Source organism: Streptomyces silvae, from assembly GCF_016745505.1.
Classification (GTDB): Bacteria; Actinomycetota; Actinomycetes; order Streptomycetales; family Streptomycetaceae; genus Streptomyces; species Streptomyces silvae.
Genome location: NZ_JAERUC010000141.1, coordinates 1 through 43,221, shown reverse-complemented (window position 1 = coordinate 43,221; position 43,221 = coordinate 1). Strand labels below are relative to the sequence as shown.

The 43,221-nt window shown below is 72.0% G+C and carries 43 protein-coding genes; 19 read left to right on the top strand and 24 right to left on the bottom strand.

Annotated elements, in window-relative coordinates; translation table 11 throughout:
* Window positions 1-39: 39 nt before the first annotated feature.
* Window positions 40-918, bottom strand: a complete 879-nt coding sequence (gene ddaH, locus JKV81_RS21590) for a dimethylargininase (protein WP_346774204.1) — start codon at window positions 916-918, stop codon at window positions 40-42.
* Window positions 919-1,087: 169 nt separating this feature from the next.
* Between ddaH and JKV81_RS21585 the strand changes: the two genes are divergently transcribed.
* Window positions 1,088-1,717: a TetR/AcrR family transcriptional regulator gene (locus JKV81_RS21585; protein ID WP_124276778.1), complete on the top strand. Its 630-nt coding sequence runs from the start codon at window positions 1,088-1,090 to the stop codon at window positions 1,715-1,717.
* A gap of 142 nt (window positions 1,718-1,859) precedes the next feature.
* Entirely contained in the window at window positions 1,860-2,603 is a 744-nt protein-coding gene (locus JKV81_RS21580) for a bifunctional DNA primase/polymerase (RefSeq protein WP_129262463.1), read from the top strand.
* A 51-nt stretch (window positions 2,604-2,654) separates the two neighbouring features.
* Here JKV81_RS21580 and JKV81_RS21575 read toward each other — a convergent pair whose 3' ends face one another.
* Window positions 2,655-3,065, bottom strand: coding sequence for a VOC family protein (locus JKV81_RS21575; protein WP_124276779.1), 411 nt, complete (start codon window positions 3,063-3,065; stop codon window positions 2,655-2,657).
* A 91-nt stretch (window positions 3,066-3,156) separates the two neighbouring features.
* Here JKV81_RS21575 and JKV81_RS21570 point away from each other — a divergent pair, with 91 nt between their 5' ends.
* Window positions 3,157-4,182 carry a helix-turn-helix transcriptional regulator gene (locus JKV81_RS21570; protein ID WP_202077296.1) on the top strand — a complete coding sequence of 342 codons (1,026 nt, stop codon included), beginning with the start codon at window positions 3,157-3,159 and terminating at the stop codon, window positions 4,180-4,182.
* A 24-nt stretch (window positions 4,183-4,206) separates the two neighbouring features.
* On the opposite strand, the gene JKV81_RS21565 is transcribed toward JKV81_RS21570, so the two are convergent.
* Genes JKV81_RS21565 through efeO form a run of 4 tightly spaced genes read right to left on the bottom strand, consistent with a single transcriptional unit; the run spans window position 4,207 to window position 8,491 of the window.
* Complete coding sequence (locus JKV81_RS21565; protein ID WP_202077294.1) at window positions 4,207-5,214, bottom strand: SCO2278 family lipoprotein; 1,008 nt, start codon at window positions 5,212-5,214, stop codon at window positions 4,207-4,209.
* Complete coding sequence (gene efeU / locus JKV81_RS21560; protein ID WP_124276782.1) at window positions 5,126-6,061, bottom strand: iron uptake transporter permease EfeU; 936 nt, start codon at window positions 6,059-6,061, stop codon at window positions 5,126-5,128. The genes JKV81_RS21565 and efeU overlap by 89 nt, the downstream gene beginning before the upstream one ends.
* A gap of 22 nt (window positions 6,062-6,083) precedes the next feature.
* Window positions 6,084-7,340 carry an iron uptake transporter deferrochelatase/peroxidase subunit gene (gene efeB / locus JKV81_RS21555; RefSeq protein ID WP_129262457.1) on the bottom strand — a complete coding sequence of 419 codons (1,257 nt, stop codon included), beginning with the start codon at window positions 7,338-7,340 and terminating at the stop codon, window positions 6,084-6,086.
* A gap of 14 nt (window positions 7,341-7,354) precedes the next feature.
* On the bottom strand, window positions 7,355-8,491 hold the full coding sequence (gene efeO, locus JKV81_RS21550) for an iron uptake system protein EfeO (RefSeq protein ID WP_124276784.1): 1,137 nt from the start codon (window positions 8,489-8,491) through the stop codon (window positions 7,355-7,357).
* A 305-nt stretch (window positions 8,492-8,796) separates the two neighbouring features.
* On the opposite strand from efeO, the gene JKV81_RS21545 reads away from it, so the two are divergent.
* Window positions 8,797-9,513 (top strand): PhzF family phenazine biosynthesis protein, encoded by a 717-nt coding sequence (locus JKV81_RS21545; protein WP_129262455.1) that lies wholly within the window; start codon window positions 8,797-8,799, stop codon window positions 9,511-9,513.
* Here the strand turns inward: JKV81_RS21545 and JKV81_RS21540 are convergent, their stop codons facing one another.
* Window positions 9,514-10,179: a biliverdin-producing heme oxygenase gene (locus JKV81_RS21540; protein ID WP_124276786.1), complete on the bottom strand. Its 666-nt coding sequence runs from the start codon at window positions 10,177-10,179 to the stop codon at window positions 9,514-9,516.
* Between the two features lie 157 nt (window positions 10,180-10,336).
* On the bottom strand, window positions 10,337-11,194 hold the full coding sequence (map, locus tag JKV81_RS21535; protein ID WP_124276787.1) for a type I methionyl aminopeptidase: 858 nt from the start codon (window positions 11,192-11,194) through the stop codon (window positions 10,337-10,339).
* A 58-nt stretch (window positions 11,195-11,252) separates the two neighbouring features.
* Here map and JKV81_RS21530 point away from each other — a divergent pair, with 58 nt between their 5' ends.
* A complete protein-coding gene (locus JKV81_RS21530; protein WP_124276788.1) occupies window positions 11,253-11,489 on the top strand; it encodes a hypothetical protein in 237 nt (78 codons plus the stop codon).
* Between the two features lie 78 nt (window positions 11,490-11,567).
* On the opposite strand, the gene JKV81_RS21525 is transcribed toward JKV81_RS21530, so the two are convergent.
* Window positions 11,568-12,170 carry a hypothetical protein gene (locus tag JKV81_RS21525; protein ID WP_124276789.1) on the bottom strand — a complete coding sequence of 201 codons (603 nt, stop codon included), beginning with the start codon at window positions 12,168-12,170 and terminating at the stop codon, window positions 11,568-11,570.
* A gap of 119 nt (window positions 12,171-12,289) precedes the next feature.
* Between JKV81_RS21525 and npdG the strand changes: the two genes are divergently transcribed.
* Both npdG and JKV81_RS21515 read left to right on the top strand, forming a co-directional pair.
* The gene (gene npdG, locus JKV81_RS21520) at window positions 12,290-13,000 is read left to right on the top strand and encodes an NADPH-dependent F420 reductase (protein ID WP_124276790.1); all 711 of its coding nucleotides are present in this window, start codon (window positions 12,290-12,292) and stop codon (window positions 12,998-13,000) included.
* Window positions 13,001-13,091: 91 nt separating this feature from the next.
* Window positions 13,092-13,277 carry a hypothetical protein gene (locus JKV81_RS21515; protein ID WP_124276791.1) on the top strand — a complete coding sequence of 62 codons (186 nt, stop codon included), beginning with the start codon at window positions 13,092-13,094 and terminating at the stop codon, window positions 13,275-13,277.
* Window positions 13,278-13,298: 21 nt separating this feature from the next.
* Here JKV81_RS21515 and JKV81_RS21510 read toward each other — a convergent pair whose 3' ends face one another.
* Complete coding sequence (locus JKV81_RS21510) at window positions 13,299-14,111, bottom strand: site-2 protease family protein (RefSeq protein ID WP_129262453.1); 813 nt, start codon at window positions 14,109-14,111, stop codon at window positions 13,299-13,301.
* Window positions 14,112-14,235: 124 nt separating this feature from the next.
* Between JKV81_RS21510 and JKV81_RS21505 the strand changes: the two genes are divergently transcribed.
* A complete protein-coding gene (locus JKV81_RS21505; protein WP_202077291.1) occupies window positions 14,236-17,535 on the top strand; it encodes an ATP-binding protein in 3,300 nt (1,099 codons plus the stop codon).
* A gap of 46 nt (window positions 17,536-17,581) precedes the next feature.
* Here JKV81_RS21505 and JKV81_RS21500 read toward each other — a convergent pair whose 3' ends face one another.
* The 3 genes from JKV81_RS21500 to panB form a co-directional block, all read right to left on the bottom strand.
* On the bottom strand, window positions 17,582-18,439 hold the full coding sequence (locus JKV81_RS21500) for an ABC transporter permease (protein WP_124276794.1): 858 nt from the start codon (window positions 18,437-18,439) through the stop codon (window positions 17,582-17,584).
* Complete coding sequence (locus tag JKV81_RS21495) at window positions 18,436-19,455, bottom strand: ATP-binding cassette domain-containing protein (RefSeq protein WP_202077288.1); 1,020 nt, start codon at window positions 19,453-19,455, stop codon at window positions 18,436-18,438. Before JKV81_RS21495 ends, JKV81_RS21500 begins: the two co-directional genes overlap by 4 nt.
* 121 nt (window positions 19,456-19,576) lie before the next feature.
* Window positions 19,577-20,461, bottom strand: a complete 885-nt coding sequence (gene panB, locus JKV81_RS21490; RefSeq protein ID WP_202077284.1) for a 3-methyl-2-oxobutanoate hydroxymethyltransferase — start codon at window positions 20,459-20,461, stop codon at window positions 19,577-19,579.
* Between the two features lie 184 nt (window positions 20,462-20,645).
* Between panB and JKV81_RS21485 the strand changes: the two genes are divergently transcribed.
* The 4 genes from JKV81_RS21485 (at window position 20,646) to JKV81_RS21470 (ending at window position 25,845) form a co-directional block, all read left to right on the top strand.
* Window positions 20,646-22,268: a DHA2 family efflux MFS transporter permease subunit gene (locus JKV81_RS21485; protein ID WP_202077283.1), complete on the top strand. Its 1,623-nt coding sequence runs from the start codon at window positions 20,646-20,648 to the stop codon at window positions 22,266-22,268.
* Window positions 22,269-22,394: 126 nt separating this feature from the next.
* Window positions 22,395-23,093: a TetR/AcrR family transcriptional regulator gene (locus JKV81_RS21480; RefSeq protein ID WP_129262445.1), complete on the top strand. Its 699-nt coding sequence runs from the start codon at window positions 22,395-22,397 to the stop codon at window positions 23,091-23,093.
* A gap of 167 nt (window positions 23,094-23,260) precedes the next feature.
* The gene (locus JKV81_RS21475; protein WP_129262443.1) at window positions 23,261-24,283 is read left to right on the top strand and encodes an endonuclease/exonuclease/phosphatase family protein; all 1,023 of its coding nucleotides are present in this window, start codon (window positions 23,261-23,263) and stop codon (window positions 24,281-24,283) included.
* Window positions 24,284-24,651: 368 nt separating this feature from the next.
* Window positions 24,652-25,845, top strand: coding sequence for a Cmx/CmrA family chloramphenicol efflux MFS transporter (locus JKV81_RS21470; RefSeq protein WP_129262441.1), 1,194 nt, complete (start codon window positions 24,652-24,654; stop codon window positions 25,843-25,845).
* On the opposite strand, the gene JKV81_RS21465 is transcribed toward JKV81_RS21470, so the two are convergent.
* Entirely contained in the window at window positions 25,811-26,485 is a 675-nt protein-coding gene (locus JKV81_RS21465) for a TetR family transcriptional regulator (RefSeq protein ID WP_129262439.1), read from the bottom strand. The genes JKV81_RS21470 and JKV81_RS21465 overlap by 35 nt on opposite strands.
* A gap of 19 nt (window positions 26,486-26,504) precedes the next feature.
* Here JKV81_RS21465 and JKV81_RS21460 point away from each other — a divergent pair, with 19 nt between their 5' ends.
* Together JKV81_RS21460 and JKV81_RS21455 are read left to right on the top strand one after the other, a co-directional pair.
* Window positions 26,505-27,434, top strand: a complete 930-nt coding sequence (locus JKV81_RS21460; RefSeq protein ID WP_202077280.1) for an oxidoreductase — start codon at window positions 26,505-26,507, stop codon at window positions 27,432-27,434.
* A 225-nt stretch (window positions 27,435-27,659) separates the two neighbouring features.
* On the top strand, window positions 27,660-28,874 hold the full coding sequence (locus JKV81_RS21455) for an MFS transporter (RefSeq protein WP_202077278.1): 1,215 nt from the start codon (window positions 27,660-27,662) through the stop codon (window positions 28,872-28,874).
* Here the strand turns inward: JKV81_RS21455 and JKV81_RS21450 are convergent.
* Entirely contained in the window at window positions 28,871-30,112 is a 1,242-nt protein-coding gene (locus JKV81_RS21450) for an MFS transporter (protein ID WP_202077275.1), read from the bottom strand. The two genes, JKV81_RS21455 and JKV81_RS21450, sit on opposite strands and share 4 nt — an antisense overlap.
* 194 nt (window positions 30,113-30,306) lie before the next feature.
* Between JKV81_RS21450 and JKV81_RS21445 the strand changes: the two genes are divergently transcribed.
* Window positions 30,307-31,119: a hypothetical protein gene (locus JKV81_RS21445; RefSeq protein ID WP_129262433.1), complete on the top strand. Its 813-nt coding sequence runs from the start codon at window positions 30,307-30,309 to the stop codon at window positions 31,117-31,119.
* Window positions 31,120-31,198: 79 nt separating this feature from the next.
* Here the strand turns inward: JKV81_RS21445 and JKV81_RS21440 are convergent, their stop codons facing one another.
* The 5 genes from JKV81_RS21440 to JKV81_RS21420 form a co-directional block, all read right to left on the bottom strand.
* Complete coding sequence (locus JKV81_RS21440; protein WP_202077271.1) at window positions 31,199-32,953, bottom strand: NAD+ synthase; 1,755 nt, start codon at window positions 32,951-32,953, stop codon at window positions 31,199-31,201.
* 172 nt (window positions 32,954-33,125) lie between these two features.
* Window positions 33,126-34,640: a multicopper oxidase family protein gene (locus tag JKV81_RS21435; protein ID WP_372444237.1), complete on the bottom strand. Its 1,515-nt coding sequence runs from the start codon at window positions 34,638-34,640 to the stop codon at window positions 33,126-33,128.
* Between the two features lie 145 nt (window positions 34,641-34,785).
* Entirely contained in the window at window positions 34,786-35,211 is a 426-nt protein-coding gene (locus JKV81_RS21430) for a CBS domain-containing protein (RefSeq protein ID WP_129262427.1), read from the bottom strand.
* A 124-nt stretch (window positions 35,212-35,335) separates the two neighbouring features.
* Window positions 35,336-35,998, bottom strand: a complete 663-nt coding sequence (locus JKV81_RS21425) for a DUF305 domain-containing protein (RefSeq protein WP_202077301.1) — start codon at window positions 35,996-35,998, stop codon at window positions 35,336-35,338.
* Window positions 35,999-36,066: 68 nt separating this feature from the next.
* Window positions 36,067-36,741, bottom strand: a complete 675-nt coding sequence (locus tag JKV81_RS21420) for a thioredoxin-like domain-containing protein (protein ID WP_129262422.1) — start codon at window positions 36,739-36,741, stop codon at window positions 36,067-36,069.
* A 245-nt stretch (window positions 36,742-36,986) separates the two neighbouring features.
* Here JKV81_RS21420 and glnA2 point away from each other — a divergent pair, with 245 nt between their 5' ends.
* Window positions 36,987-38,348, top strand: coding sequence for a gamma-glutamylpolyamine synthetase GlnA2 (gene glnA2, locus JKV81_RS21415; RefSeq protein ID WP_099176388.1), 1,362 nt, complete (start codon window positions 36,987-36,989; stop codon window positions 38,346-38,348).
* Between the two features lie 75 nt (window positions 38,349-38,423).
* Here glnA2 and JKV81_RS21410 read toward each other — a convergent pair whose 3' ends face one another.
* Window positions 38,424-38,786 carry a hypothetical protein gene (locus JKV81_RS21410; RefSeq protein WP_307820589.1) on the bottom strand — a complete coding sequence of 121 codons (363 nt, stop codon included), beginning with the start codon at window positions 38,784-38,786 and terminating at the stop codon, window positions 38,424-38,426.
* Window positions 38,787-39,181: 395 nt separating this feature from the next.
* On the opposite strand from JKV81_RS21410, the gene JKV81_RS21405 reads away from it, so the two are divergent.
* Window positions 39,182-39,940 (top strand): GntR family transcriptional regulator, encoded by a 759-nt coding sequence (locus tag JKV81_RS21405; RefSeq protein ID WP_202077268.1) that lies wholly within the window; start codon window positions 39,182-39,184, stop codon window positions 39,938-39,940.
* A 21-nt stretch (window positions 39,941-39,961) separates the two neighbouring features.
* Here the strand turns inward: JKV81_RS21405 and JKV81_RS21400 are convergent, their stop codons facing one another.
* Both JKV81_RS21400 and JKV81_RS21395 read right to left on the bottom strand, forming a co-directional pair.
* Window positions 39,962-40,195 (bottom strand): MmyB family transcriptional regulator, encoded by a 234-nt coding sequence (locus JKV81_RS21400; protein WP_129262416.1) that lies wholly within the window; start codon window positions 40,193-40,195, stop codon window positions 39,962-39,964.
* Window positions 40,196-40,445: 250 nt separating this feature from the next.
* Entirely contained in the window at window positions 40,446-41,060 is a 615-nt protein-coding gene (locus JKV81_RS21395) for a CGNR zinc finger domain-containing protein (RefSeq protein ID WP_202077265.1), read from the bottom strand.
* Window positions 41,061-41,159: 99 nt separating this feature from the next.
* On the opposite strand from JKV81_RS21395, the gene JKV81_RS21390 reads away from it, so the two are divergent.
* Entirely contained in the window at window positions 41,160-41,897 is a 738-nt protein-coding gene (locus tag JKV81_RS21390; protein WP_129266917.1) for a metallophosphoesterase, read from the top strand.
* Window positions 41,898-41,926: 29 nt separating this feature from the next.
* Here JKV81_RS21390 and JKV81_RS21385 read toward each other — a convergent pair whose 3' ends face one another.
* Window positions 41,927-42,517 carry an acyl-CoA-like ligand-binding transcription factor gene (locus tag JKV81_RS21385; protein ID WP_129262412.1) on the bottom strand — a complete coding sequence of 197 codons (591 nt, stop codon included), beginning with the start codon at window positions 42,515-42,517 and terminating at the stop codon, window positions 41,927-41,929.
* A 196-nt stretch (window positions 42,518-42,713) separates the two neighbouring features.
* Here JKV81_RS21385 and JKV81_RS21380 point away from each other — a divergent pair.
* Window positions 42,714-43,221, top strand: a 508-nt coding sequence (locus JKV81_RS21380; RefSeq protein ID WP_202077298.1) for an MFS transporter, incomplete at its 3' end; no start/stop codon positions are given.

Here is a 43,221-nt window from a genome sequence, read left to right as displayed (position 1 = left end):
ACCCCGCTCCCTGATCCGGCCTGATCCAAACGAAAGACCCTAGGTCCCCTCGGCCCCGGCCCGCAGCTCCTGGGTGCAGCACTTCACGCTGCCGCCGCCCTTGAGCAGCTCGCCCAGGTCCATCGGGACCGGCTCGAAGCCCCGGTCCCGCAGCGGGTCGAAGAGCCCCACGGCCGCCTGCGGGAGCAGCACATGGCGCCCGTCGCTGACCGCGTTGAGCCCCAGCGAGGCGGCGTCCGCCTCCTCGGCCAGCAGCGCGTCGGGGAAGAGGCGGGCCAGCACGGACCGGCTGCCCGGTGAGAACGCCCCCGGGTAGTACATGATCTCGTCCGCCGCCTCGTCGAGCACGCACAGCGCCGTGTCCAGGTGGTAGTAGCGCGGGTCCACCAGGTCGAGGCCGATCACCGGGCGCCCGAAGAACTCCTGCGCCTCGTCGTGGGAGAGCGGGCTGGAGCGGAAGCCCCGCCCGGCCAGCAGGTACGAGGCGGTCACCGCGAAGTCGCCCTCGCCCTCGTTGACATGGGCCGGCTCATGGATCTCGGTGAAGCCGTTGGCCCGGAACCACTCCCGGTGCGCCTCCGCCTCCGCGTACCGCTCCCGGTAGGCGAACAGGGCCCCGAGCACCTTGCCGTCGATCACGGTGGCCCCGTTGGCGGCGAACACCATGTCGGGCAGGTCGGGGCGGGGGGTGAGCAGCTCCACGGTGTGGCCGAGAGCCCGGTAGCGGTCGCGCAGGTCCTCCCACTGGGTCTGGGCCAGGGGCAGATCCACGGGCTTCGACGGATCCATCCACGGGTTGATGGAGTAGGTGACCTCGAAGTGGGCCGGGGCGCACATCAGGTAGCGACGGGGGGTGGCGTCACGGGTCAATGCAGGCTCCTCACGAACGGCGGCCTCGGCCGCGGAACGGTGGGACACGCGCGGGGTGTGCGCGTGAGTTCATGGTGCGCCGCGCCGGGCCGTCGCGCTGTGATCCGTTCGGGTGGTTCGCGCGGGCCCCCGGGGTGGCCCGGTGGGGGCTGTCCCGGGAGAGCCGGCCCGTAGGCAAGACGATACGTATCGGACCGTCAGGCTCTAGGATGGGCGGATGGCAGCTCAGAAGTCCCCCGACTCCAGCCGTCGCAGCGACCGCTCACGGCGCGCGATCTGTGACGCCGCACTCGCGCTCGTCGGCGAGGTGGGGTACGCGAGGACGACGATCGAGGGTATCGCCGCCCGGGCCGGCGTCGGCAAGCAGACGATCTACCGCTGGTGGCCCTCCAAGGCGGCCGTGCTCCTGGAGGCGTTCCTCGCCGAGAGCGCCCGCCGCTCGCAGGAGGTGGGCGAGGCCGGCGAGGACGGTGCGTACGGCATCCCCGACACCGGCGACCTGGCCGCCGACCTCAAGCTCGTCCTCCGGACCACGGTCGACGGGCTGAACGACCCGGTGAGCGCGGCACCCACCCGGGCCCTGGCCGCCGAGGGGATCATCGACCCCGCACTCGGAGCCCAATTCGTCGAAAATTTGCTCGAACCGCAGCTCCAGTTGTATGTCACACGCCTGCGGGCGGCCCAGGAGGCCGGCCAGGTGCGTGCGGACATCGATCCGCGGATCGCACTGGAGCTCCTGATCGCCCCGCTCACCCACCGCTGGCTGCTCAGGACGCATCCGCTGACCCACGCGTACGCGGACCAGATCGTCGACCTCACCCTGCGGGGGATCCTGGTCCAGCCATGAACCCGGGGGTGCATTCCATGACATTCCGTACGAGTGTGCCGACCCCTGCGCAACCGCCCGGGCACCCCGCTTCGGAACTCTGGCCACCCGAGGAGCAGGATGGTGCGACCATGGAGAGGTAACCGCTGAGGTGAGGGGATAGATGGGCGCCGATTCCGGCCGCTATCGCGGCACAGAGGGCAGGATTTCCCAGTGGCTGCGCAGGCGGCCCAAACCACAGCCGGAGGCCGACGACGCGGCACGGCTGGCGCTGCTCCTGGCCGTCGCCGAGGCAGGAATGCCCATCTCACCCGCGGCGCACCCGTCCGGCTACCGATGTTCGTGCGAGCGCATCGGCTGTCCGACCCCCGCGCGGCACCCGGTCTCGTTCGCCTGGCAGACGCAGTCCACGACGGACCGCGCCCAGATCGAGCGCTGGGCGGCCAACCAGCCGCTGGCCAACTTCATCACCGCGACGGGCATGATCCACGACGTCCTCGACGTGCCCCTGAGCGCGGGACACGCCGCCCTGGAGCGGCTCCTCGCGGCGGGCATCGACGTCGGCCCCGTGGCCCAGTCCGGCACCGACCGGATGCTCTTCTTCACCGCCACCCGCGGCACCCCCGACGACGAGGACGAGTGGTGGCCCTGCGAGCTGGACTGCCACCCCGAGACCATGGACGAGCATCCGGGACTCCGCTGGCACTGCCGCGGCAGCTACGTCCTCCTGCCCCCCGCCCGGCTCCCCGGTGAGCTGGACGTGCACTGGATCCGCGGCCCGGAGAACCCGCTCCCCGATCCGCTGACCCTGCTGGAGACGCTCACCGACGCCTGCGCGCAGTACGCGGACACGGCCGACGCGAGCGACCTCGACCACGACGCCGTCGCCTGGCCGATGAGCCGCTGAGCCGCCCTTTCTCACCGGCCCTTTCACGCCCGCTCTGTCATGCCCGTACGTTCACGCCTGGCTCACGCGGGCGAACTTCTCGACGGCCGCCGGCGTGACGGGCGTGAAGAAGTTCACCAGGTTGCCGTCGGGGTCGCGGAACAGGAGCGAGCGGTTGCCCCAGGGCATCGTCGTGGGCTCGTTGACGAAGTCCTCCACGAATCCGGTCAGGTTCTCGTGCACCCGGTCCACGTCGTCCACCAGGAACTCCAGGACGACGCTGTGGTTCTCCCCCGGGCGTGCCGAGCCCGGTGCGAAGAGGGGGACCGTGCGGGTGCTGCCGATCGCGAGGGTGCCCGAGGCCGTCCCGATCTCGGCGAAGTCCTCGTTGGCCCAGGCGGCGGTCACGCCGGTGACCCGCTCGTAGAACCCGACGAGCCGGGCGACGTCAGCCGTGATGATGCGGACAGAGACGAAGTTCATGGGTGTTCTCCTGGTCGTTCGTTGCTTACGACCACACGCTACGACCGATACCGGGCGGAACCCGCCCGGTATCTGCGGGAGACTTACGGACATGTCCCGTCCCCTCGCCCGCGTCCTCACCCTCCTGGAGCTCCTGCAGTCCGGCGGCGTCCGGACCGCCGCCGAGCTCGCCGGCCGGCTCGGCGTGGACGAACGCACGGTGCGGCACTACATCGGCCACCTCCTCGACCTCGACGTGCCCGTCGAGTCGCTGCGCGGCCGGTACGGCGGATACCGGATCGCCCCCGGCCACCGAATGCCCCCGCTCATGCTCGACGACGACGAGGCGCTCGCCGTGCTCCTCGGCCTGATCGCGGGCCGCCGGTCCGGCCTCACGACCGCCGCCGGCACGGCGGGCGACACGGCCACGGCCAAGATCCGGCGGGTCCTGCCCCAGCGGCTCCGTCTCGCCCTCGACGCCGTGCTCGGCTCCCTCTCCTTCACCGACCCGCACGGCGATCCCACGGCCCCGCCCGGCAGCGCGGCGACCGCCCCGGAATCCGCGGTCCTGCTGCCCGTCGCCGACGCGGTGAACCACCACCGGCCGCTCTCCCTCCGCTACACCTCCGCGGACGGCCGCCGCAGCGAGCGCACGGTCCACCCGCACGGGCTCGTCGCCCACGCGGGCAAGTGGTACGTGACGGCCACGGACCTCTCGGCCGGCGAGGACCGGACGTTCCGGCTGGACCGCATCAGCGGCGTACGGACCCTGCCCGGCTCGTTCGAACCGCCCGCGGGGCCCGACCCGGCGACGCGCGTCCTGACGGGGCTGGCCACCGCCCCGTACCGCCATGAGGTGACCCTGCGCGTCCAGGGCACGGCCGCGCACATCCACACCCGGCTCCCGGCCGGAGTCGCGCTCGTGGAGGAACTGCCGTCGCCGGACGGCGGCGATCCAGGAGCCGAGGCCTGGAGCCGCGTCGAACTGCGCGTGGAGCGGCTCGACTGGCTGCCCGCCGCACTCGCCTCGCTCGACCGGCCCTTCGTCATCGAGCGCCCGGACGAACTCCGGGGCCTCGTCGCCGCCTTCGCCGAACGGCTCACGCACTGGGCGCGGCGCACCCCGCCCCCCGGCTGACGGCGCCCCCCCGGCTGACGGCGCTCAGGACCCCTGCGCCGCGACCAGACCGGGCAGCCGGTTCAGCACGCGCACCTTGCCGTCCGTGCCCGTGGCGTCTCCCGCCGCCTTCTTCGGTACGTAGACCAGCTGGCTGGAGACCCGCTCCTTGGTGAGGGTGCTCTTCACCTCGCCGGTCAGCAGTGCCTCCACGTCCGCGGTGACCGTCGGCCGCAGCCCCTGCGCCGCCGTCTGACGCTCGAAGTGCTTGCTGCTGAAGAAGACCAGCGCCCCGCCGTCCTCCGTCGTCAGCCCCAGCGGTGCGAACGTCCCGGAGTCCAGGGCCTGGTCGACGTACTGGTAGGAGAAGCCCGCCCTGCGGGTGTTCTTCCGCGCGTCCCGCCAGCCCGAGGTCATCGACCCCGGGGCGAAGACGTCCGGCGCGCCGTCCCTGAGGTAGTCCGTGTACGTGGTGCTCAGCTCGGCAGGCGCGGTGGCCAGCGTGGCATCGGTGGAGGCGGAGGGCGCGGGCTGCGCGTAACCGTCGGCGTCCTTGCGGAACTTGGGGATCTCGGACGGGGACGCCACCGCCAGGTAGGACACCTTCCACGGGGCGTCCGGCCCGGTGCGCACGAACGTCAGCAGCCAGCGGGTGTCCTGCTTCCCGCCGTCCTGGTCGCGGTTGGAGTCGGTGTCCGCGAGGAACCAGCGCGGCCAGCCCGCCTTCTTGGGGATGGCGTACGAGGCGTCCGTCAGCTCCAGCGGCTTGTGCTGCGCGTTGCCCTCCGGGCTGTTCTTACGCCGCGCGGCCAGGCCTGCCTGGTTGATCGCACCCAGCGAACCGGTCACCCGGTCCTCGTCGAGTGCCGGATCGTACGCCTTGTCCGCCTTGTTGTACGCGACGGTGAAGTCCTCCAGGGCCTTCGCCGCCTCGGACTCCGTCGCTCCCGGCACGACTTCCAGTTCACCGTGCACCGTCACGCAGCCGCTCGCCGTCACGCTCAGCACCGTCGCCGTCGCGAGTCCCGCCGCCAGTCGCCCCAGCCTTGTCATCCGTTGCCTTCTGCGCCTTCTGATCCGTCGTTGGCACTGACCGCCTGAACCCTACCGGGGCGAGGAACAGCACGAGCGTCGGGATGAGGTACAGCGCCCACACCGTGACCTGAAGAACGGTTGGATCGGCCTGGAAGTTGAAGACCCCCTTGAGCAGGGTGCCGTACCAGCTGTCCGGCGGAATCGTCGTCGTGATGTCGAACGCCTTGTTCCCGAGGCCACCGAGGAAACGGGCCTCCTGCAGGTCGTGCAGGCCGTAGGCGAGCACACCGGCGGCCACCACCACGAGCATGCCGCCTGTCCACGTGAAGAACGTGGACAGGTTGATCCTCAGGGCGCCCCGGTAGAACAGCCAGCTCAGCACGATCGCGGTCGCGATGCCCAGCAGCACCCCGATCAGCGGTGAGGAGGAGCCCTCACCGCTCGCGCGCACCGATGCCCACACGAACAGGGCGGTCTCCAGGCCCTCACGGCCCACCGCGAGGAAGGCGGTGGCCACCAGGGCGCCGGTACCCATGGCGAGTGCGGTGTCGAGCTTGCCGTGCAGCTCCTTCTTCAGATGCCGCGCGGTACGCCGCATCCAGAACACCATCCACGTCACGAGGCCGACGGCGATGATCGACAACGACCCGCCGAGCATCTCCTGTGCCTCGAACGTCAGCTCCTGGGAGCCGAACTCGAGGGCGGCGCCGAAGCCCAGCGAGATGGTGCAGGCGATGGCGATGCCGGTCCACACCGGCCGGAGCGCGTCACGGCGGCCGGACTTGACCAGGTAGGCGATGAGGATGCAGACCACCAGGCCGGCCTCGAGCCCCTCGCGCAAGCCGATCAGATAGTTGCCGAACATGCCGGTCCTTCCACGGTGTCGGTCATGAGAACAGTGCCCGGCCCCACCAGTCGTCCGAGTCGCGGACACCGGGCGGAACGGCGAAGACCGCCGAACCCACGTGCTGGATGTACTCGTTGAGCGCGTCCGAGGCGGCGAGGCTGCGCTGCACCGGGATGAAGCCCGTGCGGACGTCCCGCTGGTAGGCCAGGAAGAAGAGCCCTGCGTCGAGCCTGCCCAGACCGTCCGTACCGTCGGTGAAGGAGTAGCCGCGACGCAGGATCGTCGCCCCGTTGTTGGTGTCCGGGTGCGCCAGGCGCACGTGCGCGGTCGGCAGCATCGCCTTCAGGAACGGCTCGTCGCGCTCCTTGGCCTTGCCGACGGGGGCGCCCTCACCCTTGTCGCGGCCGAAGATGTCCTCCTGCTCCTGCAGGGGAGCCCGGTCCCACGTCTCGATGTGCATGCGGATGCGCCGGGCCACCAGATAGGAGCCCCCGGCCATCCACCCGGCGTCGCCCGTCCCGTCCGCCCACACGTGCTTCTTCAGCGCGGCGTCGTCCGTGCCGGAGATGTTCCGGGTGCCGTCCTTGAACCCCATCATGTTGCGCGGAGTCTGTGCGCCGGGCGTCGTCGAGGACGTCTTGCCGAACCCCAGCTGCGACCAGCGGATGGCGGTGCGTCCCATCCCGATCCTGGCGAGGTTCCGGATGGCGTGCACGGCGACCTGCGGGTCGTCCGCGCACGCCTGGACGCACAGGTCCCCGCCGCTGCGGGCGGCGTCCAGGTTGTCACCGGGGAACTTCGGCAGATCCACCAGCGCTTCGGGCCGCCGGCCCTCGATGCCGAAGCGGCCCTTGTCGAACAGGGACGGGCCGAAACCGAGCGTGAGCGTCAGCCGGGACGGCCTGAGGCCCAGCGCCTCGCCCGTGTCGTCCGGCGGGGCCTCCGCCGGCCCCCCGTACGCCCCCTCGCCGACGGTCCGCCCGGCTGTCATCCGCTCCGCGGCCCGGGTCCATTCCTTGAGGAGGGCGATCAGTTCGGCCCGGTCCTCCGTCGTCACGTCGAAGGAGGCGAAATGCAGCCGGTCCTGGACGGCGGTGGCGATCCCCGCCTGGTGAGCCCCGTGGAAGGGCACCGCCGCGCCGCTGTCCGAGGCCGGATCCGTGCCCCCGTCGGAGCGCACCGATGCGACGGCACCGCCCGCCGCCACGGCGCCGAGCGCCAGCCCGGCACCGCCCCAGCCGAGCAGCGCGCGTCGCGACGGGGCGGGGGCGCCGTCGGAGTCCTCGTCCCCGGTCATGATCGGGCCCCCGCTCACTTCGTCACCGCGGCGGCCAGCTTGGACAGGGGCTCCGCGAGCGCGTTGACCGCGTCGGAGAGCTCCTTACGGTCCGCCTTGCCGACCTTGTCGTACGAGGTGAAGTCGTAGGAGGCCTTGTCCGTGCGGTACTTGTCCAGCAGGGTGTTCAGCGCCGCGAACTGCTTGTCCAGGGAGGCGGTCAGCGCCGCGTCGTTCTTGGACGCGATCGGCTTGAGGAGCTCGTAGGACTTCTCCGCACCCTCGACGTTCGCCTTGAAGTCGACGAGGTCGGTGTGGCTGTAGCGCTCCTCCTCGCCGGTGACCTTGCCGGTGGCGACCTCGTCGAGGAGCTCCTTGGCGCCGTTGGCCATCGAGGTCGGGGTGATCTCGGCCCTGCCGACCCGCTTCTGCCAGTCCAGCAGGTCCTTGTAAAGGGTGGGTGCGAGAGCCTTCTCCTCCGCACCCAGCTTCTTGTCCTGCCACAGCGCCTTCTCCAGCCGGTGCCAGCCGGTCCATTTCTGGCCGTCCTCCAGGCCGTCCTCGCGGACGTCGACCTTGGGGTCGATGTCACCGAAGGACTCGGCTACCGGCTCGGTGCGCTCCCAGCCGATCCGGGAGCGGGTGTACGCCTTCTTCGCCGCCTCGATGTCGCCTGCGGCGACGGCGTCGGTGAAGATCTTCACCTCGGGCAGCGTCTCGTCGGCCTGCGCCTGGACGTAGGTGCGGTAATCGGCGACGGCCTTGTCCATCTCGGGGCTGCGCGCGGTGGCCTCACCTCCGGTGACCTCCACCGTCTGACGTATGCCCTCGCCCTTCATGCCGGGCTTGCAGGCGATCTCGTATGTCCCGGCCTTGATCTCCGCCGTGATCTTCGCCTTGGTGCCGGGGCCGATGTTCTCGCGCTCGGTGACGATCCGGTCGTCCGGGAAGAGGACATAGACCTCGGTGACCTTGGCTCCCCTGTTCTCGACGGCGAGTTCGACGTGGCCGGCCGGGATCTTCTTCGCCGACACCTCGCAGGAGTCGTCCTTGGCGACCACCTGGACGGAGCCGTCCCCCTTGTCGTCGCTCTTCTCGGTGCAGCCCGTGACGGCGGTCAGTGCGGCCACTGCGGCGACAGCGGTGACGACAGAGGGGCGAACGGCTCGCATGCAGGGCTCCACGAGGGTGAAAGAGCGGAAGTAGTGCGGACGAAAGTAGGTGAGGCGACCCTAACTTAACCGCGCCTCACCTCGCCCGCGTCCCTCGGTCGCGTGATTCAGGTCTCACTCGTCCGAGCCGGAAACGCCCCGATCGCGCCGCCCCCATGGGGAGCCCACGGAACGGTCAAGGAAGGGTCAAGCGAGCCATCTCGGCGCGGCGGGCGGCACTCCGGCCCGTGCAACGGTGAGGCGCAAACCCGGGCGGCCTCGTCGCCTGTGGGCCGGAGGGCCCCGCGCGGTGCTTGAATGCGCATGTGAACGACTTCGAGGTACCCGAAGGCATCGACGTACTACGCGTGTTCTGCGGCCCGGACGGCCGCCACGGCAACGCGCTGGGCGTCGTACGCGACGGGCGCAGGTATCCCGGCAACGAGTCCCGGCAGGCGCTCGCCCGGAAGCTCGGCTTCAGCGAGACGGTCTTCGTGGACGACCCGGAGCGCGGCACCGTCGACATCCGCACCCCCGGGCTCCGGCTGCCGTTCGCCGGGCACCCGCTCGTCGGCGCGGCCTGGCTGCTCGACCTGGAGGTGCTGGAACTGCCCGTCGGGGACGTGACGGCCCGCCAGGACGGCGAGTTCACCTGGATCACGGCCCGCCCGGAGTGGGCACCGCCGAGGACGCTGGAGCGGTACGCGTCGGTCGCGGAGGTCGAGGCGCTGACGGAGCCGCCGCCCGGTGAGGGCTGGCTCTACGTCTGGGCCTGGGAGGACGAGGCCGCCGGCCGCGTACGGGCCCGGGCCTTCCCCCGCCGTCACGATGAGCGCGGCGACAGCCGCTCCAGTGGAGCCGGGGCTCGCACCGGAGGCGTGGACGAGGACGAGGCGACCGGGGCCGCGGCCATGCTGCTGAGCGCCGAGCTCGGCCGGGCCCTGAACATCAGACAAGGACGCGGCTCCCAGATCCTCACCGCGCCCGCGCCGGACGGCACGATGGAGGTCGGGGGCCGCGTCCTTCTGGTCGTCGCCTCCTGATCAGGCGCTGAGCGGGAAGACCTCGCCGAGCTCGCGGAAGACGGCGGTGTTCAGCGCGAAGGCGCGCTTGCACTCGTCGACGATGCGCTGCTTCTCCAGATCGTCCGCGTCCACCGCGTCCAGCAGCTCCCGGTACTCCCGCTTGAAGGCGGCCGGGTTGGAGATCTGCTCGAACACGTAGAACCGCACCCCGTCGCCCTTGCGCTCGAAGCCCCAGGTCTTCTCCGCCGTACCGCGGATGATCTGGCCGCCCGAGAGGTCGCCGAGGTAACGGGTGTAGTGGTGCGCCACATAACCGGCGGGCCACTCGCGGGCGCACTCGGCGACCCGCTCGGCGTACGCCGCGGTGGCGGGCAGCGGCTCCAGCCCCTCGCGCCACCCCTCGCCCCGCAGATGGCGCAGGTCACGCTCCAGCTCGGCGGTGCGCATCAGCTGCGGCTGGATGAAGGGACCGGCGACCGGGTCCCGGCGCAGTGCCTCCGCGCCGTCCTCCAGCGCCCGGTAGACGAACCACAGCTGCTCGGTGTAGCGCGTGTAGGCGTCCACCCCGAGCCGCCCGCCGAGCATGTCGCTCATGAAGGACGAGGACTCGGCCTCCGTGTGCTGCTCGTGCGAGGCGGTGCGGATGAGGGTCGAGAAGGGCGTGGTGGTGGCGGTCGAGTCCAAGGCGGGCCTCCGGGGACCGAGGGGGACGGGAAGTCCGGACAGAAACGTACATACCGGCAGCAGCTGTACGCGCCGCCGCGCACCGATATGCTGATCCTCCTACTTAGGTTTACCTAAGTCAACAGGTTCCCGACCGTCTGTCGGTAAAATCGGCGCGTTACGGAAGCGTGAGGATCTCCGCCCCGGTCTCCGTCACCACCAGTGTGTGCTCGAACTGCGCGGTCCGCTTCCGGTCCTTCGTCACCACGGTCCAGCCGTCGTCCCACATGTCGTAGTCGTGGGTCCCGAGCGTGAGCATCGGCTCGATGGTGAACGTCATGCCGGGCTGCATCACGGTCGTCGCGTGCGGGCTGTCGTAGTGCGGGATGATCAACCCGGAGTGGAACGAGGAGTTGATCCCGTGCCCGGTGAAGTCCCGCACCACCCCGTAGCCGAACCGCTTCGCGTACGACTCGATGACGCGCCCGATCACATTGATCTGCCGCCCGGGCCGCACCGCCTTGATGGCCCGGTTCAGTGACTCCCGGGTGCGCTCCACGAGCAGCCGCGACTCCTCGTCGACCTCGCCGCAGAGATAGGTGGCGTTGTTGTCGCCGTGCACGCCGTCGATGTACGCCGTGACGTCGAGGTTCACGATGTCGCCGTCGCGCAGCACGGTGGAGTCGGGGATCCCGTGGCAGATGACCTCGTTGAGCGAGGTGCAGAGCGACTTCGGGAAGCCCCGGTAGCCGAGGGTCGACGGGTACGCCCCGTGGTCCACCATGAACTCATGGGCGACCCGGTCGAGTTCGTCGGTGGTGACCCCGGGGGCGATGTGCTTGGCGGCCTCCTCCATCGCCTGGGCCGCGATACGGCCCGCGACCCGCATGCGCTCCACGGTGTCGGGGTCCTGGACCTCGGGCCCGGTGTACGGCGTGGGGGCGGGCTTCCCCACGTACTCGGGGCGCCGGATCCTTCCGGGCACGGAACGGACGGGAGTGATCTCCCCTGGTACGAGAAGCGACTGGCCAGACATGTCAGCGAGTCTAACCAGCGTGCTCGGGGCACCATGGCAACGAGGAAAGGATCCTGCAATGGCCCTGTTCAAGAAGCGCACGGTGGGCAAACCGGGCGAATGGTACTACTGCCTGGAACACAAGAAGGTCGAGGAGGGGCCCGAGTGCCCCGGCAAGGACCGCTTCGGCCCGTACGCCACCCCGGGGGAGGCCCAGCGCGCCATGGACACGGCGCGTGAGCGGAACCTGGAGTGGGAGAACGACCCGAAGTGGCACGACCGCACCGACAAGCCCACGGACGGGACGCCGGACTAGGGCGTCCGCTCATGGAGCACCGCGGGAGCTTACGGTCCGGACCGCCGCCGGGCCCCGGCGGTGGCTGCGGCCGCGCCGTCACCAGCGGGCCGGGGGCGGCGCCGTCAGCTGGTCGGCCAGGCGGGAGAGGCGGTCGCGGAAGGTGCGCCGGCCCCGGGGGGACGGGGCGCCGTTCTCTCCCGCCGCCGCGCTGACCAGGTGCTGGACCGTGTCCAGATCGACCTCGTCGCCGTCACGGACCGTGAGCGCCTCGTGGGCGAGGCCCCGTACCTCCGGGTCCCCGCCGTCCAGCGCGAGCACCGTCGCCCCGGCCCGCCGCGCGTCGTGGACGCGCTCCAGCAGGCCGCCGTCCGCCTGCTCGGGCGCCACCACGAGCAGCGTCTCGCCCCGCCCGGCCGCCTCGATCCTGCCCAGGCCCACGGCCAGGTGCACCGGGTCGTCCGGCTCCACCCGGTGGCGTACGAGCGTGGGGCGTAGCTGGGGCAGCCCCGACCACGTGGACTCGTCCACCAGGTGCGCGGCCAGGTGCCACGGCTCGTAGACCTCGGTGCCCACCAGCAGCAGCCCGCCGCCCTGCGGGACGACCGAGGACCGCAGGGTCCGGGCGAACCCCCGGGCGGCCTCCGGCCACTCCGTCCCGGCGAGCACCTCACGCAGCAACGCGACACGTACGGCATCCATGGCCCGGCATCATGCCGCGACCGGGGCTCCGAGACCCCCCGAACGCCTCCGGTCCACCCGAACGGGAAGCACGGTGCAGGCCGGGGCGGCATCCCCTACCTGGCAGTAGGGTCGGCGCCATGACTACGAATGACAGTGGAAGCGCCCCCAAGCCGCCCGCCAAGGACCCCTGGGACCTCCCCGATGTGTCCGGCCTGACCGTGGGCGTGCTCGGCGGTACCGGCCCCCAGGGCCGGGGCCTCGCCTACCGTTTCGCCCGCGCCGGACAGAAGGTCGTCATCGGCTCGCGCGCCGCCGACCGCGCCGAGGCCGCCGCCGCCGAACTGGGCCACGGCGTCGAGGGCGCGGACAACGCGGAGTGCGCGCGCCGCAGTGACATCGTGATCGTCGCCGTGCCGTGGGACGGCCACGCCAAGACGCTGGAGTCCCTGCGCGAGGAACTCGCCGGGAAGCTCGTCGTGGACTGCGTCAACCCGCTCGGCTTCGACAAGAAGGGCGCCTACGCCCTGAAGCCCGAGGAGGGCAGCGCCGCCGAGCAGGCCGCCGCCCTGCTGCCCGACTCGCGGGTCACCGCCGCCTTCCACCACCTGTCGGCGGTGCTCCTCCAGGACGAGGCGATCGAGCAGATCGACACCGATGTGCTCGTGCTCGGCGAGGCGCGGGCCGACACCGACACCGTGCAGGCGCTCGCCGGCCGCATCCCCGGGATGCGCGGCGTCTTCGCCGGCCGGCTGCGCAACGCGCACCAGGTGGAGTCGCTGGTGGCGAACCTGATCTCCGTCAACCGCCGCTACAAGGCACACGCGGGGCTGCGCGCCACCGACGTGTGAGGCCTCGGCGAGGCCCTGCCCGGAGCCGAACGGGGCATGAGGGACACTGGAGGGGACCGCGCACCATCCCCGGACAGGAGCACCAGTCCTCATGCCCCGCCTCGCTCTCTACGCCAGCATCGTCTGCGTCCTCGCCGTCGCCGCGGCCGTGGTCTCCTTCGTCCAGGGCAGCGTCCTGCTGGGCGTCGTCTGGGTGCTGCTGGCCGGTCTCTCCTCCAACATGGCGTGGTTCTACCTGCGCCGGCAGCGCGCGGAGTCCCACGCCGAAACCGCCTAGCGCCTCCCTTTCACGAAGGCCCTAGCGGATCAGCGCGCAGCCCGGGTCCTGGTCGCCGAACCACTCCTGCCAGAAGCGGTAGGTGTCGAGCCCGCAGTACGTCTCGACCTCGCTGACGCCCAGGCCCCGCAGCAGCGCGTCCACCCCGTCGAAGAAGAACCCGTTGATCTCCGGGACCCACAGCAGCCCGAAGACGGCGATCAGCCCGAACGGTGCGAACGGCTCCACCTGGCGGCGGACCTTGTACGAGAGCCACGGCTCGATCACGCCGTACCCGTCGAGCCCCGGAACCGGCAGGGAGTTCAGGATCGCCGCCGTCACCTGGAGCAGCGCCAGGAACGCCAGCGCGAGCCGGAACGTCATCGGAACACCGTCCAGGGCGCCCAGCCAGAACGGCGCCGTGCAGACGATCGCGAACAGCACGTTCGTCAGGGGGCCGGCCGCCGAGATCAGGCTGTGCTTCCAGCGCCCGCTGATGCGGCCCCGCTCGATGAAGACGGCCCCGCCCGGCAGACCGATCCCGCCCATGATCACGAACAGCACGGGCAGCACGATGCTCAGCAGGGCGTGGGTGTACTTCAGCGGATTGAGGGTCAGATAGCCCTTCGCCCCGATCGAGATGTCGCCGCTGTGCAGCGCGGTGCGCGCGTGGGCGTACTCGTGGAGGCAGAGCGAGACGATCCAGGCCGCGGTGACGAAGAGGAAGACCGCGAAGCCGGTCTGCTCCGCGAAGTCCGTCCACACCGCCCAGCCCGAGACGGCCATGACGGCGACGATCCCGAGGAAGATCGGACTGACCCGCCGGTCGCTGGGTCGGCGGAACGCGGTGGTCATCGCAGGCTCTCCTGAGGGGCTGGACGGCGGCTGGAGCCCCCGAGCGTACGGGTGACACGGCTGGAACGTCTCATGGACGGGTGGCAGTTCCCCACGGGGCGGGGCCGTCACGGACAATGGGCGCGTGCACTACGGCATCCTCGGTACCACCCGCGCCCTCCGCGCCGACGGCACGGCCGTCGCCCTCGGCGGGCCGCGGCTGCGCGCCCTGCTCACCGTGCTCGCCCTGCAGCCCGGCCGCGCCGTCCCGGCCGGGGTGCTCGTCGACGAGGTCTGGGACGGCGAGCCGCCCGCCGACGCCCCCGGAGCCCTCCAGGCCCTCGTGGGCCGGCTCAGGCGCGCGCTGGGCCGCGACGCCGTCGAGTCGGCCGCGGACGGCTACCGCCTCGCCGCCGGCCCGGACGCCGTGGACCTGCACTGCTTCGAGCGGCTCGCGGGCGAGGGCGCCCGGGCGCTGGAGGAGGGCGACGCCGTGAAGGCCGCCACGGTCCTCGACGACGCGCTCGCCCTGTGGCGCGGGCCCGCCCTCGCCGACCTGCCCGACCGCGCCGTGGCCGCGGCCCGCTGGGAGGCCAGACGGCTGGACGCCCGGCGGACCCGGATCGCGGCCGCCCTCGCGCAGGACCAGGCCGGCGAGGTCCTCGCCGAGCTCGCCGGGCTCTGCGCCGACCACCCCCTGGACGAGCCCCTCCAGGCCCTCCGCATCAGGGCGCTGCGGGACGCCGGACGCACCGCGCAGGCACTCGCGGCGTACGACGAGGTGCGCACCCTGCTCGCCGACCGGCTCGGCACCGACCCGGGCCCCGCGCTGCGCGCCCTGTACGAAGGACTGCTGCACCAGGACCCGCCCGCCCCGGCCCCCGCACCCCGCACCGCGCCGCCGGGCAACCTCCGGGCCAGGCTCACGAGCTTCGTGGGGCGGGAGGCGGACATCGCCGCCCTGCGCGAGGACCTGACCCGCGCCCGGCTGGTCACCCTCCTGGGCCCCGGCGGCGCGGGCAAGACCCGGCTCTCCCAGGAGGTGGCCGAGTCCGTCGGCCCCGACGCCTGGCCGGACGGCGTATGGCTGGCCGAGCTCGCACCGGTCGACGACCCCGAGGCGGTGCCGGAGGCCGTCCTCACCGCGCTCGGCGGCCGCGAGACCGTGCTGCGCGGGGCGGGCGCCGAAGAGCTCCGGGCGGCGGAGCGGAGCGCGGGAGAACCGCTGGCCCGGCTCACCGAACGCTGCTCCGGGCGCCGCATCCTGCTGCTCCTGGACAACTGCGAGCACCTCATCGAGGCCGCCGCGGCCCTCGCCGACCATCTGCTGGCCCGCTGCCCCGGGCTCACCGTCCTCGCGACCAGCCGTGAACCCCTCGGCGTACCCGGCGAGTTCGTACGGCCGGTCGACCCGCTGCCCGACCCGGTGGCGCTGCGGCTGTTCGCCGACCGGGGGGCCGCCGCCCTGTCCGGCTTCCGCGTCGACGCCGACGAGGAGACGGCGGCGGCCTGCGCCGAGATCTGCCACCGCCTCGACGGGCTCCCGCTCGCCGTCGAACTGGCCGCCGCACGGCTGCGCATGCTCACCCCGCGTCAGATCGCCGACCGTCTCGACGACCGGTTCCGCCTGCTCACCAGCGGCAGCCGCACCGTACTGCCGCGCCAGCAGACCCTGCGCGCGGTCGTCGACTGGTCCTGGGACCTCCTGGACGAGGACGAACGCACCGTCCTGCGCCGGCTGTCGGTCTTCTCCGGCGGCTGCACCCTCGACGCCGCGGAGGCGGTGTGCGCGGCCCGGCCTCAGGACGCCCGGGACGTGGCCGGAGTGCTCGGCTCCCTCGTCGACAAGTCCCTCGTCGTCGCCGCCCCCGCCACCGACGGCCGGATGCGCTACCGCCTCCTGGAGACCGTCGGCGAGTACGCCGCCGAACGGCTCGGCGAGGCGGGGGAGCGGGACACCGTCGAACGGCAGCACCTCGTGTTCTACCGGGAGCTGGCCCGCACCACCGACCCCGAACTCCGGGGCCCCGGACAGCTCGCCGCCCTCGGACTCCTCCAGCGCGAGTACGAGAACGTACGCACCGCCCTCCGCCAGGCCGTGGCCGCCCGCGACGAGCAGGAGGCGCTCTGCATGGTGCTCTCGCTCGCCTGGTACTGGCAGATGCGGGACCTGCGCAGCGACGCCCTCCAGTGGGCCGACGCCGCCTCCGCGCTCGGCCCCGATCCCTTCGCCGGGCCCGCCCGCCCCGCCCCCTCGCTCGTCGAGCGCTGCACCGACGCACCGCCGCCGATGGGCCCCGAGCTGCTCCAGGAGGCGCGGCGCCAGGTCGCGCTGGTCGGGATGGCGAGCCTGGACCACGCGATGGACGTCTGGGCCGACAAGGCGGGCCTGGAGCGGCTGCGGGTCGTCGCCGCCACCTACCGGGCCGGGCAGCCGCAGACCTGCCGCAGCATGGGGATGCTCTGGTTCTTCGCCGTGATGCTGACCGGGGACGTGTCCGACCCGCGGGAGCTGCTGGACGAGACGGTCCGCGCCTCACGGGAGCTCGGCGACGACTGGGAGCTGGCCACCACGCTCCAGATGCGCGCCAACGTGCTGGCCAACCGGCCCGACTGGGCGGCCGCCGCCCGTGCGGACGCCGACGAGAGCCTGGAGATCTTCGGCCGCCTCGGCGACGACTGGGGTGCGGCCGAGGCGCTCTCCTCACGGGGCGAGGCCAACGAGAAGACGGGCGACTGCGCCCGGGCCGCCGAGGACTACCTGGCGGCGATCGGCTACGCGGAGAAGCTCGGCGCCCGGGCCCAGGTAATGGTGCTCCGTACGCGCTACGCCGCCGCGCTGACCGAGCTCGGCCGGGGAGCGGAGGGCGAGGCGATCCTCCGCGAGGTGCTGGTCGAGGGCCGGCACGCGGGACACGAGGCGACGGCGTTCGCCCGGTTCTTCCTGGCCATGTATCTGGGCATGTCCGGCCGGACCGTGGAGGCACGTGAGCAACTGACCGTGCTGCACGAGCACTTCAGGGAAGCGTCCATGGGCTTCTTCGAGGCGTTCGTGCTGGGCGGCGTCGCCTGGCTGGACAACGAGGAAGGGCTGTACGCGGATGCCCTGGCCCGCGGCCAGGAGGCGCTGGCCCTGGCCGACGACCGGTTGTCGCAGATGGTGGCCCCGCAGATGCACGTACTCCACCTGGTCACCGTGGCCCGGGCGCTGGCGGGGCTCGGCGGTGAGCGGCGGGCCACGCTCGCGGCGCGGCTGCTGGGCGCGGGAGCGGTGCTGCTGCCGGACGAGCACGTGACGACGTCGCTGGAGCGGAGCAACGTCGCCGCGGCGGAGGGGCTGGCCCGCGGTGTCCTCGGGGGCGCCGCCTACGAGGCCGCGCACAGCGAGGGCGGCGGCCTCTCCCAGAAGGAGGCCACCGCCCTCGCGGAGACGTACACGGACTGACGTACACCGGCCGGCCGGTGGCGTACGCGCGCCGGCCGGTGGTGCGTCAGGACTTCTTGCGGAACTTCGACACCGCGAGCGGTGCCATCACCGCGGTGATGACCACGGTCCAGCCGAGCGTCAGCCAGACCGAGTGGCCGAGCGGGCCGCCCATCATCAGGCCGCGGGCCGAGTCGGCCAGGTTGGACAGCGGGTTGTAGTCGGTGAACGTCTGCAGCCAGCCCGGCATCGTCTGTGTCGGGGCGAAGATGGAGGAGCCGAACTGGAGCGGCATCATCACGATCATCCCCATCCCCTGGACCGCCTGGGCCGTCTTCATCGTCAGTCCGAGCAGGATGAAGATCCACATGATGGCGGCGCCGAACGCGGCGGCCAGGGCGATCGCCCCCACCAGCCCCAGCACCGACCCGTGGAGCTCCAGGCCGAGCGCGAAGCCCATGCCCAGCAGGATCAGCGTGGCGACCATCATCCGGCCGAGCTCGACCACGATCTTCGCGATGAGCACCGAGGAACGCGCGATCGGCATCGTCCGGAACCGGTCCATGACGCCCTTGCGGAAGTCGTCGTTGACACCGCTGCCGACGGCCATGGCGATGTTCATGCCCATCATCGCCATCAGACCGGGGATCAGGTAGTTCAGGTAGTCCTGCCGGTCGCCGCCCAGACTGCTGCCGACCGAGCCGCCGAAGACGTAGACGAACAGCAGCACGAAGATGACCGGCATCAGGAGCGCGTCGAACATCGACTCCGGATCCTTCTTGATCTGGAGCAGATTGCGCCGCACCAGCGCCCCGATGTGCCGCAGGTTGTTCCGGAGCCCGATCCCGCCCTCGTCATGGAGGTCCGAGGCCCGGGCGGACCTGGCCGGATCGGTGGGGGTGGGCGTCAGAGTCGTCGTGCTCATGCCGCGACCTCCTGGGGAATCGTGTCGGTGACGGTGGCCTTGTCGCCCGTGATGGCGAGGAACACCTCGTCCAGGCTGGGCAGCGCGGTGGCGACGTGCGCCAGCGAGAAGCCCCGGGTGCCCAGCAGGCCGATGACAGCGGTGAGCTGCTCGTCGCTGAGGATCGGTACGTACAGCAGTCCCTCGTCCGGGACCGCCTGCGCGCCCGCGACGCCGTCGAGACCGGCCTCCCGCAGCGCCTGCGCCATCGCGGCCAGCTCCGCCGGGTCCGAGGGCCGGATCTGGAGGGTGCGGCCGCCGACCTTCGCCTTGAGCTCGTCGACACCACCGCGGGCGATGATCCTGCCCTTGTCGATCACGGTGAGCTCGCTGGCGAGCTGCTCGGCCTCCTCCATGTACTGGGTGGTGAGCAGCACGGTCGCCCCCTCCGCGACCATGCGCTGCACCTCGTCCCAGACCTCGTTACGGGTGCGGGGGTCGAGCCCCGTCGTCGGCTCGTCCAGATAGAGCACGGCAGGGCTGCCGATCATGGACGCGGCCAGGTCCAGCCGGCGCCGCATGCCGCCGGAGTAGTCCATCGCGGCCTTCTTCGCCGCGTCGGTGAGCGAGAAGCGCTCCAGCAGCTCGTCGGCGCGGGACCGCGCCTTCTTGCGCGGCAGGTCGAGCAGCCGCCCGATCATGTAGAGGTTCTCCCAGCCGGACAGCTTCTCGTCGACCGAGGCGTACTGGCCGGTGAGGCCTATGGTGCGGCGCAGCTGCCGGGGCTGCTTCACCACGTCGTAGCCCGCCACGACCGCGTGCCCGGCGTCGGGCAGGATCAGGGTGGACAGGCAGCGTACGAGGGTGGTCTTGCCGGCGCCGTTGGGGCCGAGCACGCCGAGGACGGTGCCTTCGCGTACGTCGAGGTCCACACCGTCCAGCGCCTTGGTCTCGCCGTAGTGCTTGACCAGCCCCCGCACCTCGACGGCGTTCCTGCCGTCCCTGAGGTTCTTGTCGTGTCGCTTCATGGACACCATCAGACCAGCCGTCACCGACAAGTCACCGACATGTCGCTGACAGCGGGCCCACAGCAGGCGACAGCCCGCCGATGGGGGAAGTCGGCGGGCTGTCGGTGGTGCGGCAGTGGTCGAGAGGGCGTCAGTGGAAGGTGTGCTCCGCCGCCGGGAACGCGCCGCCGACGACCTCTTCGGCGAACTCCTTGGCGGCGTCGGTCATCACCTGACGCAGATTCGCGTACTGCTTGGTGAAGCGCGGGACCTTGCCGCCGGTCAGACCCACCATGTCGGTGTAGACCAGCACCTGCGCGTCCGTGTCGGGCCCGGCGCCGATGCCGACGGTCGGGATGTGCAGGATGCGGGTGACCTCGGCGGCCAGCTCGGCCGGTACGAGCTCCAGGACGATCGCGAACGCGCCCGCGTCCTGGACCGCCTTCGCGTCGCGCAGCAGCTGCTGCGCCGCCTCCTCGCCGCGGCCCTGCACGCGGTAACCCATGGCGTTGACGGACTGCGGGGTCAGGCCGATGTGGCCCATGACCGGGATCCCGGCCTCGACCAGGAGCCGGATCTGCTCGTGGGAGCGCTCGCCGCCCTCCAGCTTGACCGCGCCGACCCCGGCGTCCTTGATCAGCCGGGTGGCGTTGCGCAGGGCCTGGACCGGGCCCTCCTGGTACGCCCCGAAGGGCAGGTCCGCCACGATGAGGGCGCGGCTGGTGCCCCGTACGACGGCGGCCGAGAGGATGGCCATCTCGTCCATGGTGACGGGCACGGTCGTCTCGTAACCGAGGTGACAGTTGCCCATGGAGTCGCCGACGAGCATGACCGGGATGCCGGCCTCGTCGAAGACGGACGCGGTCATCGCGTCGTAGGCGGTGAGCATCGGCCACTTCTCGCCGCGCTCACTGGCGGCGGTGATGTCGTGGACGGTGATGCGGCGGGTGCTCTTCCCCCCGTACAGGGCCTTACCGGCGCCGGGAGTGGGGCCCGCGGGTGCGGCGGACTGGTTCTGCGCAGCCTGAAGCGACATGGCCAACGGCTCCTTCGTCATCTCGAGGCGCCCTGACGGCGTCCCCGGATCCCTTCCATGGTGGCATCCCGCGACCGTTCCCGGGAAGTGGGCCCACCGCGCCCGGTGAACGGTGGGCGCCGACCGGGTAAAGTCTTTCCAATACGAGACGGTCTCGTATTGGAAGTCGGTTAGGGTCGGACGCATGTCCATACCGTCCGGCGCCCCCGCCGTCGCGCCCCGTGTCCCGGAGGCGGTCCACCGCCGCCGCTGGGCCATCCTCGGCGTCCTCATGTTCAGCCTGCTCATCGTCGTTCTGGACAACTCGATCCTGAACGTCGCGGTCAAGACGATCGCCAGCCCCGCGCCGACCGGTATCGGCGCCACCCAGAGCGAGCTCGAGTGGGCGATCAACTCGTACACGCTCGTCTTCGCGGGCCTCCTCTTCACCGCCGGACTCCTGGGCGACCGCATCGGCCGCAAGAAGGTCCTGCTGGCCGGCATCCTCGTCTTCGGCATCGGCTCGGCCCTGGCCGCGCTCTCCTCCTCGCCCGGCGAACTCATCACCTGGCGCGCGCTGATGGGCTTCGGCGCGGCGTTCGTGATGCCCGCCACCCTCGCCGTCCTGATGAACGTCTTCGAGCGCGACGAACAGCCCAAGGCCATCGGCATCTGGGCCGGCAGCGTCGGCCTCGGCATCGCGATCGGCCCGATCACCGGCGGAGCGCTCCTGGAGCACTTCTGGTGGGGCTCGATCTTCCTCGTCAACGTGCCCGTGGTGGTCATCGCGCTCATCGCCATGGCCGTCCTCGTGCCCGACTCCCGGGACCCCGACCCCGGCCGCGTCGACCCGCTCGGCGTCGTCCTGTCCATCGTCGGCCTGGTCCTGCTGGTCTACGGCATCATCCGCGGCGGCGAGCTCGCCTCGTTCACCGACCTCACCGTCCTCGCTCCGCTGATCGGGGGTCTGCTGGTCCTCGCCGGCTTCGTCTGGCACGAGAAGCGCAGCACCCACCCGTCGATCGACATCTCCTACTTCCGCAAGCCCGCCTTCTCCGCCGCGGTTGCCGCCATCGCGCTGGTCTTCTTCGCGCTGATGGGCGTCACCTTCTTCTCCGCGTTCTACCTGCAGAGCGTGCGCGGCTACACCGCGCTGGAGTCCGGGCTGCTGATCCTGCCGCTCGCCGCCGCGCAGATGATTTTCGCGCCGCGCGCCCGCCTGGTCGTCGACCGGTTCGGGGCCAAGGCGGTCTGCACCGTCGGCATGCTGCTCGTCGCCGCCGGCCTCGCGGCCTTCGCGCTGTTCGACGTGGACACCCCGCTCTGGGTGCTGTGCCTGGTCTTCTTCGTCCAGGGCACCGGGATGGCGCACATCATGCCGCCGGTCACCGTCGCCGTGATGCAGGCCCTGCCCCGCGAGCGGGCGGGCTCCGGCTCCGCCATCAACAACACGTTCCGCCAGGTCGGCGGGGCGCTCGGCATCGCCGTACTCGGCTCGGTGCTCTCCACGGTCTACCGGGGCGACATCGAGGGTCACCTCGACGGCGTACCGGCCGCCGCGCGGGACGTCGCGGGCGAGTCCATCGAGGCGACCCTCGGCGTCGCCTCGAAGCTGGGCCCGGCCGGCAAACCGCTGATCGCCGCGGCGAACGACGCCTTCATCGGGGCGATGCACGTCACCGCGCTCGGCTCGGCGGCGGTCGCCCTGATCGGCGCGGCGGTGGTGGCCGCGTTCCTGCCCGGCAGAACTCCCGCACCCGGCAAGCCCGGCCAGGGGGAGCCCGACCGGGCCGGCCGGCCCGCCCAGGAGCCGGCGCACCGGTCCTGATCCGCCGTTCCGGCCGGGGGTGTCGCTCCGCCCCGGCCGGTCGGCGAGAATCGGACGTACGGCGGACCGGGAACCGGGACGCACGGCGAACAGTGACGGCGGACGGCGCAGCGAGAGGCGGCCCACGTGCGGCAGGCGGCACACAACCCGGCGCAGGACCCCGGGCAGGACCCGGCCGGGGGCCCGCCCTGCCAGGAACCGCGCCGCGGCCGCCCCCGCAGCGCCGCCGCCGAGCGGGCGATCCTGGACGCGGTCCTGGAGCTGCTGGAGTCGGGGGAGACCCTGGACGGCCTGTCCATCGAACGCGTCGCCCGCACCGCCGGGGTCGGCAAGGCCACCATCTACCGCCGTTGGAGTGGCAAGGAGGAGCTCTTCCTCGACGTACTGCGCGACATCGAGCCCGACGGCCCCACCGTCTCCGGCACCGCCGGCCTGGACGATCTGCGCGTCCTGCTGGAGTCCATGCGGACGCGGGGCCTCGCACAGCGCTCCTCCACGCTCCTGCACAACGTGTTCGTGCAGATGAAGAAGCACCCCAGGCTCTGGACCGAGTACCAGAGCACCGTCATCGCGCCGCGCCGTGACGCGATGCTGGCGGCCGTACGGCGGGCGGTGGACGCCGGGGAGCTCCGCGACGACCTCGACGTGGAGCTCATGGACGATCTGTTCCTGGGACCGATGCTGGTCCGTACCGTCCACCGCCCCGACGCGCCCCTGCCGGAGGACCTCGCCGACCGGATCATCCGGACCCTCCTCCAGGGCCTCGCGCCCCACTCGGCGAACCCGCAGGTCACAGCCTTGAAACCGACGACGGCCCCGGTGTGAGCGTTCTGTCACGAGCTTCACAACGGGCTCCGTGGCCGGAACCCTCCGCACCGGTTCCGTCGTCCTGATGGCAGTACGGCCGTCGTCGACGGCAGGAACGGCGTCACCCATCGCCTAGGGTCGGGAGGCGCGGTGATGTGTACGGCAAGGCAGTGAGGACGAGCGCAATGGTGCAGGCGTACAGGGCGGACACCGAGGACGCCGACACGGGACCGCGGACGGGCTCCCGTTTCCGGGCCCTGCGTCACAGGCTGGCCACCGACCGGGGCATCTGGCGGCGCGGCATCCTCCTGGCGCTCTGCTCGGTGTTCCTGACCGTCGTGATGGTCTTCCACTCGGACATCCCGAACGCCGTCGGCAACCTGGGCAGCCTCATCGAGACGTTCCTGCCCTGGCTCGGCGTGCTCCTGCCGGTCCTGCTGATCCTCGGCCTGGTCCGGCGCTCCGCGACGGCCGTGATCGCCCTCGTCCTGCCGGTCGCGGTCTGGCTCAACCTCTTCGGCGGCCTGCTGTTCGCCGACAAGTCCGGCAGCGGCGGCGACCTCACCGTCGCCACGCACAACGTCAACGCCGGCAACCCCGACCCCGCGGGCACCGCCCAGCAGGTCGCCGGCTCCGGCGCGGACATCGTGGCCCTCCAGGAGCTGCCGACCGGCAAGGTCGCGGCGTACGAGGACGCGCTCGCCGACCGCTACCCGCACCACTCCGTCCAGGGCACCGTCGGCCTGTGGAGCAAGTACCCGGTGACCGACTCCAGCCCCGTCGACATCAAGCTGGGCTGGACCCGCGCCATGCGGGCCACGGTCACCACCCCCGAGGGCAGGATCAAGGTCTACGTCGCCCACCTCCCCTCCGTGCGGGTCAAGCTGCACGCCGGCTTCACCGCCAACCAGCGGGACGACAGCGCGGACGCGCTGGGCGAGGCGATCGCCGACGAACCGCTGGAGCGGGTGGTCCTGCTCGGCGACCTGAACGGCACGATGAACGACCGCTCGCTGAACGCGGTCACCGCCCAGATGCGCTCCACCCAGGGCGCGGCGGGCGACGGCTTCGGCTTCAGCTGGCCGGCGGCGTTCCCGATGGCCCGGATCGACCAGATCATGGTCCGGGGCGTCGAACCCCTCGCCTCCTGGACCCTGCCCGCCACGGACAGCGACCACCTGCCGATCGCGGCCCGCGTACAGCTGTGAGCACCGCCGCCTTCCGGTGAGGCGGTAGGCTTCCACCGATGTCCAGCCCCGAGTCCGACAGACTCCGGCCGCCGGTCCGCCGGTGGCCCCGCACGTGACGCCGTAAGCCTCCGACCCCAGCGGTCGCCGGGCTTCCCCGTCACGCCGTCGGCCACCGCCGGATCCTCGGCGGTGCGGGCCGGTTCTCCGTCCCTCTCATGTCCCGTGCTCATGTCCCGTGCTCATGTTCCGTGCTCATGTTCCGTGCGGACACCGGACATTCCACCGTGTCGCCGTCCTCGCGCCTTCGCGCGCGACGACGGGCGCGGCCCGCATCCCCTGCACACCGCTCGTTCCTCCGACGGTTCCGCACAAGGGGTCTCCTTCTCATGCCATTCGCCGTATACGTGCTCGGTCTGGCGGTCTTCGCCCAGGGCACATCGGAATTCATGCTCTCCGGCCTGCTCTCGTCCATCGCCGGTGACCTCCACGTCTCGCTGGCCGCCGCCGGACTCCTGACCTCGGCCTTCGCGGTCGGGATGGTGGCCGGTGCACCGCTCACCGCGCTCGCCGGCCGCACCTGGCCCCGGCGCCGGGCGCTGCTGCTCTTCCTCGGCGTCTTCGTCGCCGTCCATGTCGTCGGCGCCCTGACCTCCAGCTACGGGGTGCTGCTCGCCACCCGGGTCGTGGGGGCCCTGGCCAACGCCGGATTCTGGGCCGTGGCGCTCGTCACCGCCCTCGCCCTGGCCGGCCCGCACCGGCGGGCGCGGGCCACCGCCGTGGTCGTCGGCGGGGTCACCGTCGCCTGCGTGGTGGGCGTCCCCGCCGGGGCGCTGCTCGGCGAACTCTGGGGCTGGCGCGCCGCGTTCTGGGCCGTGGCCCTCGTCTCCGTACCGGCGGCCGTCGCGTTGCTGGTGGCCGTGCCGGGCGGCCGCCCCGACGGTGCGCCGCAGGCGGGCGCCAGGAGTGAACTGCGCGCCCTGGCCCGGCCCCGGCTGCTGCTCACCCTGCTGGTGATGGCGCTCGTGCAGGGCGCCACCTTCTGCACGTTCTCCTATCTGGAACCGCTGGTCACCCGGGTCACCGGCTTCGGCGCGGGCTGGGTGCCCGTGGTGCTCGCCCTGTTCGGCGTGGGCTCGTTCGCGGGGGTCACCCTCGCCGGCCGGCTGGCCGACGCCCGCCCGGACGCGGTCATCGGGCTCGGCATGACCGCCCTGGCCGCCGGATGGGCCGCCCTGGCGCTGACCGCCGGCCACCCGGTGGCGGCGCTCACCCTCGTCCTGCTCCAGGGGGCACTGGCCTTCGGCACGGGTACGGCGCTGATCACCCGGGTCTTCCACCTGGCCCCCGACGCCCCCACGATGGCGGGCTCCTTCGCCACGGCCGCCTTCAACGTGGGCGCTGCGACGGGTCCTTGGCTGGGCGGCCTGGCCCTCGGCGCGGGCCTGGGCTTCCGCGCCCCGGTCTGGGTGAGCGCCCTGCTGATGTGCCTGGCGCTCGCGGGCACGGCGGCGCTGTCGGTGTCATCGGACGCCGTACGGAGGACCCTCAGCGCCCGGAGGCGTCCAGCGCCGGAGCGATGACGGCGAAGGCCCGGTCGGTGAGAGCGGCCGGGTCCTCCGCGCCGTCCCCGTCGCACCAGCTCCGCAGCACCGTGTTGAAGGCGACGAGCGCCGTGCCCGCGGCCAGCCGGTCGTGCAGCCCGGCCTCCGCGCCGGAGCCCTCGCGCCGCGCCAGCTCCGCCGCCAGATCCTCACGCCACTGCTCCTGGCGCTCCAGGAAGCGCGCCAGCAGAGCGGGCGTACGCAGGATCAGCCGCACCACGCGCAGGGTCCGCTCGGAGTGGCCGGCGCACTCGGCCAGGGGGACCTGGACCGCGTGCCGCAGGGCCACGGACGGGGGTTCACCCGCGGGGCGGTCCGCCAGCGCCCCGTGGATTCCGGTGCCCATGGCGGTCAGGAACTGGACGACCACGTCCTCCTTGGACGCGAAGTAGCGGAAGAACGTGCGCTTGGAGACACCCGCCGCGGCCACGATCTCGTCGACGGTCACGGCGTCGAATCCCTTACGGGCCATCAGCTGGAGGGCGGCTTCGGTGAGTTCGTCGGAGACGAGCTGGCGCTTGCGCTCGGCCAGGCCGGCTGCGGGGCGGGTGTTCACCCCCTCATCGTACACAGCATGCCGTGAATGGCACCGAGTTTCCTCGTTGACACCAAGTGCCATTGTGGGCAGCATGTGCCGCATGACACGGCATCAGCAGAAGTGGACCGCCGGGGACATCCCGGACCAGACAGGGCGGGTGGCCGTCGTCACCGGCGCGACCAGTGGCCTCGGCCTGGCGACCACCGAGGCGCTCGTCCGCAGGGGCGGCCATGTGGTCCTCGCCGTACGCGACGAGGAGAAGGGGCGGAGCGTGGCCGGCCGGATCACGGCGGAACAGCCGAAGGCCTCCCTGGAGGTCCGCCGCCTCGACCTCGCCGACCTGGAGTCCGTCCGCGACTTCGCCCGGCGGCTGCGCGCCGACCGGGCGCGGATCGACGTACTCGTCAACAACGCCGGGGTGATGGCGCCGCCCCGGACCCTGAGCGCGCAGGGACACGAGCTGCAGTTCGCCTGCAACCACCTCGGCCACTTCGCCCTGACCGGACTGCTGCTCGGTCTGCTGGCGGCCGGCCGTGACCCCCGGGTGGTCACGGTGAGCTCGGTCAACCACCGCCAGGGCCGTATGCGCTTCGACGACGTGGACGGCGCGCGCGGCTACGCCCCGATGGCCTTCTACAACCAGTCCAAATTCGCCAACGCCGTCTTCGGCCAGGAACTCCACCGGCGCCTGGAGGGGGCCGGAAGCCCGGTCCGCAGCGTGCTCGCACACCCCGGATACACCGCCACCGGACTGCAGAAGGGCACCCCGGTGGGCCTGTGGCGCCTGCTGCTCGGCCGCATCGGCAACCCCCTGCTCGCCCAGCGGCCGGAGCGCGGCGCCCTGCCGCAGCTGTTCGCGGCGACCGACCCGGGGGTGCGGGGCGGCGAGTTCATCGGCCCGGACGGCCCGGCCGAGCTGCGGGGCGCCCTGGCGCGCGTCAGCCCGTCACCGGCATCGGCCGACCCGGCGACGGGCGCACGCCTGTGGGAGCTGTCCGAGCGTCTGACGGAGGTGCGGTACGCGCTCTAGGTGACCGGCAACGCGGAGTGGGGCGGGGGTGGACCGGCCGAGTGACGTCCACATCACACCCCGACGCAACGGCATGTTCACGTCCGGGCATAAAACGTCTGAGAGACTTTGTTCCGACGGGGTACATAACCCCGTCCCGGCAAAGAAGCCGACGCTCCCGCACACACTCCGCCGCCACCCGGCCCTCCACGGCACGGGCGGCCCCCTGCCCGAAAGGTCTCCTCCATGCCCCTGGCCCTGCTCGCCCTCGCTGTGAGCGCCTTCGGCATCGGCACCACCGAGTTCGTGATGATGGGCCTGCTGCCCAACGTCGCGGACGATCTGGGAACGTCCGTACCCACCGCCGGTTACCTCGTCTCGGCGTACGCGATCGGCGTCGTCCTCGGTGCCCCGCTGCTCACCGGCCTCGGCTCCAGGATCCCGCGCAAGCGGATGCTCCTGCTGCTGATGGCCGTCTTCACCGTCGGCAACCTCGCCTCCGCCTTCGCCCCCGACTTCGGCTGGCTGCTGGCCGGACGCTTCCTGGCCGGGCTGCCGCACGGCGCCTTCTTCGGCGTCGGCGCGGTCGTCGCCGCCCGGCTCGTGCCGGACGGGCGCCAGGCCCGCGCCGTCGCCACCATGTTCCTCGGCCTGACCGTGGCCAACATCGTCGGCGTACCCGCCGCCACCCTGCTGGGCCAGCACCTCGGCTGGCGCGCCACCTTCCTGGTGGTCGCGGTGATCGGCCTGGTCGCGATGGCCGCGCTCGCCCGCCTCGTCCCGCAGATCCCCGTGGACGCGCACCAGAACGTACGCCGCGAGCTCAGCGCCCTCGGCAACCGTCAGGTCGTCCTCGGCCTGCTCACCGCCGTCCTCGGCTTCGCCGGTGTGTTCGCCGTCTACTCCTACCTCTCGTCCATGACGACCGAGGCCATGGGCTTCGGCGAGTCCTCGGTGACGCTCGTGCTCGCCCTCTTCGGCATCGGGATGACCCTCGGCGCACTCGCGGCCGGACCGCTGACCGACCGGGCGCTGCGCCCCACCCTCTACGGCTCGCTGGGCGCCCTCGCGGTCGTCCTCGTCGTCTTCCCGTTCGCCGTCCATGTGCAGTGGGCCGCGCTGGTCATGGTCGTCCTGCTCGGCGCCGTCGGCTTCATGACGACCACACCGCTGCAGATGCTCGTGATGAACAAGGCGAAGGACGCCCCCACCCTGGCGTCCGCCTCCAACCACTCCGCCTTCAACCTCGCCAACGCCGGCGGGGCCTGGCTCGGCGGGGTCGCCATCGCGGCGGGCTGGGGCTGGACGTCACCGGCCCTGGTCGGCGCGGTCCTGGCCGTGGCCGGACTCGCCGTGGCGGTCACCGCAGGTGTGCTGGACCGGACCCCGGGCACCTCGCGGGTCGTGGCGACGGGCACCCGCACCGAGACGCGCGAGCCGGCGGACACGCACTCCCTCTAGCCGGTACGACGACGGGCGGCGGGGGCGGCGGACGGGCCACCCCCGCCACGCCGCCGCCCGCCACCCCCGCCACGCCCCTGCCCCCACCCCAGCCGGGCCGCCGTGGCCAGCCCCGCGAGCGCCGCCAGCGGCAGCAGCAGCCGCACGTCCACCACGGCGACCAGCCCCGCGCCGGCCGCCAGTGCCACCGCGTTCGGCACCGTCATCAGTGAGGTGGCCGCCGCGGCCGTGCGGCCCAGCAGCGCGTCCGGCGTCTCCCGCTGCACCGCCGTCATCGCGGCGATCAGCACACACGGCAGACCGGCCCCGATCGCCGCGCTCGCCGCGAGGGCCACCGCGTCACCGCCGAGCGCCCGCGCCCCCACCGCCACCGCGAACACCGCGATCCCCGCCCCGCCGAAGGCCCGCTCCGGCATCCGCCGCAGCAGGGGCCCGGCCAGCAGCCCGGCCGCCACGGAACCCGCGCCCTGGACCGCGTACAGCACCCCGGCGAACGCCGGTGGACGGCCGAGCGCCTCCACGACGGCGTACACCGCCGCCCCGTTGAGCCCCGCCAGCAGCATCGTCAGCGCTCCCGCGTACACCAGCGGCCGCAGGGCCGCCGAGCCGCGCACCAGCCGGATGCCCGCCGCCGTACCGCCCCGCAGCGCCCTCCCGCCGGCCGGCCCCGCCGGTTCCCGCACCCGTGCGTAGACCAGGGCCGCCACGGCGAACGTCACCGCGTCCAGCACCACCACGGGACCCGCGCCGTACCGGGCGAACAGCCCGGCGCCCGCGAGGGGCGCGAGCAGCTTCATGCCCTCGTTCACCGTCGTACGCAGCCCGTTGAAGTCGCCCCTCAGCCGGGCGTCGACCGCCCCCGCCACCAGCGCGGCCTCCGCCGCGTCCAGCAGCACGCCGCTCACCCCGTACACGAACAGCACCGCGAACAGCACACCGATCCGGTGGTCCGGGGCGACGAGCAGGAGCGAGGCCATCAGGCCGCCCATCACCAGGTTCACCGTGACCAGCAGCAGCCTGCGGGACACCAGGTCCGCCACCGCACCCATGGCGGGGCCCGCCAGGACCGGCGCCCACATCGCGCACACCGTGAGGGCGGCCAGACTGTCCGACCCGGTCACCGACTTGACCCAGACACCGGCGGTCAGCCACATCGCGGACGTACCGAACCCGGAGACGAGCAGCCCCGTCAGGCAGAGCCGGGCCGTCCGATCCCGTACCACCGCGCCACACACCACCGTCCGCTCCCCGCATCCGCCCCGGCCCGCGCACCCGGCCGGGGGCGCTCACCCGGCCATGCTGACGACTGAGGTGGGGGCGCGGCATCGGGAGAATTCCTCACAACCGCGGCGGAACAGAGGCACGTTCACGCGCCGGGGCCCGCGTATCCTCCTCATGACATCTGGATGCGGCTCGGGGGAAGGACGCGCGGATGAGCGCAAACGGGGGCGGCGCGCCATGGAATCCGTACGGGGGAGGGCAGCCCGCACCCCCGGTGCGCCGGCTGACCTTCGGACGGCTCTTCAACCCGATCGCCGTGGGGCGTGCGGTGTTCACCCCCTCCCGGCCGGACCGTGTGCACGACCCGGCGGTGAAGAAGGCACAGGTCGTACGGACCGTCCTCGGGATGGGCGCCATCGTGTGGATGCTGCTGTCCTACGGGCTGGCATCGGACGCCGACGCCGTGATGGACGACCGCTTCGGCCAGATCCGCACCACCCTCATCACGCTGGCGGTGACCTTCCCGGTCGCCGTCGCCGTGTTCATCGCGGCGGCCCGCCCGCCCCACCGGGGCCTGTTCCTGCGCCGCGCCGCCAAGCCCGCCGGGGCGCTGCTCGCCCTGTTCGTCACGCTCGCCACGCCGAGGCTGATCACCGGGCTGGGCTACGTCACCGAGGACACGGACTGGACGGCGTCACCGGGGCGGGTGCTGCTCCTGTTCGCCCTGGGCGCCTGGCTCCTGTGGCTGGCCCCCTTCGCCCTGTACGGCATCGCGCAGTCGCTCGTGCACGTCTTCCGCACGGCGGACCTCCACGAGACCGTCCCCCCGCTGCTCGCGACGCTGCTCGTCTGGGAGGTCGCCCTCTTCGACCTCTTCCAGGGCGCCTACGGCAGCGTGCCGTTCGCGGTGCGGCTGGCCCTCACCCTGGGAGGACCGCTGTCGGTCACCGCCCTGGCGCTGTGGGAGCTCCGGCGGCTGCGCACACGGCACGGCATCACCCTGCGCGGGGCACTGCTCCGCTGACGCCCGCCGGCTCCCGCTCCCGGCGACGCCGACGGCGCCGGTCCGTACCGCTCGTACGGACCGGCGCCCGGCGCCCCGGTCAACTCGACTCGCGCCACCGGTTCGTGATCGGCAGCCGGCGGTCCTTGCCGAAGCCCTTCGGCGAGATCTTCGTGCCCGGCGGGTACTGCCGCCGCTTGTACTCCGCCGTGTCCACCATCCGCAGCGTCCTCGTCACCAGCGCCTCGTCGAACCCGGCCGCCACGATCGCGTCCAGGCCCTGGTCCCGGTCGACGTACAGCTCCAGGATCCGGTCCAGCACGTCGTAGTCCGGCAGCGAGTCCGTGTCCACCTGGTCCGGCCGCAGTTCGGCGCTCGGCGGCTTGGTGATGGACGCCTCCGGGATCGGCGGGGTCTGCCCGCGCTCCTCGGCCGCGCGGTTGCGCCACTTCGCGAGGCGGAAGACCGACGTCTTGTACACGTCCTTGATCGGCCCGTACGCCCCCACGGAGTCCCCGTACAGCGTGGAATAGCCCACCGCCAGCTCGGACTTGTTGCCCGGCGCGAGCACGATCTGGCCCTCCTGGTTGGAGACGGCCATCAGCATCGTGCCGCGCAGCCGCGACTGGAGGTTCTCCTCGGCGAGACCGGTGAGCCCCAGCGACCCCATGTACGCGTCGAACATCGGCTCGATCGGTACGGTGCGGAAGTTCAGCCCGGTACGCCGGGCCAGCTCCGCCGCGTCGCCCTTGGAGTGGTCGGAGGAGTACTTCGAGGGCATCGAGATGCCGTACACGTGCCGGGCCCCCAGCGCGTCGCAGGCGATCGCCGCGACCAGCGCCGAGTCGATGCCGCCGGAGAGCCCGATCAGGACGCTGCTGAACCCGTTCTTCGCGGCGTACGCGCGCAGCCCCACGACCAGCGCCGAGTACAGCTCCTCGTCGTCGTCGAGCCGCTCCGCGTAGCCGCCGGCCAGCTCCGGCTCGTAGGCGGGGAGCGGCTCCTCGCTCAGCACCACGTGGTCCACGCGCAGCCCGTCGTTGACGACCCCGGACGGCGGCCGGTCCGCCGCGGCCGGCAGGTCCAGGTCGAGGATCACGCTGCCCTCGGCGAACTGCGGGGCGCGGGCGATGACTTCGCCGTGCCGGTCGACGACGATCGAGTCCCCGTCGAAGACCAGCTCGTCCTGGCCGCCGATCATCGCCAGGTACGCCGTCGTGCAGCCGGCCTCCTGGGCGCGCTTGCGGACCAGCTCCAGCCGGGTGTCGTCCTTGTCGCGCTCGTACGGCGAGGCGTTGATCGACAGCAGCAGCCCGGCACCGGCGGCGCGCGCCGCCGGGACACGACCGCCGTCCTGCCAGAGGTCCTCGCAGATCGCGAGCGCCACGTCGACGCCGTGCACCCGCACGACGGGCATCGAGTCGCCCGGCACGAAGTACCGGAACTCGTCGAAGACGCCGTAGTTCGGCAGGTGGTGCTTGGCGAAGTTCAGTGCGATCCGGCCCCGGTGCAGCACCGCGGCGGCGTTGCGCGGGGACCCGGCGGGCTGGCCGTAGCGCGCCGCGGCCGACTCGGAGCGGTCGAGGTAGCCGACGACGACCGGCAGCTCCCCGAAGCCCTCCTTGTCGAGGCGGGCGGCCAGCGCGCGCAGCGCACCGCGCGAGGCCTCGACGAAGGAGGACCGCAGGGCCAGGTCCTCGACGGGGTAGCCGGTCAGCACCATCTCGGGGAACGCCACCAGGTGGGCGCCCTGCTCGGCGGCGTGCCGGGTCCAGTGGACGATCGACTCGGAGTTGCCGGCGAGGTCTCCGACGGTCGCGTCGATCTGATTGAGAGCGAGACGTAGTTGAGGCACCCCGCCAGTGTAATCGTCTGACTGACGCGATGCCCTGGTGCACCTGACGGGAGCCACCCCGTCCGGGAGCGGCGGACCGCCCCCGGACGGGCCCGGTGAGGGGTCAGCGCAGGTAGCCGAGGACCGTCATCATCCCCGCCTCCGCGTGGTAGACGTTGTGGCAGTGCAGCATTCACAGCCCCGGGTTGTCCGCGTCGAAGTCGACGGTCAGCGTGCGCCCCGGCAGGATCGCCGCGGTGTCCTTGCGCGCCCCGAGACCGGCCCCCTGACCCGTGCCGGCCAGCGCGAACGTGTGGCCGTGCAGATGGAGGGGGTGCCACATGGCGGTGCGGTTGGTGAAGACCAGGCGCACCCGCTCCCCGGCCCGGACGGGGCTGCGCGCCGCCGGGTCGTAACTCTTGCCGTCGAAGCCCCAGTCGTACGCCGCCATGGAGCCCGTGAGCGTGATCCGCACGGTCCGGTCGGGCTCACGCTCCGCCAGTGCCACCGACTCGTCCGGGGCCAGCCGGTCGGCCGTGACCAGCTCGCCGTCCAGCTCGGCGGGCCGCACGGAGGCGGGCGGCAGCGCCCCCGTCCCCGTACGCAGCACGGCCAGGGCCGAGGCGCCCTTGCCCTCGGCGAGGGCGGTCAGCGGGAAGACCCCGTCGCCGGCCGTCACCAGCACGTCGTAACGCTCACCCATGCCGAGCAGCAGGGCGTCGGTCTCCGCGTGCCGCACCGGGAAGCCGTCCGTGTGCGTCACGGTCATCCGGTGACCGCCGAGCGCCAGCCGGAACGCGGTGTCCCCGCCGGCGTTGATGACGCGCAGCCGGATGCGGTCGCCCGGCCGGGCCTCGAAGACCGAGGGGTCCTCGCCCCTGCGCCCGTTGACCAGGTAGTGGGGGTAGGCGACATCGCCGGCGTGGCCGCCGAGCAGATCGCTCTCCGCCCCCTCCAGCAGACGGGAGGGGCCCTCGGCGCGGCCCGCGCGCGCCGAGTCGTGACCGGCGGCGTCGTGGGCGGCGCCCCGGCCCTTGGTGAGCTCGTCGAGGACCGCGTCGGGGGTGGAGCCGTCCACCCCGTCCAGCCAGTCGTCGAGGACGACGACCCACTCCTTGTCGTAGGCGAGCGGCTCCTTCGGGTCCTCGACGATCAGCGGCGCGTACAGCCCCCGGTCGAGCTGGACCCCGGAGTGCGGGTGGATCCAGTGGGTCCCCGGGTGCGTGACCGCGAACCGGTAGGTGAAGTCGGCGCCCGCCTTGACCGGCTGCTGGGTCAGCGTCGGCACCCCGTCCATGTCGTTGCGGATCGAGAGGCCGTGCCAGTGCATGGTGGTGCTCTGCGTCAGATGGTTGGCCAGGGCGAGCTCCAGGGTGTCGCCCGCCGTGATCCGGATCGCGTCACCGGGCAGACGGTCCCCGTACGCCCAGGTGGGGACGGTGAGCCCGCCGCCCAGGTCGAGGCGGGAGGCGGCGGCGGTGAGCGAGACCTTCCGCAGCGGCCCGGCGCCCCGCCGGTTCTCCGCGTCCACCACCTCCGGCCCGTCGGGGGTGACGTACTGGTCCGCGGCGCGCGCGGGGGAGGGGGCGCGGGAGGGAGAGGCGGGGGCCGGGGGCGCGACGGCCGGGGACGCCACGGCCCGGAAGGCGAGGCCTGCTGTTCCCGCGAGGGCGATACCGGCGCCGAGCAGGGCGCGACGAGTGGGCATTTCAGACATATTGCGCACCGTACCCCTGGCGGGTATAAGCGCGGCGCCCCGACACCCGGCGGCCCGGCGCTCCTCCCGCGTACGAGGGGCGCCGGGCCTTCCGGGTCGGTGCGACGGGGGCACGGGCGGTGCCCCGGCAGGGGCGTCAGCCGCGGGCGTAGACCATCTCCGCCCAGCCGGCGACCTGCTCGTCCGTGAGGTGGAGCGCCAGGTCGGCCTCGCTGATCATGCCGATCAGCTTCTTGTCCTCGACCACGGGGAGCCGGCGGATCCGGTGGCTCTGCATCTCCTCCAGCACCGCCTCGACGTCCGCCGACGACTCGATCCAGCGCGGGGTGCCCTCGCAGAGTTCGCCCGCCGTCACCTTCGACGGATCGTGTCCCTCCGCCACACAGCCGATCACGATGTCGCGGTCGGTGATGATCCCGACCATCCGATCCTGCTCACCGTTGGCGGAGACGGGAAGTGCCCCCACCTTGTGGTCACGCATCATCTGCGCGGCGCGGTCGAGCGTCTCGTGGGCGGGGATCCAGTGGGCCCCCGTGTGCATGATGTCCTTGGCCGTGGTCATGGGCTTGCCTCCTGCGTGCCCGTGGGCACTGGTGTACGGCCCCGAGTCCTTCCATCGTCACGGGCCCGCCCGGCGCACGCGAACGCTGTCACCCGTTCGGCCGTACGCCGGGCCGTTCCCGCGCTCAGGAACGGGGCGCCGCCCCGCGCGCCGCGAGCATGTCCGCCATCAGGTCCAGCTCGGACTGCTGGGCCTCGACCATGCCCCGGGCCAGGCGCTTCTCCACGGGCACGGTGCACCGCTCGGCACAGCCGCGGGCCATCGCGACGCCGCCCTTGTGGTGGTCGGTCATCAGCTGCAGGAAGAGGATCTCGGCCTGCTTCCCACGGGCCGCACGGAGCTGCCCGAGCTCGGTCCTGGTCGCCATGCCGGGCATGAGGGCCCCGTCACGGTCCATACCGTCCATCCCCGCCATGCCGTGCATGTCGTGACCGCTGTGGCTGTCCCCGGCCTCCTCCATCCAGGCCATCGGCTCCTGCCCGTCCGGCGCCGTCTTCGGGAGCTCCCACAGGTCCAGCCAGCCGAGCAGCATGCCCCGCTGGTTGGACTGGGTCTGGGCGATGTCGTACGCGAGACGCCGTACGTCCTCGTCCCGCGTCACATCCCGCACGAGGAACGACATCTCCACCGCCTGCTGATGGTGGACGGCCATGTCCCGCGCGAACCCCGCGTCCGCGGACCGCGCCGAGGGCGTACGGGGCACGGAGGCCGGAACCCCGTCGTCCCGCGCGGAGGCGACCGTGGCCGCACCGGCGAACAGCAGGGCGAGGGCCACGGCGGAGCCCATGACCCACCGCGTACGCCGGGTGAGCACCGGGCTCGGGTCGTGCGCCGGACCCGGGTCGTGCGCCAGGCTCACCCGTCGACCCCGCCGGTGCAGGGCGCGCCCGGCTCGGGCGTCTGCGCGCCCTGGACGTACCGCGCGAAGAAGCGGGCCACCCGCGGGTCGTCCGCCCCGTCCACCGTGACCTGCTTGCCCCAGGCGCTCAGCATGATGGCGCCGTCCTGGCCCTCGTACGGCGACATCAGGGAGTACGGGGTGCTCCCGACCCGGGACGCGAGCGCCTCGACATCGGAGGCGGACGCCTTGCCGTTGTACGTCACCCAGACCGAGCCGTGCTCCAGGGCGTGCACGGCGTTGACGTTCGGGACGGCCTTTTCGTATACGACGCCGTCGCAGTTCAGCCAGGCCGGATTGTGGTTCCCGCCGACGGGAGGCTCCATCGGGTACTTCACGTCCGTGGTCACGTGGTCGCGGGTCAGCTTCTTCGCGTCCCACGTCTTCTCGCCCGCGATCGGCTCCGCGGCGAGGTCCGCCTTCTCCTGCTCGGTCTGCTTGGAGTCCTGGGCCCGGCTCTCCCCGGACTTCTCCTTCGCCTCGGACTTCTCCAGGAGCATGTAGGACCCGAAACCCAGCAGCCCGGCGACCACGACGGCACTCAGGCCTATGGCGACGACGCGGTTACGGCGGTCGCGCGCACGGTCGGCACTGCGCATCTGCTCTATGCGGGTCCTGCGGTCGAAGCTCATGACGTCGGGTCCTTCTGCCAAGGGGTCGGGAGGGACGGGAGCGGAGCGGGAAAACCTGGTCGTGGCGGGCCATGGCCGGGCGGCCGCGGCCCTTGCACACCACGGGCGCCGATCGTAGTGGGTGGCCGCGTGCTCTCTCTCACACCGTGTGCGTAATCTGGGTGAAATCCCGGGTCGTGATACTGAGGTGTCTCCCCTACCCCGGGCGGTGGTGCACGGACCGTCTGAACTGCAAGGATGTGGCTATGGACAAGCAGCAGGAATTCGTCCTCAGGACCCTTGAGGAGCGCGACATCCGCTTCGTACGGCTGTGGTTCACCGATGTCCTCGGTTACCTCAAGTCCGTCGCCGTGGCCCCTGCCGAGCTCGAACAGGCCTTTGACGAGGGCATCGGCTTCGATGGCTCCGCGATCGAGGGCTTCGCCCGTGTATACGAATCGGACATGATCGCGAAGCCGGACCCCGGCACGTTCCAGATCCTTCCGTGGCGCGCGGAGGCCCCGGGCACGGCGCGGATGTTCTGCGACATCCTGATGCCGGACGGCTCGCCCTCCTTCGCCGACCCCCGCTTCGTCCTCAAGCGCATCCTCGCGAAGACGTCCGACCTGGGCTTCACCTTCTACACCCACCCGGAGATCGAGTTCTTCCTGCTGAAGAACAAGCCGGTCGACGGCAGCCGCCCCACCCCGGCCGACAGCTCCGGCTACTTCGACCACACCCCGCAGAACGTCGGCATGGACTTCCGCCGCCAGGCGATCACCATGCTCGAATCGATGGGCATCTCGGTCGAGTTCAGCCACCACGAGGGCGCCCCCGGCCAGCAGGAGATCGACCTGCGGTACGCGGACGCGCTCTCCACCGCCGACAACATCATGACCTTCCGCCTGGTCATGAAGCAGGTCGCGCTGGAGCAGGGCGTGCAGGCCACCTTCATGCCGAAGCCGTTCTCGGAGTACCCGGGCTCGGGCATGCACACCCACCTCTCCCTCTTCGAGGGCGACCGCAACGCCTTCTACGAGTCGGGCGCCGAGTACCAGCTCTCCAAGGTCGGCCGGTCCTTCATCGCGGGCCTGCTCACGCACGCCGCGGAGATCTCCGCCGTGACCAACCAGTGGGTCAACTCGTACAAGCGCATCTGGGGCGGCTCCAGCCGCTCCGCCGGCGCGGGCGGCGAGGCACCCTCGTACATCTGCTGGGGCCACAACAACCGCTCCGCACTGATCCGCGTCCCGATGTACAAGCCCGGCAAGACCGGCTCGGCCCGCGTCGAGGTCCGCTCCATCGACTCCGGCGCCAACCCCTACCTGACGTACGCCGTGCTGCTCGCTGCGGGCCTCAAGGGCATCGAGGAGGGCTACGAACTCCCGGCCGGCGCCGACGACGACGTCTGGGCCCTCTCCGACTCGGAACGCCGCGCGATGGGCATCGAGCCGCTCCCGCAGAACCTGGGCGAGGCGATCTCGCTGATGGAGAAGAGCGAACTGGTCGCCGAGACGCTGGGCGAGCACGTCTTCGACTTCTTCCTGCGCAACAAGAAGCAGGAGTGGGAGGAGTACCGCAGCGAGGTCACGGCCTTCGAGCTGAAGAACCTGCTGCCGGTGCTGTAAGCACAGGTCAGCGCCGTCGAGGCGCGTGTACACGGCTTCGGGCCGGCGGGTCCGTCCCGTCGGCCCGAAGCCGTATCAGTGTGCGGGGCCCGGTTGGATCAGGCTTGGCCGGTCTTCACTTGCGCTAACCTCTTCGTCCATGTCTGCCCAGGTGTGCGGCGTGGTGTGGCCGAGGAACAGGCAACAGCCTTCGCCGTCAGGGCCCGGGCCGACGGCGGGGCAGTCCGGGAGGGCGGCCAGGGCCACTGCGGTCTCGCTCCAGCGGAGCCACAGCGCGGTGCCGTACTCCAGGTCATCGAGCAGGCCGTGGTGCTCACCGGTGTTGTGCGCCGAGAGCTGGCACTGCGCAGCACTGTCGACGTAGCCCGAGGTCGACCGCTCCCGCGCTTCCAGCGCCAGGCCCGGCGGCACGCGGCGCCAATGCGTGCCCCGAATCACGGCGCCATCCGGAAGGAAGCGCGCTGGTCCCGCTCCACGCGACGCTGGCAGGCGCATGGAGGGAAGCCGCCGAGGGTGTCCGGTGGTACCCGCTCATCGCCTACGCGTGTCTCGGTGGGAGGCCCCCATGTCCGGCCGGAATCGCGCGACACCCGCAGTGTCATCCGTACGGAACCAGCGCTGGACGATGGCATGAGTGAGTCCCTCCGGAGTCATCGCTACGCGACGACCTCTCTAGAGATATCAGTGAAGACGCCCTCCAGGGTGTGCCGCTCCGTGGGGCCGGAGGGCGAGTTGGTAGGTGCCAGGCCGGCCGCGTTCCATGCGTGGGGACGCACGTTCCATTCGTGGAAGCAGCCTCTAGGCTGTCCAGAGAGGCGAGGGAGAGATCATTCATGGCCACCGAAGGCGCCAAGAGGCAGCCGAAGTACCAGCGCATCGCGGATGCGCTGCGGGATGCCATTCAGGTCGGGCGCTACGGCCCTGGCGATCGGCTGCCGGGCGAGAATGATCTGATGGCCGACCACGGAGTGGCGCGCATGACCGCCCGCCAGGCCCTTGGCCTCCTGCAGAACGAAGGCATTGCCGAGTCCCGGCAGGGCGCAGGGGTGTTCGTACGCTCCTTTCGCCCTCTGAGACGCCGGGGCATCACGCGGCTGGCTCAGTCGCAGTGGGGTGAGGGCCGTTCGGTCTGGGCGGCGGAGACCGGGGGCCGTGTCCTCGTGGTGGACAACGTGAGAGTCACGGAGGAACCGGTGCCCGACCGCGTTGCCGGAGTGTTGGGAATGGAGCCGGGCAGTCCTGTCTGCGTACGTCGTCGCCGTTTCGTGCTGGACGGCAAGCCGGTTCTCCTGGCCACCTCGTACCTCCCCGCCTCACTGGTCGCAGGGTCCGCGGTCACCCGAGAGGACACGGGCCCGGGAGGCGTGTACGCACGACTCGCCGAACTGGGCTTCAAGCCCGTCCACTTCCGGGAGGAGATTCGCTCGCGTATGCCTTCCAAGGCCGAGGCGGACGACCTGCAACTCTCGACAGGCACTCCCGTCATGCTGATCTGTCGCACTGCGTTCGCGGACGAGGGCCGACCCGTCGAGGTGAACGAGATGACGCTCGACTCCGCTTCCTACGTCCTTGAGTACGACTTCGACGCATAGAGCCGGGCCACTCGGCATCGGCTACGCCGGAGGCCCGTTTTCCAGTCTGGGCTCGGGGTGCTCCGCCGCCCAGGAGGCCAGGATGCGCAGGCCGTCGTGGGAGGGGATGCCCGGTTCGGCGGTCCGGACGACCAGTTGCTGGTCGGGGTCGGTCGTGCAGGTGAGGGCGTCGCAGTCGAAGGTCAGCTCACCGGCGACGGGGTGGTGCAGGATCTTGCTGCCCCTGCTCCGGGTGGCGATGTGGTGTCGCCCCACCAGCGCCGGAAGTCGTCGTCCGCATGGAGAGTTCACCAACGAGGGCCGCCATGCGCTGGTCCTGAGTATTGCGGCCCGTTTCCATACGGAGCGTCCATCGGATTCCAGGCGTGAATGTCCATGCGGCGGCCCACCTCCGGGCCACGGCGGCCGGCCCGGGCACGGTCTGCTGACTGCGGCGGGTGGATACCGGCAGGGGTTTCGGCACTTCCGCCGCCCTCCGCATCGCGGGCAACTGTCCTTGGTCCCTTCAGATTTCGTCCCGGGCGCCCTGGGGCCGGTGGTGGCGGTCGTAGTGGCGGGCCGCGCGGGCGCGGTTGCCGCAGGCGGGTTTGCACCACTCCTGGCGGCCGTGGCCCTTCACGAAGTAGCGCACGCAGCGAGGTGCCGTGCAGGCCCGCAGCCGGTCGCGCTGCGGGCCGCCGAGGAAGTCGACGGCCGCCCGCGCGAGCGCCGCGAGGAGTACGGGGTGCGGGTCGTCCCGTGTCGCCGACAGGCGTGTCACCGGGGGGCCTTCGGGCGGCCAGTCCAGCCGGGGGACCACGGGGACCAGCGCGGCGGTCGCGTTCAGGTGGGCCACGGCGCGGTCCACCGGCATCAGCCGGTGCGCGTCCGGGGGGCTGGGGCGCGCGGGGCTGACCGCGCGGGCGAACAGCGCCCGCACCGCGCGCCGTACCTCCACGACGCGGAGCCGCAGGTCCTCGTCCACCGTTCCCCCGTACGCGGGGACGTGGTCGTCCAGCAGCGTCCGGTGGTGGGCGATCCAGTCCTCCAGGCCCTGGACCGTGGCCAGATCGTCCGTCACCCCGCCCTCGCCGTCGTGGCGGATCGTGCTCGCCAGCTCCAGTGCCGCCCAGCGCTCCATGAGGCCCCGCTCCTGCCCGTACCGGTTGATTGCCGTGGCGCACACACCCTATGGTCTCTAACGGATAACTGGAAACAAGCATTAGGGGGAGTCGTGGCCTTGTTGCTCGCGCAGATCAGTGACCTGCACCTGGACGGGACCGAGAGGGCCACCCGGCGCGCCGTACGCGTCATGGACCACCTCAGGGCCCTGCCCCGCCCCGTCGACGCCGTGCTGGTCACCGGGGACATCGCGGACCACGGGGCGGAGGCGGAGTACGAGGAGGCCGCGCGGATCCTGGCCGCGCCCTTCCCGGTCCTCCCGTGCCCCGGGAACCACGACGTGCGTCCGGCGTACCGGAAGGCGCTGCTGGGGGAGGCGCCCGAGGCCGGGCCCGTCAACCGCGTCCACCACATCGCGGGCGTGGCGATCCTGATGTGCGACTCCACCATCCCCGGCCGCGACGAGGGGCGCCTCGACGAGCGGACGCTCGCCTGGATCGACTCCACGCTGGCCGGACTGCCCGAGGGGCAGCGGGCCCTGATCGCCTTTCACCAGCCGCCCGTCGAACTCCACCACCCGCTGCCCGACTCCGGCATGCTGGAGCGCCCCGGTGACCTGGCGGCCCTGCTCGACGCACACCCGCGGGTCGCCGCCGTCCTCACCGGGCACGCCCACACCGCGGCGGCGTCCGTCTTCGCGGGGCGCCCCCTGATCGTGGGGCCGGCGATCACCTGGACGCTGCGGATGCCCTGGGAGGGCGACCGCCCCGCCGACCGCGAGCAGCCCCCCGGCCTCGCCTTCCACGTCCTGGGCGACGACGGCCGGCTGACCACCCACTACCGGGTCGTGATCTGAGCCCCACCCCGCGCGCCCGGGCGCCGCTGTCAGTCGAAGCTTCGCGCCATCTCTTCGAGGACCTCGTCGATCACTTCGCCGGGCGCCCGGGCCAGGTCCTCCTCGATCCACATGCGCATCGCGATCCGCAGCGTCGAGAGGAACGCGGCCGCCAGGACCGCCGGACGGACCGGGCCGTTCCGGGGGCCCTTCCGTACGGCTATGGCGTCCGCCAGGTCACGCTCCAGCTCCGCGTGATTGGCGAGCTGGCGGGCCAGGAGCGAGGGGTGGCGCATGGCGAGCCTCGTGCGCACGGCCCACTCCCGCTCCGGGGGCTCGACCCGTCGCGAGAACTCCGTCACCGCCGCCCTCAGCGCCGTCCAGGCCGGCTCGTCGGCGGGGCGGTCCCTGATGGCGCGCACCAGTGAGCCGATGAGCTGTTCCTCGCCGTAGAGGAGGGCGTCCTCCTTGTTGGTGAAGTAGTTCGAGAACGTCCTGCGGGAGATGCCGGCCGCGTCGGCCACCGCCTCCACCGTCACTTGGTCGAAGCCGAGCTCGACGGTCAGCCGCATCGTCGCCTCGTGCACGGCCTGCCGCGTGGCCGCCTTCTTGCGTTCCCGCAGTCCCACAGGGCTTTCCATACGCCCATTATCTACGCGGCGCATCGGTGCGACCAGGGAAGTTGCACAGTGAGCAAAATTGCCCACTGTGCATGTATGATGAAGCCTTCCTCTCCGCTCCCCCTTTTCTGCTGCACCCTTCCTTCCCGAACACCCTCGAATGCCCCGGAGGTTGCGCGTGAGCGCACAGACGGCCGCGCCCGCAGAGGCCGCGCCCATGGACCACCGCCACGTGATGCGCGCCCTGAGCGGGCTGCTGATCGTGCTGTTCGTGGCGATGATCAGCAGCACGGTGGTCTCGGTCGCCCTCCCGCAGATCATCGGATCGCTGAACGGCACCCAGTCCCAGTACACCTGGGTCGTCACCGCGACCCTGCTGGCCTCCACGGCCTCCACCCCGATCTGGGGCAAGCTCGCCGACCTGTTCAGCAAGAAGCTGCTGCTCCAGATAGCCATCGGCCTGTTCGTCGTCTCGTCGATCGCCTGCGGCTTCGCCCAGTCCACCGGGCAGCTCATCGGCTTCCGAGTGATCCAGGGCCTCGGCATGGGCGCGCTCCAGGTGCTCGTCCAGGTGATCATCGCCGCGATGATCAGCCCCAAGGAGCGCGGCCGGTACAACGGTTACCTCGGCGGCGTCATGGCCGTGGCCACCGTCGGCGGGCCGCTGCTCGGCGGGTTCATCACCGACACCTCGTGGCTCGGCTGGCGCTGGTGCTTCTTCATCG

Bases quoted from the DNA above. Each gene is read 5' to 3' on its own strand.
- JKV81_RS21430 (WP_129262427.1), bottom strand. From the start codon at position 35,211: ATGACCACGGCCAAGGACATCATGCACACGGGGGCCCACTGGATCCCC.
- JKV81_RS21485 (WP_202077283.1), top strand. From the start codon at position 20,646: ATGTCCATACCGTCCGGCGCCCCCGCCGTCGCGCCCCGTGTCCCGGAG.
- panB (WP_202077284.1), bottom strand. From the start codon at position 20,461: ATGTCGCTTCAGGCTGCGCAGAACCAGTCCGCCGCACCCGCGGGCCCC.
- JKV81_RS21585 (WP_124276778.1), top strand. From the start codon at position 1,088: ATGGCAGCTCAGAAGTCCCCCGACTCCAGCCGTCGCAGCGACCGCTCA.
- JKV81_RS21530 (WP_124276788.1), top strand. From the start codon at position 11,253: ATGGCCCTGTTCAAGAAGCGCACGGTGGGCAAACCGGGCGAATGGTAC.
- JKV81_RS21460 (WP_202077280.1), top strand. From the start codon at position 26,505: ATGACACGGCATCAGCAGAAGTGGACCGCCGGGGACATCCCGGACCAG.
- JKV81_RS21385 (WP_129262412.1), bottom strand. From the start codon at position 42,517: ATGGAAAGCCCTGTGGGACTGCGGGAACGCAAGAAGGCGGCCACGCGG.
- efeB (WP_129262457.1), bottom strand. From the start codon at position 7,340: ATGACCGGGGACGAGGACTCCGACGGCGCCCCCGCCCCGTCGCGACGC.
- JKV81_RS21395 (WP_202077265.1), bottom strand. From the start codon at position 41,060: ATGGAGCGCTGGGCGGCACTGGAGCTGGCGAGCACGATCCGCCACGAC.
- JKV81_RS21465 (WP_129262439.1), bottom strand. From the start codon at position 26,485: ATGGCACTTGGTGTCAACGAGGAAACTCGGTGCCATTCACGGCATGCT.
- JKV81_RS21470 (WP_129262441.1), top strand. From the start codon at position 24,652: ATGCCATTCGCCGTATACGTGCTCGGTCTGGCGGTCTTCGCCCAGGGC.
- JKV81_RS21475 (WP_129262443.1), top strand. From the start codon at position 23,261: ATGGTGCAGGCGTACAGGGCGGACACCGAGGACGCCGACACGGGACCG.
- efeO (WP_124276784.1), bottom strand. From the start codon at position 8,491: ATGCGAGCCGTTCGCCCCTCTGTCGTCACCGCTGTCGCCGCAGTGGCC.
- glnA2 (WP_099176388.1), top strand. From the start codon at position 36,987: ATGGACAAGCAGCAGGAATTCGTCCTCAGGACCCTTGAGGAGCGCGAC.
- JKV81_RS21405 (WP_202077268.1), top strand. From the start codon at position 39,182: ATGGCCACCGAAGGCGCCAAGAGGCAGCCGAAGTACCAGCGCATCGCG.
- JKV81_RS21515 (WP_124276791.1), top strand. From the start codon at position 13,092: ATGCCCCGCCTCGCTCTCTACGCCAGCATCGTCTGCGTCCTCGCCGTC.
- JKV81_RS21435 (WP_372444237.1), bottom strand. From the start codon at position 34,640: ATGCCCACTCGTCGCGCCCTGCTCGGCGCCGGTATCGCCCTCGCGGGA.
- JKV81_RS21580 (WP_129262463.1), top strand. From the start codon at position 1,860: ATGGGCGCCGATTCCGGCCGCTATCGCGGCACAGAGGGCAGGATTTCC.
- JKV81_RS21570 (WP_202077296.1), top strand. From the start codon at position 3,157: ATGTCCCGTCCCCTCGCCCGCGTCCTCACCCTCCTGGAGCTCCTGCAG.
- JKV81_RS21445 (WP_129262433.1), top strand. From the start codon at position 30,307: ATGAGCGCAAACGGGGGCGGCGCGCCATGGAATCCGTACGGGGGAGGG.
- npdG (WP_124276790.1), top strand. From the start codon at position 12,290: ATGACTACGAATGACAGTGGAAGCGCCCCCAAGCCGCCCGCCAAGGAC.
- JKV81_RS21510 (WP_129262453.1), bottom strand. From the start codon at position 14,111: ATGACCACCGCGTTCCGCCGACCCAGCGACCGGCGGGTCAGTCCGATC.
- JKV81_RS21565 (WP_202077294.1), bottom strand. From the start codon at position 5,214: ATGACAAGGCTGGGGCGACTGGCGGCGGGACTCGCGACGGCGACGGTG.
- JKV81_RS21500 (WP_124276794.1), bottom strand. From the start codon at position 18,439: ATGAGCACGACGACTCTGACGCCCACCCCCACCGATCCGGCCAGGTCC.
- JKV81_RS21420 (WP_129262422.1), bottom strand. From the start codon at position 36,741: ATGAGCTTCGACCGCAGGACCCGCATAGAGCAGATGCGCAGTGCCGAC.
- JKV81_RS21425 (WP_202077301.1), bottom strand. From the start codon at position 35,998: ATGGGCTCCGCCGTGGCCCTCGCCCTGCTGTTCGCCGGTGCGGCCACG.
- JKV81_RS21525 (WP_124276789.1), bottom strand. From the start codon at position 12,170: ATGGATGCCGTACGTGTCGCGTTGCTGCGTGAGGTGCTCGCCGGGACG.
- JKV81_RS21455 (WP_202077278.1), top strand. From the start codon at position 27,660: ATGCCCCTGGCCCTGCTCGCCCTCGCTGTGAGCGCCTTCGGCATCGGC.
- map (WP_124276787.1), bottom strand. From the start codon at position 11,194: ATGTCTGGCCAGTCGCTTCTCGTACCAGGGGAGATCACTCCCGTCCGT.
- efeU (WP_124276782.1), bottom strand. From the start codon at position 6,061: ATGTTCGGCAACTATCTGATCGGCTTGCGCGAGGGGCTCGAGGCCGGC.
- JKV81_RS21575 (WP_124276779.1), bottom strand. From the start codon at position 3,065: ATGAACTTCGTCTCTGTCCGCATCATCACGGCTGACGTCGCCCGGCTC.
- JKV81_RS21495 (WP_202077288.1), bottom strand. From the start codon at position 19,455: ATGGTGTCCATGAAGCGACACGACAAGAACCTCAGGGACGGCAGGAAC.